The 57671-nt window shown below is 49.1% G+C and carries 43 protein-coding genes; 14 read left to right on the top strand and 29 right to left on the bottom strand.

Features of this window, described 5'->3' with window-relative positions; all coding sequences use genetic code 11:
* Positions 1 to 55: 55 nt before the first annotated feature.
* Positions 56 to 1972, bottom strand: a complete 1917-nt coding sequence (gene dxs / locus ACW9SV_RS14565; RefSeq protein ID WP_479557504.1) for a 1-deoxy-D-xylulose-5-phosphate synthase — start codon at positions 1970 to 1972, stop codon at positions 56 to 58.
* Positions 1973 to 2368: 396 nt separating this feature from the next.
* Between dxs and ACW9SV_RS14560 the strand changes: the two genes are divergently transcribed.
* Positions 2369 to 3145 carry a segregation and condensation protein A gene (locus tag ACW9SV_RS14560; protein WP_479557503.1) on the top strand — a complete coding sequence of 259 codons (777 nt, stop codon included), beginning with the start codon at positions 2369 to 2371 and terminating at the stop codon, positions 3143 to 3145.
* The gene (locus ACW9SV_RS14555; RefSeq protein ID WP_479557502.1) at positions 3129 to 4244 is read left to right on the top strand and encodes a lysylphosphatidylglycerol synthase transmembrane domain-containing protein; all 1116 of its coding nucleotides are present in this window, start codon (positions 3129 to 3131) and stop codon (positions 4242 to 4244) included. Before ACW9SV_RS14560 ends, ACW9SV_RS14555 begins: the two co-directional genes overlap by 17 nt.
* 89 nt (positions 4245 to 4333) lie before the next feature.
* On the opposite strand, the gene ACW9SV_RS14550 is transcribed toward ACW9SV_RS14555, so the two are convergent.
* Both ACW9SV_RS14550 and ACW9SV_RS14545 read right to left on the bottom strand, forming a co-directional pair.
* Positions 4334 to 5287 (bottom strand): TonB family protein, encoded by a 954-nt coding sequence (locus tag ACW9SV_RS14550; protein ID WP_479557501.1) that lies wholly within the window; start codon positions 5285 to 5287, stop codon positions 4334 to 4336.
* Positions 5288 to 5321: 34 nt separating this feature from the next.
* Positions 5322 to 6449 carry a toxin-antitoxin system YwqK family antitoxin gene (locus ACW9SV_RS14545; protein ID WP_479557500.1) on the bottom strand — a complete coding sequence of 376 codons (1128 nt, stop codon included), beginning with the start codon at positions 6447 to 6449 and terminating at the stop codon, positions 5322 to 5324.
* 447 nt (positions 6450 to 6896) lie between these two features.
* On the opposite strand from ACW9SV_RS14545, the gene ACW9SV_RS14540 reads away from it, so the two are divergent.
* On the top strand, positions 6897 to 7373 hold the full coding sequence (locus ACW9SV_RS14540) for a hypothetical protein (RefSeq protein WP_479557499.1): 477 nt from the start codon (positions 6897 to 6899) through the stop codon (positions 7371 to 7373).
* Positions 7374 to 7510: 137 nt separating this feature from the next.
* Here the strand turns inward: ACW9SV_RS14540 and ACW9SV_RS14535 are convergent, their stop codons facing one another.
* Entirely contained in the window at positions 7511 to 7930 is a 420-nt protein-coding gene (locus tag ACW9SV_RS14535; RefSeq protein ID WP_479557498.1) for a nucleoside-diphosphate kinase, read from the bottom strand.
* A gap of 191 nt (positions 7931 to 8121) precedes the next feature.
* On the opposite strand from ACW9SV_RS14535, the gene ACW9SV_RS14530 reads away from it, so the two are divergent.
* The 3 genes from ACW9SV_RS14530 to ACW9SV_RS14520 are packed head-to-tail and all read left to right on the top strand — an operon-like array spanning position 8122 to position 10705.
* Positions 8122 to 9132, top strand: coding sequence for a DHH family phosphoesterase (locus ACW9SV_RS14530; RefSeq protein ID WP_479557497.1), 1011 nt, complete (start codon positions 8122 to 8124; stop codon positions 9130 to 9132).
* A gap of 35 nt (positions 9133 to 9167) precedes the next feature.
* Positions 9168 to 10172: an FKBP-type peptidyl-prolyl cis-trans isomerase gene (locus ACW9SV_RS14525; protein WP_479557496.1), complete on the top strand. Its 1005-nt coding sequence runs from the start codon at positions 9168 to 9170 to the stop codon at positions 10170 to 10172.
* An 11-nt stretch (positions 10173 to 10183) separates the two neighbouring features.
* Positions 10184 to 10705: an FKBP-type peptidyl-prolyl cis-trans isomerase gene (locus tag ACW9SV_RS14520; RefSeq protein WP_479557495.1), complete on the top strand. Its 522-nt coding sequence runs from the start codon at positions 10184 to 10186 to the stop codon at positions 10703 to 10705.
* Between the two features lie 109 nt (positions 10706 to 10814).
* Here the strand turns inward: ACW9SV_RS14520 and recO are convergent, their stop codons facing one another.
* The 14 genes from recO to ACW9SV_RS14450 all read right to left on the bottom strand — a co-directional run bounded on the left by recO (position 10815) and on the right by ACW9SV_RS14450 (position 23047).
* Positions 10815 to 11525, bottom strand: a complete 711-nt coding sequence (recO, locus tag ACW9SV_RS14515; protein ID WP_479557494.1) for a DNA repair protein RecO — start codon at positions 11523 to 11525, stop codon at positions 10815 to 10817.
* Positions 11526 to 11614: 89 nt separating this feature from the next.
* A complete protein-coding gene (porZ, locus tag ACW9SV_RS14510) occupies positions 11615 to 13930 on the bottom strand; it encodes a type IX secretion system anionic LPS delivery protein PorZ (RefSeq protein ID WP_479557493.1) in 2316 nt (771 codons plus the stop codon).
* 98 nt (positions 13931 to 14028) lie between these two features.
* Positions 14029 to 14874: a geranylgeranylglycerol-phosphate geranylgeranyltransferase gene (locus ACW9SV_RS14505; protein ID WP_479557492.1), complete on the bottom strand. Its 846-nt coding sequence runs from the start codon at positions 14872 to 14874 to the stop codon at positions 14029 to 14031.
* Between the two features lie 113 nt (positions 14875 to 14987).
* On the bottom strand, positions 14988 to 15182 hold the full coding sequence (locus ACW9SV_RS14500) for a cold-shock protein (RefSeq protein ID WP_062543874.1): 195 nt from the start codon (positions 15180 to 15182) through the stop codon (positions 14988 to 14990).
* A gap of 111 nt (positions 15183 to 15293) precedes the next feature.
* Positions 15294 to 15788, bottom strand: a complete 495-nt coding sequence (locus tag ACW9SV_RS14495) for a KdsC family phosphatase (RefSeq protein WP_062543873.1) — start codon at positions 15786 to 15788, stop codon at positions 15294 to 15296.
* An 80-nt stretch (positions 15789 to 15868) separates the two neighbouring features.
* Positions 15869 to 16108: a Fe-S cluster assembly protein IscX gene (iscX, locus tag ACW9SV_RS14490; protein WP_479557491.1), complete on the bottom strand. Its 240-nt coding sequence runs from the start codon at positions 16106 to 16108 to the stop codon at positions 15869 to 15871.
* Between the two features lie 140 nt (positions 16109 to 16248).
* Positions 16249 to 16578, bottom strand: a complete 330-nt coding sequence (locus tag ACW9SV_RS14485; protein WP_210466666.1) for a 2Fe-2S iron-sulfur cluster-binding protein — start codon at positions 16576 to 16578, stop codon at positions 16249 to 16251.
* Positions 16579 to 16673: 95 nt separating this feature from the next.
* Positions 16674 to 17477: a Rossmann-like and DUF2520 domain-containing protein gene (locus ACW9SV_RS14480; RefSeq protein ID WP_479557490.1), complete on the bottom strand. Its 804-nt coding sequence runs from the start codon at positions 17475 to 17477 to the stop codon at positions 16674 to 16676.
* Positions 17478 to 17660: 183 nt separating this feature from the next.
* A complete protein-coding gene (gene ccsA, locus ACW9SV_RS14475) occupies positions 17661 to 20267 on the bottom strand; it encodes a cytochrome c biogenesis protein CcsA (RefSeq protein ID WP_479557489.1) in 2607 nt (868 codons plus the stop codon).
* 150 nt (positions 20268 to 20417) lie between these two features.
* Positions 20418 to 20843, bottom strand: a complete 426-nt coding sequence (locus ACW9SV_RS14470; RefSeq protein ID WP_123127836.1) for a cytochrome c maturation protein CcmE domain-containing protein — start codon at positions 20841 to 20843, stop codon at positions 20418 to 20420.
* 141 nt (positions 20844 to 20984) lie between these two features.
* Entirely contained in the window at positions 20985 to 21263 is a 279-nt protein-coding gene (locus ACW9SV_RS14465; protein ID WP_479557488.1) for a CcmD family protein, read from the bottom strand.
* Entirely contained in the window at positions 21250 to 21915 is a 666-nt protein-coding gene (gene ccsA / locus ACW9SV_RS14460) for a cytochrome c biogenesis protein CcsA (protein ID WP_479557487.1), read from the bottom strand. The genes ACW9SV_RS14465 and ccsA (ACW9SV_RS14460) overlap by 14 nt, the downstream gene beginning before the upstream one ends.
* Before the next feature lie 32 nt (positions 21916 to 21947).
* Entirely contained in the window at positions 21948 to 22589 is a 642-nt protein-coding gene (locus ACW9SV_RS14455) for a heme exporter protein CcmB (protein WP_479557486.1), read from the bottom strand.
* Positions 22590 to 22804: 215 nt separating this feature from the next.
* Positions 22805 to 23047, bottom strand: coding sequence for a hypothetical protein (locus tag ACW9SV_RS14450; RefSeq protein WP_479557485.1), 243 nt, complete (start codon positions 23045 to 23047; stop codon positions 22805 to 22807).
* A 378-nt stretch (positions 23048 to 23425) separates the two neighbouring features.
* Between ACW9SV_RS14450 and ACW9SV_RS14445 the strand changes: the two genes are divergently transcribed.
* Together ACW9SV_RS14445 and ACW9SV_RS14440 are read left to right on the top strand one after the other, a co-directional pair.
* Positions 23426 to 26242 (top strand): TonB-dependent receptor, encoded by a 2817-nt coding sequence (locus ACW9SV_RS14445; protein ID WP_479557484.1) that lies wholly within the window; start codon positions 23426 to 23428, stop codon positions 26240 to 26242.
* A gap of 52 nt (positions 26243 to 26294) precedes the next feature.
* Complete coding sequence (locus tag ACW9SV_RS14440) at positions 26295 to 27629, top strand: T9SS C-terminal target domain-containing protein (RefSeq protein WP_479557483.1); 1335 nt, start codon at positions 26295 to 26297, stop codon at positions 27627 to 27629.
* Between the two features lie 214 nt (positions 27630 to 27843).
* Here the strand turns inward: ACW9SV_RS14440 and ACW9SV_RS14435 are convergent, their stop codons facing one another.
* Positions 27844 to 28836 (bottom strand): AAA family ATPase, encoded by a 993-nt coding sequence (locus ACW9SV_RS14435; protein WP_479557482.1) that lies wholly within the window; start codon positions 28834 to 28836, stop codon positions 27844 to 27846.
* Between the two features lie 55 nt (positions 28837 to 28891).
* Positions 28892 to 29263 (bottom strand): DMT family protein, encoded by a 372-nt coding sequence (locus ACW9SV_RS14430; protein ID WP_479557481.1) that lies wholly within the window; start codon positions 29261 to 29263, stop codon positions 28892 to 28894.
* A gap of 543 nt (positions 29264 to 29806) precedes the next feature.
* On the opposite strand from ACW9SV_RS14430, the gene ACW9SV_RS14425 reads away from it, so the two are divergent.
* Together ACW9SV_RS14425 and ACW9SV_RS14420 are read left to right on the top strand one after the other, a co-directional pair.
* Positions 29807 to 36139, top strand: coding sequence for a T9SS type A sorting domain-containing protein (locus ACW9SV_RS14425; RefSeq protein ID WP_479557480.1), 6333 nt, complete (start codon positions 29807 to 29809; stop codon positions 36137 to 36139).
* A gap of 805 nt (positions 36140 to 36944) precedes the next feature.
* Positions 36945 to 41441, top strand: coding sequence for a beta strand repeat-containing protein (locus ACW9SV_RS14420; protein ID WP_479557479.1), 4497 nt, complete (start codon positions 36945 to 36947; stop codon positions 41439 to 41441).
* 221 nt (positions 41442 to 41662) lie between these two features.
* Here the strand turns inward: ACW9SV_RS14420 and ACW9SV_RS14415 are convergent, their stop codons facing one another.
* A complete protein-coding gene (locus ACW9SV_RS14415; RefSeq protein ID WP_479557478.1) occupies positions 41663 to 42142 on the bottom strand; it encodes a hypothetical protein in 480 nt (159 codons plus the stop codon).
* 279 nt (positions 42143 to 42421) lie between these two features.
* On the opposite strand from ACW9SV_RS14415, the gene ACW9SV_RS14410 reads away from it, so the two are divergent.
* Positions 42422 to 43807 (top strand): aldehyde dehydrogenase, encoded by a 1386-nt coding sequence (locus ACW9SV_RS14410; protein ID WP_479557477.1) that lies wholly within the window; start codon positions 42422 to 42424, stop codon positions 43805 to 43807.
* 83 nt (positions 43808 to 43890) lie between these two features.
* Here ACW9SV_RS14410 and ACW9SV_RS14405 read toward each other — a convergent pair whose 3' ends face one another.
* Complete coding sequence (locus ACW9SV_RS14405) at positions 43891 to 44346, bottom strand: GNAT family N-acetyltransferase (protein WP_479557476.1); 456 nt, start codon at positions 44344 to 44346, stop codon at positions 43891 to 43893.
* Positions 44347 to 44604: 258 nt separating this feature from the next.
* On the opposite strand from ACW9SV_RS14405, the gene ACW9SV_RS14400 reads away from it, so the two are divergent.
* From ACW9SV_RS14400 to ACW9SV_RS14390, 3 genes are all read left to right on the top strand, one after another.
* A complete protein-coding gene (locus ACW9SV_RS14400) occupies positions 44605 to 45468 on the top strand; it encodes a transketolase (RefSeq protein WP_479557475.1) in 864 nt (287 codons plus the stop codon).
* Between the two features lie 101 nt (positions 45469 to 45569).
* On the top strand, positions 45570 to 46538 hold the full coding sequence (locus tag ACW9SV_RS14395) for a transketolase family protein (RefSeq protein ID WP_479557474.1): 969 nt from the start codon (positions 45570 to 45572) through the stop codon (positions 46536 to 46538).
* Between the two features lie 135 nt (positions 46539 to 46673).
* Complete coding sequence (locus tag ACW9SV_RS14390; RefSeq protein WP_479557473.1) at positions 46674 to 47354, top strand: HAD family hydrolase; 681 nt, start codon at positions 46674 to 46676, stop codon at positions 47352 to 47354.
* A 314-nt stretch (positions 47355 to 47668) separates the two neighbouring features.
* Here the strand turns inward: ACW9SV_RS14390 and ACW9SV_RS14385 are convergent, their stop codons facing one another.
* The 7 genes from ACW9SV_RS14385 to ACW9SV_RS14355 all read right to left on the bottom strand — a co-directional run bounded on the left by ACW9SV_RS14385 (position 47669) and on the right by ACW9SV_RS14355 (position 57411).
* Complete coding sequence (locus ACW9SV_RS14385; RefSeq protein WP_479557472.1) at positions 47669 to 49576, bottom strand: DUF294 nucleotidyltransferase-like domain-containing protein; 1908 nt, start codon at positions 49574 to 49576, stop codon at positions 47669 to 47671.
* Positions 49573 to 50283 carry a 3'-5' exonuclease gene (locus ACW9SV_RS14380; protein WP_479557471.1) on the bottom strand — a complete coding sequence of 237 codons (711 nt, stop codon included), beginning with the start codon at positions 50281 to 50283 and terminating at the stop codon, positions 49573 to 49575. Before ACW9SV_RS14380 ends, ACW9SV_RS14385 begins: the two co-directional genes overlap by 4 nt.
* Positions 50284 to 50488: 205 nt before the next feature.
* The gene (locus tag ACW9SV_RS14375; RefSeq protein WP_479557470.1) at positions 50489 to 52186 is read right to left on the bottom strand and encodes a sodium:solute symporter family transporter; all 1698 of its coding nucleotides are present in this window, start codon (positions 52184 to 52186) and stop codon (positions 50489 to 50491) included.
* Between the two features lie 85 nt (positions 52187 to 52271).
* Positions 52272 to 53771, bottom strand: coding sequence for an L-arabinose isomerase (gene araA / locus ACW9SV_RS14370; RefSeq protein ID WP_479557469.1), 1500 nt, complete (start codon positions 53769 to 53771; stop codon positions 52272 to 52274).
* Between the two features lie 78 nt (positions 53772 to 53849).
* Positions 53850 to 54548 (bottom strand): L-ribulose-5-phosphate 4-epimerase, encoded by a 699-nt coding sequence (locus ACW9SV_RS14365; RefSeq protein WP_479557468.1) that lies wholly within the window; start codon positions 54546 to 54548, stop codon positions 53850 to 53852.
* Positions 54549 to 54554: 6 nt separating this feature from the next.
* The gene (locus ACW9SV_RS14360) at positions 54555 to 56342 is read right to left on the bottom strand and encodes a ribulokinase (RefSeq protein WP_479557467.1); all 1788 of its coding nucleotides are present in this window, start codon (positions 56340 to 56342) and stop codon (positions 54555 to 54557) included.
* A gap of 361 nt (positions 56343 to 56703) precedes the next feature.
* Positions 56704 to 57411 carry an NUDIX hydrolase gene (locus ACW9SV_RS14355; RefSeq protein ID WP_479557466.1) on the bottom strand — a complete coding sequence of 236 codons (708 nt, stop codon included), beginning with the start codon at positions 57409 to 57411 and terminating at the stop codon, positions 56704 to 56706.
* Positions 57412 to 57671 lie beyond the last annotated feature (260 nt).

Raw genomic sequence — 57671 nt, 5'->3', positions numbered from 1 at the left:
AAGACCTCACAGGTTTCGGAAACCTGTGAGGTCTTTTCTTATCATCTAGGGCTTCTTATACCCGAACGGTCACATCCATCAGTTCTCTTACGGTGCGCTCAATGCCGTCTGGGTCAAAGCCGCAGAGGCGGTGCAGTTCCATCTGGGAGCCGTGCTCCACAATCGTATCTGGGATGCCGAGGCGTTTTACTTGGGCTTGGTAGCCGTGGTCGGCCATGAACTCCAGTACGGCACTGCCGAAACCGCCTTGCAAACAGCCGTCTTCCACGGTTACTACTTTGTCGTACTTCCGGAAGATCTGGTGCAGCATTTTCTCATCCAGCGGCTTGGCGAAACGCATATCGTAATGGCCTGGACGCAGACCGTCCATTCTCAGGTTCTTGCAAACGTCTACCACGTAATTACCAATGTGCCCGATGGTAAGGATAGCCACTTCTTCGCCTTCCTGAATGACACGGCCTTTGCCTACTTCAATCAGTTCCAGCGGGGTGCGCCACTCGGGCATCACGCCTTCGCCGCGTGGGTACCTAATGGTGAAAGGTCCCATACCGTCCTGGCTTGCGGTGTACATAAGATTGCGCAATTCCTGCTCATTCATGGGCGAAGAAACTACCATGTTAGGGATGCAGCGCATGTAGGCAATGTCATAGGAACCGTGGTGGGTCTGGCCATCGGCCCCGGCGAAACCGGCGCGGTCCAGGCAGAATACCACATGTAGGTTCTGCAAACAAACGTCATGCACCACTTGGTCATACGCCCGCTGCATGAAGCTGGAGTAGATGTTACAGAACGGCACCAAGCCTTGCGTGGCCAAACCAGCAGAGAACGTCACCGCGTGCTGCTCGGCAATTCCTACGTCCAGCGCGCGGTCTGGCATGGCGGCCATCATGATGTTCATGGAAGAACCACTCGGCATAGCCGGGGTCACCCCCATGATCTTCTCATTCTTTTGGGCCATTTCCAGCAACGTATGCCCGAAGACATCCTGGTACTTGGGCGGTTGCGGCGTGGTGTGGTGTACTTTGTAGATCTCACCGGTGACTTTGTCAAACAACCCGGGCGCGTGCCATTTGGTTTGTTCTTTCTCGGCTAAGGCAAAGCCCTTCCCTTTTACCGTCACGCAGTGCAGGATTTTAGGGCCCGGAATCTTCTTCAGGTCTTTCAAAACCAGCGCCAGATGGTTCACATCATGTCCGTCAATCGGGCCGAAATAACGAAAGTTCAGGCTCTCAAACAGGTTGCTCTGCTTCAGGAGCGTGGCTTTGATACCGCTTTCCACTTTGGCCACGATCTGCTGGGCATTAGGCCCAAACTTGCTGATCTTGCCCAAAATGTTCCAGATCTCGTCACGCACTTTGTTGTAGGTGCGGGAGGTAGTGATATCGGTTAAGTATTCTTTGAGCGCACCCACGTTAGGGTCAATGCTCATGCAGTTGTCGTTGAGTACCACCAATAAATCGGCATCAGAGGCGCCGCCGTGGTTCAGGGCCTCAAACGCCATGCCCGCCGTCATGGAACCATCTCCGATCACAGCGATGTGGTGACGGTCAAATTCTTTTTTGTACTGCGAAGCCACCGCCATGCCCAACGCCGCTGAGATGGACGTGCTGGAATGACCCACGCCAAAGGCATCGTACTCGCTTTCTTTTCTTTTAGGGAAACCCGAGATACCGTTGAGTTTGCGGTTGGTATGGAAGTTGTCTCTCCGGCCGGTCAGGATTTTGTGGCCGTAGGCCTGGTGCCCCACGTCCCAGACCAGTTGGTCATATGGCGTGTTGAACACATAATGCAGGGCTACCGTCATCTCCACCACACCCAGACTCGCCCCGAAGTGCCCTCCGTAGATAGACACATTGTCAATGATGAATTGCCGTAATTCCTGGCATACCTGCAGCAACTGGTCTTCAGACAGTTGACGCAAATCTGCTGGCGAGTCAATTTTGGCCAACAGTTCTCCGGGTTCAATTATCATAGGGGTGTACTTGGGTGGATATAGATGCAACCGCGTAAGGCTCTGAAAGTTTATGCTTATACGTAGTCACACCAAGTCAAAGGGTAAAATTACGGAATTTTTCTTAGAGGACGTTTACTTAGGGAGGCCTCTACCCTTGCATTTTAGGTCTGATTTCAGAAAAAAGCCTGAAAAGCCGGTTTTCTCCACCTCCCTGACCTACAAACGCATTTTTGGGTTATTCATAGGAAAAAAACCAGTTATATGCCTATTGGGCCTGCAAAACCTCTGCCAATCTCATGTTTTGCGTCTAATTTCCAGAAAAGAGCTCAAAAACAGCTTCTTCTGGGCTAAACATTGGCGGATGGCATTACTTATACGTAATTTTGCAAGTAAACCATTTCCGTACCGCCGCACGTGAGTTTCGAAATAAAGCTGTCGCTCTTTGAAGGCCCGTTTGACCTGTTGCTGTTCTTCATTGAGCGCGATGAGTTAGACATCCATGATATTCCCATTTTCAAGATCACCAATGATTTTGTGGGCTATATCCGGCAGCTGGAAACCATGAACATGGAAGTGGCCAGCGAGTTCATTCTCACGGCCGCCACGCTCATGCGCATCAAGGCCAAGATGCTCTTGCCCCGTTTCGAGAAGGACGAGGAAGGCAACGAGATTGACCCCCGGCAGGAATTGGTACAGCACCTGTTGGAGTACAAGCGGTTCAAAGAAGTTCTGGGCGATTTGAGTTTACTCGAAGACGTGCGCCTGCAACAAGAGGAGCGCGGCAACACTGACGAAGAACTGAGCAAAATAGCGGCCAAGCACCAGCTGGAGTACGAGCTCAAGGACTTGAACCTGTACCATCTCATGCAGTCGTTCCACAAGGCCATGCAGCGCTACGAGGACGAGCAAAATCGGCCCAAACACACCGTGTACACGTATCCGTACACCATTGACCAGCAGCGCAACTACATCAAGAACAAAGTAAGTGCCCAAGGAATGGTGCAGTTTACTGACTTGGTGGAAGCATTTCCTGACAAAATTGGATTAATCTTTAACTTTCTGGCTATCTTAGATTTGCTTCAGCTTAATGAGATTGGCCTGGAAATTGGCGATGGGTTCAACAATTTCCGTATAGTCCCTTATTCTGAACACCAGCACCTGACCATCACTGACCATGGATCTGAATCGTAAGAAACTCCTCTCCTACTTCACCCCACAACGTATCTTAATTCCCGTGGTGATTGGGTTAGGGGTAATTGGGTACATGTTCTACCGCGACAGTGCCGAGATGGACTTCTCGCCCCTCTACAACGCCAAGCCTTTCTGGCTGGTGATGACGGTAGTAGTGCTGGTGGTGCGTGACCTGGGCTACATTTACCGCATCCGGTACGTCACGGAGAAATTCCTGAGTTGGAAGAAAAGCGTGGAAGTGATCATGCTTTGGGAGTTTGCGTCCTGCGTGATGCCCTCGGTGGTGGGTGGGTCCACGGTGGCTGCCTTCATCCTGAACAAGGAAGGCCTGAGTTTAGGTAAATCGTTGGCCTATGTGATGGTGACGGCCATGATGGACAACCTGTACTTCATTATTGCCGTGCCGCTGGTTTTTCTGATTACCGCCGGCAATATCTTCCCGGAAGTATCGGCTATGGAATTCTCGGTGACGCAAAGCCTGGAGATTGCCTTCGGGATCAGCTACCTGCTTATTGCTTTTTATGCCTTTTTGATGGCGTATGGCCTCCTGATCAACCCAATTGCGGTTAAGCGCATTTTTCTGAGAGCCACTTCTTACAAACTTACCCGCCGCTGGAGAGCCGGTGCCTATAAAAACGGGAATGAACTGGTTTGGGCCTCCCAGCAACTGAAAGGTAGCACCTTTGGCTATTGGGCCAATGCCGCATTGAGCACCGCCTTTGTCTGGACAGCCCGCTACTTTGTGATCAACTGCCTTATTGCCGCCTTCACTGATATCAGTTTCCATGACCACGTGCTCATTTTCTCGCGCAACATGGTCTACAAGATTGTGCTTCTGGTGGCCGTAACCCCAGGCGGTGCCGGTATCGCCGAGGTAGCATTCCCTACGTTCTTCGGGCAGTTCCTGGGCCGGTTCACGACGGTGATTATCCTGCTTTACCGCGTGGTAACGTATTACCTGTACCTGATTTTGGGTTCTTTCTTCCTGCCTCGTTGGGTACTGCGCGTATTTGGGGAACACCCCGAAGAAGAGGAGGAAGAACTGCGTTTGAAGCCTGTTTCTGAGAAAACAGATGTAAAACGGGGATACCAAAACTAGACCTCTGGTTAAATAAGATGAAAAACAAAGGGCGGTACTCTTGCAGAAGAGTACCGCCCTTTGTTTTTCACAACCTTCATGATCAGGATTTACTTCACTCTGTAGGGCATTGTGAATCTCGTGTTTACTGCCTTCCCATTTTGCATAGCCGGTTTCCAGAGAGGCATTTGTTTTGCCGCATGAAGCACCATCACATCAACGTCTGGGCGCAGAGACTTCACAATTTGAAAGTTGTCTAAGGAGCCGTCAGCTTTTACTGTAAATGCGAACTCAACGGTGCCGGTAACGCCTGCCTTTTTAGCTAATGAGGGCATTTCAAACTTGCTGTTCATGAACTTCATCAAAGCTGGCAGACCTCCGGGAAACTCGGGCATTGTTTCTCCAATCTGGCTTTTAGCCACTTCTTCCTTCCCGGCAGCCTTTTCGTAATTCTTAACGCCCGCCTCTACCCGCACCGGCAATTTGTTTTCCTTGGGCGGAATGGGGCAGGAATACCCTTCTCCGTAGGCGCAGTAGGGGTTATAAGCCTTGTTGAAATCCAGCCACACACTATCGGTTCCCATCGGGATGGAGAAATCCAGGTAGCGTCCTGTTTCATAGGTCTCCTGACCGGTGGTGGCATCAGTGAAAGGGATAAACAGGTAAGTCATGTACTTGGGCTGCTTCTTGAGTTCCTGGTTCTGGTACACACTCAATCTTAGTGGTTGGCCCTGCAGGTTGAAATGAAGCTCACCATATTTCACGTATTCCGGGGTGCGGGTACCCGTAGTAGGCATGATGAAAACTGTTTCCTGCGTGTTTCGGACAAACTTTGCCTTAATGCGGTAGGCCTCGTTTACGGGAAAATACTCCAGGCCTTTGAAAATGGCCTTTGCCTCGGCTTTCAGAGGCGAGTGCTCATCAAACTTGAACACGCTGTCTTCATGGGCGCGGTGCCTGGCTATTTCTTCTCTGTAATCAGGGATTGGAACTTGTTGCGCTACGCCAAGCAGGGGAAGGAAGAATAAAGCCAACAAAGAGGTGGCAAATGATTTGGGTAACATATGAATAACTTTCATTTTTACTGCAGCTAATCGGCTACCTGTTTCCAAAACTAATTACGTAAGGCACTGTGCAGGTATAAGGCACTGGTTCCCCGTTACTGGTGGCAGGTTTCCACTTGGGCATTAATTTAAGGACCCTTAGCGCTTCCGCATCAAGCCCCTTAGACAGTGGTTTCACCACTTTGAAATCAGATAATACCCCATCTACTCCCACTACAAATGTAACCACCACGGTTCCAGACACTCTGCTTCTTGCATCAACAGGGGATATTCTAAATTTAGTACCCATAAACCGCATCAAAGCCTCTTGGCCACCCGGAAACTCGGGTTCTTTTTCAACCTTCGCGATTGCCGCTAAGTTGAGAGAATCTAAGGGTAACAGATGCTCTTTCTTTAAGATGTACTGCAGGGCCCGTTCTTTACTCCCGAACACCGCCGGATCAAAACGCAGTTGCTCCATATCGTCCAGGGATATCAGGAAAGGCCAGAGTTCATCTTCCTGTTGCAGTTTGGTTTCCACCGCTCCACCGCTTTGCAGGTCATACAACTTCCTTTTCTTGACAACCCCGTTCTCATACTCTTTCACCAGCACTTTTTTCCCATCGGGCTTCAGAAACTGCCACTGCCCGGTTTTTACCCCATCTTTCCACTGCCCGTTCAGCAGCAAATCATAGAAGGTTAACCCCACCCTGATTCTGCTGGTGGTTTCCCAGGTACCCGTACCGTCTTTGATCATTTGCTGGCCCAGAAAGTTGAAGAACTCTAGCACTTTGTAGTCTTGGTTAGGCAGAAATTCCACTGTCTGCAGCGGCTTGCCGTCTGGGTAATAGAACTTCCATTTTCCAACTGGTTGGTTCTCTTTAAAAAAACCATCCCTGTCAAGCTTCTTGTTGAGATGCAACAACTGGTAAATCCCTTCTTTGCCAGCATCACCATAGGTGAATTGCTGAAAAGCTTGCCCGTTGGCATAATAATCGGTGACTTTCCCTTTGAACCTGAAGGAGAGGGTGTCTAAAGAGGCTACGCGTATGAAAGCGGCCTTATGCTTGGTTGTAACAATTTTGTTAAGGTCATAAAAGATGGTCACCGGCACCACCTGCGCACCGGCATTCTGGAGCCGAAAAACCAACAGACATAAAAAAAGGAGAATACGAAATCGCATAGCGGGAAAGCAGGATAGTTAACGGATAAGTGATTTGATCTAATTTTTAATATACTTTTTATAAAGGAGGCCCTAAACTACTGCCAAAAATTTGGCAAACATCTCTCCCCTTGTTCAGGTGGAAAAATGAAATGCAGTCAATCCGGTTTCAGGCCGATTATATGAAAATAGCTTGAAAAAGGGTTCTCTAATTTTTAGGATAAGATAGAGTGGTTTCTTCAGAAATGAAAAGGTGCTGAGGCAAAAAATGCGTTTCCCTAAACATTGCAGCATTTGTAGTGGTTACTAGATAGATTTCCGTGGAGGACCACTGCTTTCCTCAAGTCTAGTAGACAAAACGCAAATCTTTTCGTAAAAATGAAAGCCCATCGTCCTTTTTCGCTCCTAAGAAAAAGCGCCCGTTCAGAACCTCTGGTACTTGCAAACTCCAACATAAGAATGGAATCAATGGCAACAAATTCACCCCAACGCATTGGCATTTGGTATGGTATCCTCTCGGCCGTTGCGATGATCGTCTATTACCTTATAATTAATTTCCTTGGCTTACAAAACAGCGAAATTATTCGCTTTGCCAGCAATGCCTTCATCCTAATAGCTGTGATCATGGCTATCAACACCCTCAAACGAAACTATGATGCCCTGCATAGGCACCCTCCTTACCTTCCTGGGTTGGCCATTGGGTTCCTGGTGGGCCTGGTAGGCGCCGGCCTCTACGCGGGCTTTATTCTTTTCCACGCCATCTTTCTCAATCCGGGATATGCCGGGGTACTGCAGAATCAAGACTACTTTGGTTTCCGGTTGCCGCTTTTAATGGTGATGGGTTCGGTGGTGATTTTGGGTACCGCGGTTGGCGCCATGACCAGTTACATCCTCATGATGGCGTTTGACCATTCTGGGGGCCAGCCCGGTCAGGCAGAATATTAGCCTTAGAGGCTAGGATAGAAGTTAACCATACAAGTGGGTTTATCGCCTCTTTCACGGAAACAGAACCTAAAATAGGGTAACAAAAAAACGCCTGGCTTTGCAGCCAGGCGTTTTTAATATCCTTTTTCTAAAAGAGCTTAGAAACGCTCGTCAGCTGTGAAGAAGAAGTTACCTTCAATCTGGGCATTCTCATCAGAGTCAGAACCGTGCACGGCGTTGGCTTCTACAGACTTCGCATAGATCTTTCTAATGGTTCCTTCTTCAGCCTGGGCTGGGTTGGTGGCGCCAATCAAGGTACGGAAATCAAGAACAGCGTTGTCTTTCTCCAGAATCATGGCCACGATTGGTCCAGAGCTCATGTATTTCACCAGGTCGCCGTAGAAAGGACGCTCCTTGTGCACTTCGTAGAACTGACCGGCACGCTCCTCAGTAAGACGAGTCTTTTTCATGGCTACTACTCTAAAGCCAGCCTCTTCCATCATTTTAGTGATGCCGCCAATGTGGTTATCCTGTACGGCATCTGGTTTAATCATGGTGAACGTTACGTTTCCAGCCATTTTCTTCTTTCGTTATCGGTTTAAATAGAATTTGCCCGGCAAAATTAACAGACTTTGGGCCAAAACCCATTTTGTACGGCAAAAATACTGGGCCGTTGGCTAGTTGATTGATTTTATTTGGTTTGTACTTTAATTCTTTAGAATTTTGCAGCTTGTATCCGCTATTTTTTAAAGCGGACTGTGAGTATACAATGCAGCAAATCAACGCGCTAAAGGAGCTATTAGAGTCTCCTAAGAAGATCATGATCACCACGCACCATAAACCGGATGCGGATGCTTTGGGGTCTTCACTAGGATTGGCCGGCTACCTTAAGAAAAAAGGGCACCAGGTACAGGTAATCACCCCGTCAGACTACCCTTCATTCCTTAACTGGATGAGTGGCAACGAAGACGTTTTAGTGTACAGCCCTAAAACCGATGCCCAGGCCCAGACCATCATCAAAGAGGCTGAGGCCATCTTTTGCTTAGACTTCAGTGCCTTAAGTCGCATCAATGAACTGGGCACCTACATACAGCAGGCCACTGGTACCAAGGTCTTGATAGACCACCACCTCCAGCCCGAAAACTTCGCCGACATCATGTTCTCAGACACCAACGCCGCGGCTACTGCCGAGATCGTGTATGAGGTGATCAAGGAATTAGGCGATGAGGCTCTGGTAGACGTGGCCATTGGCGAGTGCCTCTACGCCGGCATCATGACCGACACGGGTTCTTTCCGGCACTCCAGCACCACCCGCAACGTGCACATGATCATTGCAGACCTGCTCCACAACGGCATTGACATCTGCAAGGTGCACCGCAACATTTACGACAGCTACTCTGAGTCTCGTTTGCGGTTCCTGGGGTATGTCTTGAAAGACAAGCTGATGGTAAAGCGGGAGTTCAACACGGCGTATATTGCGGTGACCGCCGAGGAACTGAAAGACTACAACTCGCAGACCGGTGACACCGAGGGGTTGGTGAACTTCGCCCTTTCCATTGAAGGCGTACGCTTTGCGGCCCTGTTCATTGAGCGCCAGGAGGCGGTGAAAATCTCTTTCCGCTCTGTAGGAGACATCTCGGTGAATGAGTTTGCCCGGGCCCACTTTAACGGCGGTGGCCACAAAAACGCTGCCGGCGGAATCTCCCACCTTTCCCTGAACGAAACCGTGGAAAAATTTGTGAATCTATTACCGCAGTATGCGGAACAACTGGTAAACTAAACCCTTAAAGAAGACGCTTAATTAACCTAAAACAAATGTCCAAAAAATCATTGTACCTGCTGCCTGCCATGGCAGTAGCCCTTTTCTCTTACTCTTGCAAAAACCTAGGCAAGGATGAGTTTGTGAAAGCCCCTTCTGGGTTGGAATATAAACTCTACTCTCAAAACAAAGAGGGTGAATATGAGATTAAAGAAGCTAAAACTGACTCTGCCGCCTATAAAGCCAAGCTTGACAAAGTAATGAGCTTTGAGATGGAGTACCGCAACGCCAAAGACTCTTTGCTGTTCAGCACCAAAGACAACGCCATGCCTATCCAGATCAAGATGGTGGCGTCTCCAAACAAAGGAAGCATTGAAGAAGCGTTCCTGATGTTGGACAAAGGCGATAGCGCCGTGTTCAGAATCAACGCCGATACTCTTTTCGCGAAAACCTTCAGAAGCCCACTTCCTCCGTTCATCGAGAAAGGCAGCTTCCTTACCTTCTTCGTGAAAGCCATCAACTTGCAGACCGAGCAGGAAGCCATGGCCGACTATCCTAAGATGATGGAGCGTCAGCAGAAAGAGATGGAAGCCCGCGCCGCCAAGCAAGCTCCTATTGATGACAAACTCATCCAAGATTACGTGAAGAAAAACAACCTGCAAGTGCAGAAAACCGCTTCTGGCGTGTACTACGTGATCACTCAGCCAGGCAGCGGTCCTAACGCTACTGACGGTAAAGTGGTAAGCGTGAAATACAAAGGCACGTTGTTGAACGGAAAAGAGTTTGACTCTTCAGACAAATCTAACGGTGGTAACCCAATTGAATTCCCGCTGGGTCAAAACCAGGTAATCAAAGGTTGGGAAGAAGGCATCAAGCAATTCAACAAAGGCAGCAAAGGCACTCTGTTGATTCCTTCTCCGCAAGGTTATGGCTCTATGGCACGTGGTGCTGAGTTACCAGCTAACTCTGTTCTGCGGTTTGATGTGGAACTGGTAGACATTAAAGATGCTCCAGCCGCTCCTGCTGGTGGCCCTGCAGGCCCAGGCGCTTCTGGATTATAATCCATACACGTATGCAACAGCTAGTGAAAAAAAGTGTTTTGTGGCAATGGTTACTGGCGGTCTGCCTGGTCTTCACGTTTTCCTGTGAAGCAGATTATGACCCGTATGACCCGTATGCCAATTTTGACCATGCAGCGCAGGCTAAATTGGAAGATGAGATCATTACGGCTTACCTTACCCAAAATAACATCACTGATTTCACCAAGACTCCTTCTGGCCTTTACTACATCAAAAAAGAAGCCGGAACCGGAGACAGACCCACCGCTGGAACACAAGTAGAAGTTAACTATGTAGGTAGGTTTGTGCAGGGAGGTCAGAAATTCGATTCTTCTTATGATCGGGCTCAAACGTTTAAGTTTGTCCTTGGCCAAAAGAAAGTGATTGCTGGCTGGGATGAAGGAGTAACCCTTATGCAAAAAGGGGAAAAAGCGATGTTACTGATTCCTTCCCGTTTGGCGTACGGCCTCACCGGATCAGGCAGCATTCCTCCTAATACACCTATCATGTTTGACGTGCACCTGATCAACTTTTAATTGTTGTGACTAGTAAAAAGAAAGGGCCTCCTGTACAGGAGGCCCTTTCTTTTTGCCTTATTTTGCCAAAACCGTCCTTAAACACCTGTGTTTCCTGTGGAACCTGCTTCTATTCACTTAACACTTCAGACAGAACAGACAGTGACTTTATCTCGCCCAATTGGTCTACATGCAACTGGAAATAGCGCACCAGCAGTTGCAGGAGCTCTCTTCTCACTTTTCCGTTAGGGAGTTTGGCTTTCTCAGCGTCTTCGATGACCTCCTTTAGATAAGGCTCCAGTTGCTGCAGTTGCATGAGGTTGTTTCCCAACCCCGATGAGCCACCTATCTCAAAAGCTACCTGGGTGATCACTTCCTCGGCAGTGGGAACCCCGAAGCCCAGGTAATTTGCCAACTGGATAAGGAAAGCCAGGTGGAAATTCTCAAAGCCGGATTCCATTTGGTCAAACAACAGAATGGCGTTGTGCAGGAACATAAATAAAGGCCGGTTCTCTTCTTCTTCCCGCACGGTTCTGGAAACCATCTCCGAAAGGAAGAGCAGGATGCTGCTTTTCCGGATGTCATAAGGCACTGACACAAAAGGATGGCTGCACTTGTACTCTGAGATGCGGGTAAGCCCGCCTTTGCTTGAGGGGTACACCACCATGTCCAGCAAGGTGAATGGCTGAAACAGAGCAATGCGGGACGCACTCCCCTTTTTCCGGACACTGTTCACGATATAACTCTGCAGGCCCAGTTCTTCGGTGTAAATGCGTACGATGATGGAAGATTCTTTGAACTTGATATGATTCAGGACAATGCCACGGGTTTTTACCAGCATAGAAGGAATGTTGTATCAGACTACTCATACGTAAGAGTACTCACCACGTCACTACACCGGCGTACTCTGACCGCAACTGCCGTTACGCTTTATTGGATGGCTATCTTGGTCATGCACGTCTGCGCCCCGTCAGCCGAGGAAGCTAAGACTAGGTACACACCTGGCTTGGCCTTACGTCCGTTGTAATCACGGCCGTGCCAGGCAAAAGTGCCTCCGGCCGCTTTCCCTTCAAAAATCAGAAAACCTGCCGTATCCGTAATCTTGACCCAACCGTTATCCGGAACCCCAGAGATACCAATGTTTCCAGTAAACCCGGGGCGCACAGGATTAGGAAACACTTGCAGGCAGTTCTTGCTAAGGGTTTCGGTGCGGGTAGCGCTCCCCCTGAAAACGGCCACGCCACCTTCGGTCCCGATGAGCACTTCGCCGGTGGAAGGGTCAACGGAGATGTCAATAATTTTATCTGAGGGTAAAGGGCTGTTCTTGGTGGTGAAGTTGTGGATCATCTCCTCACCGGTTTCATTGAAAAGCCAGAGCCCGGTATCCGTGCCAATCCATTTGCGATTTCCTCCGTCTACCGCTATGCTTCTGATCACCTGCCCTTGCAACAGAGGCCGTCGTTCATAGATGGGCAGATAAGCCCCGGCATAGGTGGAGGTAAAGATATCTGGAGTACTGCTGAGCACGGCCACCCCGTTGTTGGTGCCGGCCCAAACCTCTCCCTGCAAGTCTACTGCCAACGTGAAAACCTGTTTCCCGGGCAAGCCCCCCTGGCCATCTCCTCCAATATAGGCGTAGTCTCCCGTGAGGTCATCGTACACAATCAGGCCGGCGTCATTGCCATTGGTACTGATGGTAATCCATTTATAGCCACTTTCGTCTACTACCACCTTGTGCAGGCCACTGCCCAAGCCAAAACCTGGGAAAGGATGCGCTTTCCAGGTACCGTCAGGCTTTAACTCAAACAATCCAGGAGAATTGGCCAGCTGGTTTCTGTTGGTTACCCACACGCTGCCGGCGGCATCAATGGCAAGACCAGGCACCCTTATAAAATTGCGGTCGTTGGCGTCAATAGCGCTTAGTAGAGGACTATTGGTGTTGTTGTACAGCTTTACGTTATCTGGGCCATCCCACTCCAGCAACCCAGCCCCATAGCTGGCAATGTACAACTTCCCGTTTACCGGGTTTCGGCGCGCCATCACCAGATCACGGACGTGCGCCGGAAACTGACCACCGCTGGTATGATTGTAATTAAACCATTGCCCGTTCTGGAACTGGTAGAACCCCGCGCCCGATCCCCGTTGCAGGTATCCTTGGCTAAATCCTCCGCCTAACACGGTAAACAGGCCTTTTTCTGCATACACGCCAAATACATCCACAAACGCCGGACCGTTAGGTACTAAGGCAATGGCCCCGGCATTGGTAACCTGCACCAGTCCTTTCTCATAGCTGGCTACCCACAGCCCGCCACTTCTGGCCGGAATTGCCATGCGAAGATCCTGGAACAAAGGCTGGATAAGCCGAGAAGCCTGATTGGTTTGGGTCAGTTCCAGTACTTCCTGCGCACCTGTGATCTCCAGTCTCCTCCCGTTTGTCTCCATTGCCCTGAACTGGTTGTCTTGCGTGGAGAAAGGAGCTTTCGTCCAGGAAACACCATTAAACCGGTATACGCCCTCTCCATTAACCCCCACATACACGCCACCTTGGTAAGCGGAGATGGTTTTGACGGCGTCCGGGGTGATTCCTGCGGGAAGTCCTTCTGGAGCATTGAACCGGCGCCAGCTTTTAAAATCAAGGAGATTGGGGTTGTTCAGGTTTGCGGCCATGACTCCGCCAGAAGAGGTAATATACAGGCTGTCGTTCAGCACCGTAGAGGCATACACCTGCACAGCTTCTCCTTGCGCTCCCAGGTTGCTATATGTGTCTTTGATCTCTAGTTTCACCAAGTCTACCACCACCAATCCGAAGGAGGTTGACACATAGGCTTTCTTGTTGTGGGTGTACAGATGGTAGATGCTCTTTGCCCCGGTCATGGGCTTCCGTAATAGCTCGGTCAGGTTGTGCACCTTCCCGTTCATCAGCAGGTCCAGGTTGGTGTTTTCGTAAGCCACCACCAAGGTAGCGGTAACGGAATCGTAGGCGAGCGAGGCTAAGTTTACATCACTGAACCCATCGGTGCGGGAGAGTTTCTGAAGGGTATTGTCTTCTTTGATGTACCGGAAGAAGCCGTCTTCGGTGGCGCAATAAACGGAGGACGGAGTTTCGGCAACGGCTTTGGCCCGATGGTTAGGCACATGCACCTGCCATCCGCCCAAGGGCAATTGGCTTGTTTGAGCTGTGGCAGTTAAACCCCACAACAGCCCCCCAACCACCATCACCCACCTAAATACATTGAAAGGCCTCATATCTAAAGGTACACAGATTCACTTTGTTTCAGGGCTGTTTTCCCTAATCAGGATAATAACGCAAGCCGCAGGATTTCATTTCAATTGTCCATGCCACCTTATCGCAGCACCATCATGGAGCAGATACCGACTAGCATGATCGCTTTGCATAACCAGCTTAACTGGGTGTATTCTTTCTTACGGTCGGCGAAGATGATCTGCCTTACCAGTACCAACGTGGGCAATATTACCCCAATAAAAAGGTACGCCAGAAAAACCGGCTCATGCAGGCGCTGCAACATTATGAAGCCCGTATAAACCAGGAACAAACCCACCAGCAAGTACAGGATCCATTTGGTTTGGGGAAGCCCCAACACAATGGGCAAGGTACGACACCTGAAGGAGGCATCTCCCTGCACGTCTTCCATATCTTTGATGATTTCGCGCACTAAAGAGATAAGAAAGGCAAACACCCCATAGGCCCAGGCCGCCAAAGACGGCTGCCCGGCTTGCAGCGGCACCACCAACACCATCACCGCCGATAATAGCGCAATGGTCAGATTACCCACGAACGGACGCTTCTTAAACTGAGCCGAATACCCCCACAACAGCAGCGCCACCCCTAGCAAAACCAACCCAATCCGCCAGCCCAGCAACATACCCAACAACACCCCAGACGCCGATAAGTACAGGTGAATCATCATGGCTTTGCGCCGAGTCAGGAACCTGCCTACCACTACCCGTTCGGGCTTGTTGATGCGGTCAATTTTGACGTCATAGTAATCATTGATGATGTACCCGGCGGCCGCTATACAAAGGGTGGAGATTACCAGAATGGCAAAAGGCCAGGACAGCGCCTCCAGAAAGGAGCGCTCCGGAAAAACCAGAAACTTCCTGACCATCAACTGCGCCAGCAGCATAATAATCAGATTAGGAAACCGGATAAGGGCCAGGAACTGTTTCACAGGTGTTGAAAGGAAAAACGGAAGTTACGGTATAAAATCCACCTATGAAAAAAGCCCCTGTTACAGGGGCTTTTTTTGATGAGAATGCAAAATGAGTATGATGCGTAGAAGTGTTAGATCTTCTTCACGTTAACCGCGTTGATGCCTTTTTTACCTTCTTTGGTGTCGAACTCTACTTTGTCGTGCTGTTGGATCTGGATACCATTGAGGCCTGTAATGTGTACAAAGAAATCCTCATTGGTGGCTTCTTCTGTGATAAAGCCGTAGCCTTTGGATTCGTTGAAGAATTTAACAGTTCCTGTTTTCATAAAAATTTAAAAATTGAAATAATGAATGATTCTGTAAATATATGATTATTATACAAAAACCAAACTTTATTTATAAAAAATTGAAAAGCAGGAAAAACAGGCTTCTTTGGCTTACCAACGCTTCTGCAATTTCATGACCATTTCAATGAGCTCGCGCACGGCTCCTTTCCCTCCCTCGGCGGTGGCCACGTACTGTGAGATATCACAGATGTCAATTGCGGCATCGGCGGGGCAGGCCGAAATACCGCAGTGCTGCATCACTTCCAAATCAGGCATGTCATCACCCATGAACACCACGGTTTCCGGGTCAATGCCATAATAGTAGACATAGTTCTGGAAGGTGTCCAACTTGTTTTCTGAACCCAGGTAAATGTCTTTCACATCCAGCGACTCCAGGCGTTTGCGTACCCCGGGCTCGTTGCGCCCCGAGATAATGGCCACGCGGTATCCTTTCTTCAGGGCATGGCGGATGGCATATCCATCTTTGATGTTGAAGGCCCGCGCCTGCTCTCCGGTAGAGAAGCACAGCAGGGTGCCGTCTGTCAAAACGCCATCCACGTCAAAGATGAACGTAGTGATATTCTTGAAATCAGGAAGAGCTTGCATGCTTAGGACATCAGGAGGAAGAACACAGAAGAACGCTTTTGACCTGTTTTATTTAAAACAGGTCAAAAGCGTTTGAAAGATTATTGGTTATCGCGCCACTCGTACACCCATTTGGCTTGGATCTGCTCCAGGTGGCCTTCGGTGGCCTGCTCACGGGTGCCTTCAAAATTTGGCAGGCTTAACACCCACTCTAACAGATCCGTGAACCGGATGCGGTAGATCTTGTTTTCGGAAAAGTCATCGCCAAATTTCTCATACAGCGCCATGGCTATGTCTTCATGGTCGCTCCACTTCATAGGTGGCTCGTATAGATTGCTCATATCGTTAAATGCTAGTTTTTAGTACTTGCTGTTAGTTGTTGTGTTTGTGATCTGGCAGCGGAGCAGCAGTTGGGACATGGCCCAATCACCAGTTACGGCTCTCTCTACTTCTGAAAACGAATAACTAACAACATTAAAAATTAATGCCCCAGGAAATCTTGCTTAGGAATGGTAATAACCAAATCCTGACCACCTTGGACCACGCACTGGCACGCCAAGCGGGAGTTAATGCGCGGGTTTACGGCCCGGTCAATGTAATCTTCTTCTTTGTCTGTGATCTCAGGCAGGTCATCCATGCCGGTTTCTACATACACATGGCAAGTACTGCAACCGCAAACGCCGCCGCAATTGTGCTGTAGCTGAATTCCATTATTCAAGGCAACGTCCAGAACAGACTCTCCTTCGGCACCCAGGTGGGTTTCGTCAGGCTTTCCATCCTCGAACTTATATGTGATATTAACGACTTTCATTCCTATGGATTATTAAAGGTGCAAAGGTAGGCATACAACGGCCCTTATCAAAACCCAGTCCGGTTAACCCGGTTCCTTCTAAGACACCAATCGTTTTACGCCTGTTTCTCAGAAAAGGGCTGCTTTTGGGCAATGGTTTGAATGCTTTCTGTAAGCACCTGGTAAAGCTTCTGGTACTGCGGCTGGTTTTGCAGCAATTGTAGATGCGCTTGCAGGGTTGAAGAATCTCTGCGGACGGCGGGGCCCGTCTGCACGGTAAATGGCGGGAATTGAAACGCTTTCTGAACGGTTTCCTGCACTAGAGGCTTCAGTAAATGAATAGGCAGGTCCGCTTTCTGGAGCAGTTCCTGGGCTATCCCCCATAAATGGTTGGTAAAATTACAGGCAAACACCGCTGCCAGATGTAGTTTGCGCCTTGTCTCCCCGTCCATTAAAATCACCTGCTCACTTAATGTTTGCCCCAGCTTTTGCAGCACCTGTTCAGCGCCCAGAGACGAGGCTTCTACGCAGATGGGTATTGTGCGCCAGGTTACCTCTTTTTCTTTACTGAAAGTTTGCAAAGGGTAAAATACCCCGGTCTCCACACCAGACAAGGAGGCCAGAGACGCTAAAGGTTGAGTCCCCGAAGTATGGGCAACAACAGACCCATCCGGAAAAACAATATTTGGCACCAAGGAGGAAAGCGCTTGGTCAGGAACCGCGATCAGGTATACCTCACAAACAGGCAACTGCCTGAAATCTGTAGCATCGGTTACGGTGACACCCGGTGCGTATGGGGCAAGGATCTGCGCCGAGGCAATGGTTCTGCTGTAAATAACCGATACATTTACGCCTGCTTTTGTAAAACCCTTCACTAAATGGGTGGCCACGTTGCCGGCGCCAATGATTCCTACCTTCATTTTCTATTGTGCTTAGGTGCGGTCTAAGTTACCGGCTTTCTATCAAAATGCTTCGGCTTTTAAACAAGGAGTAGCTTGGCACTCTCTTTTTAGCTTCTTTTCTTGAAAACAGCCCTAAAGCAAAGGCACAAAAAAACCGCTTGCCTTTTTGTTAGACAAGCGGTTTTCTAAGTTTATAAACGACTATGCCAGCTGTTTCTCGCGTTTTACGCTCACCTTGCCAGCAGGGCCTTTAGGAGCCGAGGCGTTACCGCCTTTCCCGTCTTTGTAGTGACGTACAATAGCCATCACAAATCCGAGGCTCATCACCAAGGTACCAATCCAAAGAATGCTGATAAAAGGTTTCTCCATGGCTTTCAGGATGATGTAATCCTTCTGCGTGGTATTGATCCCGATAGTGAACTCGCCTTTATCTGGATCAATGTTCATAAGCATAATCCGGAGGCCCAAGTCTTCAATCTCTTCCGGCACGCGGCCTACCATCCGGTCTCTAATGGCGTAGATTGGGTGCGCGTGGTACGTTTGACGCTCGCCCAGCACTTGCATATCGGCTTGTACGGCTACGTCGCCTGGTTTCAGGTTCAGGAGCAAGGTGTCTTTGGCGGGTTCAATCCCGTGTAGCACTGCCACGTAGTCGTTGAGGTACAGGGTATCGCCAATCTTCACTTGGTATTCTTTCAACTCGCCCCACTCCTTCTCCTCGTTCGGGTCAGGGATGGTGGAAACGTGCGTGTAAAGGTCTTTGGTACCAAACATCTTGATATCCGGAGAGGCCAGCAAGCCCATCTGCGGATTCACTTGTGCTCGTGGGTACAAGGTAAATTCTTCGCCAGACTCGCGGTTCTTGAAGCTCACCTCATAATAGGTGTTCTCCGGAGAGATCTCTACTGTATCACCGGCGTTGTAGATCACCTTGTCACCGTCTTTTAATGGTCCGCGGGCAATGGCTTTATACTCATCCTCAATACGGAACAGACGCTGTTTGTTCACATAATCTGGCAAACCTCTCACCTCTAAGTACTGGCCTCTGTACGTCACCTTATAAGGCCCCATATCGGTACCAGCATTGCGCCACAACAGCACGTTATCACGGTTAATGTCATCTCCAAACTCGCGGGCGTACACCATACCAGACATGTTCTTGGAGATGATGTTAGAATACCCAGAGGAGAACAGCACCCCAATCAGCATCAAGGCCACACCAATGTGAGCCACGGCACCACCGGCAATGGAAACGTTCTTCCGAAGCACACCTAACAGAATAGCCATGTTACTGAACACCGCATACAAAGACGTCAGCAGCAACAGGATGTACACTGGGTTGTCTATGCGGTCAATGTAGCCCATTTTGCTTACCAACAGAATAAGGGCGGTAAACAGAGCGGTAAAGATGAGTGGCAACATGAACACTTCTGACAGCTTGGTGCCGTCTTTTTGTTTCCGCCACCACAACAACTGACCAGTCCCGGAAAGCATGGCAATGGAAATGCCCATCCACATTTGGAACTTGGTATAGTGGGCAATCTGATCGGCTGGAAGGGCCACATTGGTTTTCACGCCAATGAAGCCCATAAACGCATTGTACACCGGAATAGACGTGGTCACTAGCACCTGGAAAGCACCTAAGCACAACACAGCTGCACCAATGAACACCCAGAACTCACCAGAGTATGTGGCAATCTCTTTGGCCGTAGCCGGAATGTTTTTCCAGCGGTACACCAGCAAACCAATGGCCAACACCACAAAGGCCGCCAGATAGGTAAACAACTGCCCTGATAAACCTAAGTCAGTAAAGGAGTGTACAGATGCATTCCCTAAGATACCGCTACGCGTTAAGAAAGTCGCATAGAGCACTAAAAGGAACGAAGTAATAAACAGGATGAACGTGGCACGCAGGGCAGTTCTGCTTTTGCGATACGCCAACAAGGTATGAATGGCTCCTACCAAGACTAACCACGGAATGTACACGGCATTTTCAACAGGGTCCCAGTTCCAATAACCGCCAAAGTTCAGGGTTTCATAGGCCCAGTAAGCCCCCATCATAATACCTACGCCTAACACTACGGCAGCGAACAAGCCCCAAGGCAAGGCTGGCTTCGTCCAGGAAGAGAATTCGCTTTTCCAGAGACCGGCAATCGCGAAGGCAAACGGCACCAGAGTAGCAGCAAAGCCCAAGAATAAGACCGGCGGGTGAATTACCATCCAGTAGTTCTGCAACAGCGGGTTCAGACCGGTACCATCTTTCGGCACGAAGTTCGGGTCCATCTGGAACACCGGTGCATCGGTCATGAAGTCACGCATCAGGATGAAAGGCGAAGAACCAATTTTCAAGTCACCGATCACCACGCCTAAGATCATAGACGTCAGGAACAGCTGCACAAAGGAGAAAACCGCCATCACCGGGCTTTCCCACTTTTTACCGGCAAATTTGATCAGCACAAGACCTAATAGCGCATGCCAGAAAATCCAAAGCAGGAAAGAACCTTCTTGGCCTTCCCAGAAGCAGGAAATCATGTAATGCACCGGCAGGTGATTGGACGAGTGACTCCACGCATAGTGGTACTCATAGCGATGCGCGTAAATAATATTGAAAAGACAGAAGATGATCCCGAAAACGGCAGCTACGTGCACGAAGAAAGCACCTCTTGCCAGTTTCTTCCAGTCCTTCTGCTCAGGGGTAAGCTCTTTAGCGTTGGAGGCAAACGCAAATGCAATGGCCGAAACCAGCGCCGTTACAAAAGCGAGGATGACACTGTAATGACCTAAATCACCAATTAAAGTATTAACCATTTCAAATAGTTATGAGTCTTAAGTGCTGAGTCTTGAGTCAAATACCCAAAGCCCACTACTAAAACTCTTATACATAATAATAACTAAGCGAGAATTGGTTTAGCCTTGAATCATTCAACTCAAGACTCAGAACACAAGACTCAGAACTAATTATAAGCTTGCCGTTTCTACCTTTACCTCGTTCTCGGTGTATTTAGAAGGGCATTTGAGCAAAATCTTATCGGCCACAAAGACATTCTCTTTCATGTTACCGGTAATCACCACCTGCTCAGAGCGGTCAAAATCCTGTGGTTTGGGGCTGTAGTATACCACTTGCTGCTCTACGCGGTTAGTATCAACCAGCACGAAGGAGAAGTAGTTAGGGTCCAGCGTGGGGTCATACTTCATGCCTACAATGTGGCCTTTGGCATCTTTCTTCAGGCGGCCCACCACGTGTACTTTGGTATCATCTCCTTCTTTGGCGCGAGCTTGCGCTTCAGAAAACGGCACGTAAACACTGGCGTCTGAGGCCGTTGACATGATGATCATGATGGCCACCGCAATCACTAAAATCCCGATGATGTGTATTCTTTTCATAGGTTATTCAGACTTAGGCGAGCTTGCCCGCCTTTGTAACACCACTTATTTCAAATTAAATCCGCTTGCGGCGCTTTTCTGCAAGGCTAATTCACTTCTCTTTTCTAGCCTATTTCTTCTAAAACAGGCCAGAAACAGGTTTTATTGCCGAAGCTCGCGCTCTAACTTACCAATCTTTCTATCCAGGCTGATGAGGTAAAACAAGACGCCCAGCAACAAGCTCACCAACACCGCCACCACAATATAGATCTTGCCGTCACGGCGCATGACATCGGCCATCTCCGGACTTGAAGCAGCTTTGTCAGCTGAGGTGTATTCAATGGTAGAGCCTTCCTCCGTAGCGTTTTGAGCCGAAGCCGGAACCGAGAAGCCAGCCGCCCACGTCAGGAGCAGCACCAGGAGCCATTTATGCATTTTCATAGAATCGTTGCTTTAAAACTTCTAAACGAGTGCGAAGGTGCACCACCCAAATTCCTAAGAGCGTCCAACCAATGACGGCCGGGTAAAAAACGGCGCGCAGACGGCTGTCTAAATCATAGGAGTTGAAACCAGGATTTCCGCCGTTGCCTGGGTGCAGAGAATCTGTGAGGCGCGGCAGGATAAACAAAAGCGGGATAAGCGCCGCAAACGCGAAGATGTTGTACACGGCACTAATGCGCGCGCGCTGCTGATGGTCCTGGAACGAACCCCGCAGAATAAGATAAGCGAAATAGATCAGGAGCCCGATGGCCGAAGCGTTCTGTTTCGGGTCATTACTCCAGAATTCGCCCCACGTGAAACGTGCCCACTCCATGCCGGTCACAATGCCCAGCACGCCAAACAGAATTCCCACCTTCGCTGATTCATAGGCGATGATATCATTTCTGGTAAGCGGGTTTCTGAGGTATTTTATGGAATACACCACGGAAACGAGCAAGATCAGGATCATCCCGAACCACATGGGCACGTGGAAGTACAGGTTCCGGATGGTTTCATTCAGAATAGCCAGACGGGGCACCTCGCTCAGCATGCCTCCTACCACTGTGTACAGCAGCAGGGCAATCGTCAGCCATTTCCACCAAGTAAGCTTCATTCGTTTTTAACTTAGTTTTCTATTTCAACGCCTTAACTGCGCCACAAGTACGGGAACAGAATATAAGACACTGTCACCACAATCATATTAATCGCCAGCAGGGTCAGCGCCTCGTCCAAACTCACCGAAGGGTCCAGTCCGTCAATGGCGTTCTTGGACATCTTCATGAGCATGAGCAGCATGGGCACCATCACCGGAAAGCTCAGCACCGCCATCAACGTTCCCGTGTTCGCCGCTTTGGCCGCAATGCCCGAGATCATGGTCAGCGACGAGGCAAACCCAATCGCTCCTAAGACAATCGTCACCAGGAACATCCCCACGTCCTGCACCGGATTCCCAATCACAATAGAATAGAACCCGAAACACAGCAGCGACAGCACCAACATGAGTGCCGCGTTGTAAATCATCTTGGCCAGAATCACGCCCTGCGGACTCACCACACTATAATAATAGAGTAACCGGCCACGGCTTTCCTGGGCAAATCCCTTCGCGATAGCATTCACCGCCGTGAAGAGCAGAATGATCCAATACAGCGCGTTCCAGACCGGCACTTCCAGTCCACCGAAGCGCAAGCTGAAACTGAGATAGCAGATGAACACCGTGCTGCCCACGTACAGGAGCATGCCGTTAAACGCATACTTCTGCCGCCATTCCAGCACAAAATCCTTTTGCATCAGGCAGATAACCTCTTTCAGCAGCACTTCTTCCTTGTTTTCCGCAAAGGTACAACACAAATGAATGCTGATGGATGATTTCCGTCATTATTCCCGAAGGGGGTGGTTTGTTTTGGGGTTACTTTGGGGAAAGTCGGGAGAAAGGAAGGATTATTTGGGGAAAGTGTAGGAGGAGGTGGTAAATGGGAATGTTCTTTGGGTTTTAGGGGATGGAGTTAATTGGTGCTGGGGTAGTTTCTAGAAGTCTGTTTACATGAGCTTTCTTGTTTCATTTTGGCTTTGGTGCGCTCAAGGCCGCGAGGCCTCGTCTTCCGGCCTCGCGCTTCTGTTTTAGCCTTGGCCGGTAGGCCTGCCTGCGGCACCAGGTCTAAAACAAAGGCGCTCACCCGAAAGACTGGAAATGGGTCTTCAAACTTGAAGTTGCATGGCCAAGTAGTTTGCAGTTTCTTCTTATTCATGGTTCAAGTTTTCAACTTGGACCTCCCATGACCTGAAGTTTGCAACTTCAGTGAGGCGAAAGCCTCAGCGAAACGTTTACAAATCATGTAATTGCTTTTGGTGATAACACCCAAAAAGATCCTCCTTTCCAACACCCTCTTCTATCATAAACACAAGTCATACCTCAACTGCTAGCCAGATGTTCTGCTTGAAGACCGCTTACAGAAAACAGCCTAGAAACACCGTTACAGGCAGCTAGTCACGTTTTCTAACCCAGCAGGAATTCTTCATAACATCTGCTTAATATTTGGCTTCTCAACTTAACAATAGGGTAATAACCGGTTAATCATGGGGTAAAGTGGTCGCTCTACTTTTGCAGCGAGACTAATACTACTTACATGAAATCGTTTTTACTCACCCTCTCTCTTCTTTGCACTGCCTTGGCGGGTTTCGCGCAGACAGGCACGCTCTCCGGAAAAGTTAAAGACAAGAAAACTGGGGAGGCTATCATTGGCGCCACTGTTTCTGCCACCACCGCCAATGTGGCAGCAACAGACATAGACGGAAACTACTCCCTCAAATTAGCACCAGGCACTTATAAAATCACCATTACCTACGTTTCTTACAAGCCCCTCACATTTGACGGAATCAAAATTGAAGAGGGTAAGACTACAACCTTAAGTCCTTCCCTGGAAGACGATTCACACAGCTTGGGAGAGGTTACGGTAGTAGCCGAGCGTCAGGTGAACAACGACATCTCTCTCATCAAAGACATCAAGCAAAGCAATATTGTGGTGAGCGGGATGTCGAATGAGCAGATTGTGAAAGCCCAGGACCGCGATGCCGCCGAAGCAGTACGTAGAATTCCGGGTGTTACCATTCAGGACAACCGCTTCATTATTGTGCGAGGCTTGAGCGAGCGCTACAACTCCGTAATGCTGAACAATGTGCTTACGCCCTCTTCGGAAGTGGATGTTCGCGCCTTCTCCTTTGATGTACTTCCCACCAGCGTCATAGATCGGATTTTGATCTATAAGTCACCGGCCCCCGAATTACCTGGTGATTTTGCTGGCGGGGCAATCAAAGTAACCACCAGAAACGCCGTGACCGAGAACAGTGCCACCTTCAGCATCGGCACTGGCTACCGCACGGGTACTACCTTCAACAACAACTACTATTCCTACAAAGGCAGCAAAACTGACTTCCTGGGATTTGACAACGGAACCAGACAACTACCGAGCAACTTTCCGTCTACGGCGCAGTTCCAGAACATGAGCTATGCCGAAAGAGCCCAATACGGCCAGAACCTGGATTTGCCTAACACCTGGAAACCAGTGAAAGCCACTGCTTCACCAGACCTGAGAATGAACTTTGGCTTGAACCGCGTCTTTGACGTAGCCGGAAACCGGGTATCCAGCATTACCGCCTTAACCTACAGCAACGCCCGTCTGCGCCAAAACACCATCCGGAACGATTACCAGCAGCAGCAGGCCAATGGCGAGGTAGACACTAACTGGAGCTACACAGACCAACTTTCGGGTAATACGGTACGGGTTGGTTTGCTGCAGAACTTCTCCCTCCGCCTGAACGAAAACAACAAGATTGAATTCCGGAACCTGTTCAACCAGATCGGAATTACGCAGACCACGGTGCGCCAAGGCTTCAACTACGAGACCGGAGGCGTGAAAGAAGAGCAGAACTACGCTTTGCGCTACGAAAGCCGCAGCATTTATACCGGTCAGTTACAAGGTACGCACTCTACCCCAGACCAAAAGAACACCTTCACTTGGTCAGCGGGCTACAACTTCATCAACCGTCAGGAGCCAGACTTGCGCAGAGTGCGCACCCAGCGCGATGCCGGATCAGAAGGACCTTTCCGGGTACAGGTTTCCACCTTGTCTACCCCGTATGATGCCGCCCGCTTCTTCTCTGACCTGAACGAGAGCGCCTACATCGCCGAAGGTCAGTGGCAACACCTGTTCAACGCCGCAGACTCAGCCGACGTGGAGAATGCCCCTAAACTGAACATCGGGTTTTACGCCGAGCGGAAAGACCGTGATTTCAACGCCCGCACCCTTAACTACAAGCGGAACGCCGGGATTGGCGGTGGCAGAACCGATGAGAACATCCTGAACCAGCCTTTAGACCAGATCTTCGCCCCAGCCAACATTTCGTTCCCTAACGGATTGATCTTTGACGAAGGAACCACCATTGCCGACCGCTATGATGCTTCCAACACCTTAGGCGCTGCGTACGCCGGTATCGCTAAGAAATTCTTTGATAAAATTAACTTCTACGGAGGTGTTCGGGCCGAATACAACTGGCGCCAGGTAACCACTGCTGACCAATCGGGCACTTACGAGGTAGACGAGAAGAAACTCTACATCCTGCCTTCAGTGAACGTGGCCTACAACTTCAGCTTACGCTCCTTGCTGCGTGTGGCCTACGGAATGACCGTGAACCGTCCAGAGTTTAGAGAGCAGGCTCGTTTCAGCTTCTATGACTTCAACGAGAACGCCTCGGTACGTGGTAACAATGAACTGAAGACCGCCACCATCCACAACGTGGACATGCGGTACGAGTTCTACCCATCAGCCACCGAGCTTCTTTCTTTAGGAGTTTTCTACAAACGCTTCATAAACCCGATTGAAACTAAACTGGAGGCGGGTACTGGTACTAACTATACCTTTGTGAACGGAGATTACGCCAACAGCATCGGCATTGAGGCGGAAGCCCGCAAGTCTTTCAAGGAGTTCTCTGGCAGCAAGTTCATCCAGAATCATTCTTTAGTTCTGAATGCCTCCCTCATCCACAGCCGCGTAAACCTTGGAGACGAAGCCGCTGCCGGAGTTAAGGACAGACCTATGATGGGCCAATCGCCTTACATCGTGAACACCGGTTTGTACTTCCAGGATGAAGAGACCGGCTGGCAATACTCCATCATGTACAATGTACTGGGTACCAGAATCTACCGTGTGGGCGACGACCTGAACCCTACCATCTATGAACTGCCCCGCCACGTGGTAGACGTGACCTTCACCAAAAACTTCAAGAACAGAATGCAGGTGAAAGCCGGTATCTCTGACCTGTTCAACCAGAAATTCCGCTTCAAAGAAGATTCTAACCAGAATGGGGAAATCGGGTCAGGAGACCTCCCTATCTATCTCTTCAACAGAGGCATGTACAGCACCCTTACCCTTGGGTACAGTTTCTAACACTTGACATACCTATCCATCATTTTAACTAAACCATTTCTTAAAAACGAGTATGAAAGACTTAGGTAAATTATCATTAATGCTTTTGGCAGGTTTGGCATTAGGCTTCACCTCCTGTTCTGACAGCGAGGACGACGACACTCCTACTCCAACTGTAAAAGGCAACGCAAACCTGCAAGGTACCATCACTGCCAACAGAACGTTGGATGCTGATACCGTGTACACCTTGAAAGGCTTTGTATATGTAGACAACAACGCTACTTTAACCATAGAGCCAGGCACCATCATCAAAGGCGAGAAAGCCACCCAAGGCACGCTTTTAATCCAAAGAGGCGCCAAAATCATGGCGCAGGGTACTGCCGAAAAACCAATCGTATTTACCTCTAACCAACCGAAGGGCAGCCGTGCTCCTGGTGACTGGGGTGGCGTGGTGATCTTAGGAAGAGCCAAACACAACCAAACTTCTGACCCTGTGGTAGAAGGTGGCCCGGTGGCTTACTACGGCGGCAACAATGATGCCGACAACTCTGGAGTTTTCAGCTACGTGCGCATTGAGTTTGCCGGGTATCCATTACAGCCAAACAAAGAGTTGAACGGCCTTACCATGGGCTCAGTAGGTTCAGGCACTAAGATTGACCACGTGCAGGTTTCCTTCGGCGGTGACGATGCATTTGAGTGGTTTGGCGGTACTGTAAACGCGACCCACTTGGTAGCCTACAGAACCACTGACGATATGTTTGACACCGACTTCGGTTACAGCGGAAGAGTGCAGTACGCCTTGGGCATCAGCGACCCTAACATGTGGGACGTAGCTACTGGCGGGGCTTCTAATGGTTTTGAGTCTGACAACGACGGTAACGGCTCTACTCAAACTCCTCTTACCACCGCTACTTTCTCTAACGTGACCATCATTGGACCTGGCAGCAACTTGCCAAACGGCGCTCAGTTCGGGCAGGGTGCGCACTTGAAAAAAGGAACCAGCCTTTCTATCCGCAACTCTGTAATCAGTGGCTTCAACAAAGGCATCACCTTAGACGGATCAGTGGTAGAAGGTTACGCCCAGAATGGAGGCATTAAAATCATGAACACCGTAGTAGCTGGCGCTGGCGCTTCCACCGCCATCAACAAAGCCTCTTCCTCTACTTCAGAGTTTAACGCAGCCAACTGGTTCACTGCCTCTGCCAACAGTAATAGCATCAAATCAATGTCAGAGCTTGGATTGGCTACTGCTGCGCCTTATCTGCCACAGGCTGGCTCAATGGTGTTAAGCGGTGCTTCTTTCGCGGGTATCACCGGTTTTGAAAGCACCACCTTCGTGGGCGCCATGGGAACCACTGATTGGACCACCGGCTGGACCAACTGGGATCCGCAGAACACTGACTACTAACCAAAACCTCAAAGATAAGATTGGCCGTCATTATGGGTGAGAAGTAAAGATGGTACAATCACTTTGCGCACGGCTTAGTCTCCCGTGCGCAAAGGGCCCGCCAGTGATGGCGGGCTTCTTTATTTTTGCCCTCTCCTAGCCAAAACAGCCTTAAAACAGAAGAGCAGCCGTAGAGGCCGCTCTTCTGTTTTTTCTTTAAGGTCTTAGTGAGTTGTTAGCTGATGGGCACTTTGCGAAGGATGGCCTCTACAAAGTCTTTGGTCTGTACGTTGTCTGCCTCGGCCTCATAGTTGAGGATGACGCGGTGACTTAATACATCTGAGGCAATCTCCTTGATGTCTTCGGGTAACACATAGTCTCTTTCATCAAAGAAGGCCACGGCTTTGGCACCGAGATTCAGCGCGATGCTGGCCCTAGGTGAAACCCCGTACTGCAGGTACTGCGCGAAGTCTGGCAGATCATAGTCGCCGGGACGGCGTGTGGCGAAAACCAGTTCTATGATATAGCGCTCCAAGGTCTCGGAAATCTGCACCTGGTTGATCTCGTTCCGGATATCAAAGATGTCTTGCTTGGTAAGAATGGTATTGACCGTGCTGCTGTACGAGAGGTTAGACATACGGCGCATCACCTCCAACTCGTCGGCTTTGGAAAGATAGTCCACGTACACTTTCATCATGAAGCGGTCTACCTGCGCCTCAGGCAAGGGGTAGGTTCCCTCCTGCTCTACCGGGTTCTGGGTGGCCAGTACCAGGAAAGGCAAATCTAGCCGGTAGGTTTTCTCACCAATGGTCACCTGCTTCTCCTGCATGGCCTCCAGCAGTGCCGACTGCACCTTGGCGGGGGAGCGGTTCACTTCATCCGCTAAGATCAGGTTAGAGAAAATAGGGCCTTTCTTTACCTCAAATGCCGAGGAACTCTGGTTATAGATCATGGTGCCGATTAAATCTGACGGCAATAAGTCTGGGGTGAACTGTATCCGCTGAAAATTCAGGTGCAGCACCTTGGCCAGCGTGTTAATGGTTAAGGTTTTGGCAAGACCCGGCACACCTTCCAACAAGATGTGACCATTGGTAAAAAGACCAATCAACAGCCTGTTAACCATATACTGCTGCCCTACCACCACTTTGCTCATCTCTCTGAACACCTGCTTTATCTTTAGCTGGTGCTCACGTATTTTTTCCTGATATGAGAGTTCTTCGGTCTGCATGTACTCTTTTAATTACTAAGGGGCTAAGGTAACCATTCTAGGGGACTCTCGCTGCCTACCATTTTTTGAAGGCAAAGAAAACCGCCAGTACCAACAGGGCAAATCCTACTAAATGGTTCCAGGCCAGCTTCTCGGACTTGAACACATAAACCGTCACCAACGTGAAAATGGACAAGGAAATCGCCTCCTGGAGGGTTTTTAGTTCAAATAAGGAAAATGGCCCTCCATTCTCACGGTACCCTATTTTATTAGCCGGAACCTGAAAGATATACTCAAAGAACGCTAATCCCCAGCTTATGAGTATAACGCTTATGAGACCCAGCTTTTGCAAAGCGGAAAACCTCTTGAAATACAGGTGCCCGTACCAGGCAAACGTCATGAAAAGGTTAGAGAGGCAAAGCAGGAAAATGGTTTGGAATGCTTTCATCACTAAAAAGCTGTTTTTGAGGGCGTTTTTGCCAAAGTACTTAAAAACCTAGTCTCAGGCAGCTTCTTCCATCTATAAGGAGCTTTGTTGACCAAGTTCCAGCCTTTCCCGTTTCAAGTCCCTTCTTCAGAAAACGGTTTCAAAACCCCTTAATAAAAGCTTTCATACGCCAACTATTGGCTTACAACAGCTTAAATCACAGAGGCTTCTAAAAGATTCACAGACACATAGACCCAATTATTCAAACAATTCACAGCCAGCTAATAATTAATATAATTTTATCAATTTTCGTGTATGATTTTATCATCAATCTCTTAAACAAAATCTTTGAATTAAATAAGTATTTATACGCAGGTACTCACCTGTACTTATTCACAAAAACCCGCTAAACGTCTCTTTTGCAGTTTCATCGAGAATTCTTATTCATTTAACGAAAAAGCAACCCTTCCCTAATATACATTGGACATTTTTGCGTCATCAATTCATTCTAAAGAAAATAATTCAAGCAGAATGGGTTGGTAAAAACACCAAATCATAATGTTTATGGCTCAAAAATTACGGTTTCTGTTGTTTGTTCTGCTTCTTCTCCCCTTCACCATGCATGCAGAGGGATCTAAGCAGCTTACCCCCAACAAATCAACGGCATCTTTAACCAGCAATCTGAATGACAAGGTAGGGTATCTGGCACATGACGCCAACCTGCCAAGTAATACGGGGGTAGCTATTACATCTTTGAGCTTTCTAAAGCCTGCGGGCTTCAGCCGCAATGGTGCCACTTACTCAAAGGATCACCGGCTTTATATTAGAGTAAAGGCGGGAGAGAGATTATTCTACGGGGTCCGGAGAGCCATTCACGACCAAACTACTGCCAACCAGGCAAACTTGGTGATTACTCTTCGCCGCACCAATGTTGCCACTGGCGTAGATGATGAGGCATATGCACAATCTAACACGTTGTTAGCCAATACCTCATCTACTAGGGCCATGTTGTTACAGACAACCCAAAATGGTGTAATAGACGATGCCACACAAGCTCAAAATGGTCCTAATAGAACAGTGAATGGTAAAACAGTGAGCAATGGTTATGCTCCCCTTACTATTTACAACAATACAACAGTAGATTATGACTACTATGTAGAGTTCACGCAGGTGGGCGAAAGCACCTGGACAGACGATGCAAGAAGGTTCTCGGTCTATGACCTGTGGGATTTCACGGTGATTGACGCAAACGGCGATGAAAGACAAGGCCGTATGCGAAGCAAACTGTGGTCCTTCTCAGCGGGTGGTGCGGCAAACGTATTCTCCAAAGACTTCAACATGTTCCCCCTGATCCCAAGCCAGGACCAGGCAGGAAGATTCTTCGTGAAAAAGATTGAATTGGCTGGTATTGCCCCGCAGAACTTTTTCCGGTTTGTTTCCAACAGCGCTGGTTCTACTACGGCTGCCGGAGCTACCCTTACCGAGAGAAGAAAAAGCCAGACCAGCCAAACGGATTATCCTGAGTACTTCAACTTCGTCAACGACCCAGACCCTACTATCTGGCCTAGCGCCGCTGCACCTACGTTCAGTGTTGCCTTGAGTTCAAGCTGTAATACTACTACCGGTGGAGGCAGAACCCTGTTCAACCTGAATACGTCAGAGAGCAGCACCTTCCTGGTACTTATCAACCTAAACGGAACTGAGGGATACCAGGCTGGTACCACGGACGTGCTTTTGGAGTCTACGGGAAGCAAAGGCACCAGAGCTGTAGAATGGAATGGTTTGAATGGCTTAGGGCAACCTGTGGCTAAAAACACTACGCTTAATTACTTTTTCCGGAACGGGAGCATGCCCGTGCATTTCCCGGTATGGGATGCGGAGTGGAACGACGGTTTCCGGGTGATGGATGTTCGGCCGCTTGCTCCAGGCGCCACTGCGGGCTTTTCACTCCTTTTCTGGGATGATAACAACCTACCTGCTTCTTCTTTCCCTACCCGCTCTGAGCTTTTCGGGGCAAACTCCACTAACGGGGTGCACACCTGGGGTTCTGCCACCACCACTGCTGGTGACTTGAAAACCGTGAACACCTGGACCTATGGCTACACCTCCTCCAGCCAGCAGACTTCTACTTTTGATTATGACTGCAGCGCCGATGTAGCGGTGACGAATACTGCTTCTAGTGGCCCATACGCTATTGGCAAAGAATTCAACTACACCGTCACCGTGACCAACAACGGACCTTTGCCTGCCACCAATTTAGTAGTAACAGACAAGCTGGATCCGACGCAATTACAGTTTGTGAGTTCTTCAGATGCGACTTACAACAGCAGCACCGGAGCCTGGAACGTAGGTAACCTAGCGGTAGGCGCCTCCAAGACGTTAACCTTAACCGTAAAACCGTTGGTTACGGGCACGGTCATCACCACTGCTTCTCAAACGCACACCGAGCCAGACAATGTCCCCGCCAACAATAGCGCAAGCGCCACCATCACAGTTCAGCCCTCCGCCGACATTGCTGTTACCAACACGGTTCCTAAAACCAGCTTTTACAACGGCGAGCTTGTCACGTATACCATCACTGCCCAAAACCTGGGTCCCAACGCCGCCACTGGGGTAATCGTGGTAGACAAATTGCCAACTGGCCTTACGCTAGAAGGCGCTGCCCCTGCCGGGTATGACGCCGCTTCCGGCACCTGGACCGTAGGCAACCTGGCAGTGAATGAAATCAAAACATTGACCTTGACCGCGAGAACTTCGCAGCTAGGCAACATCACCACCACGGCAACTTTAGGTAGCAGAACCAATAATGAACTGGATTTAAACCCCAACAACAACGCTGCTTCCAACACTATCTCCATCACCCCTGCTGCCGATGTTGCGGTGACCAGTTCCGTGTCCAATACAAACCCGGGTCAGGGAGATGCTATCACGTACACCATCAAAGTGGACAACTTGGGACCCAACACTGCTACCAATGTGTCTGTAGCCAACCAGCTACCGGCAGGGCTAACCATCTTAAGCCATACTGCCAGTTCGGGCACATTCAACGCCACAACCGGCGCCTGGACCGTAGGATCTGTTGTCTCTGGAGGTTCGCAAACGTTAACCATTACGGCTAGGCCTACCGCTACCGGCACTCTGGCGCTATCTTCTACACAGTCCCACACAGAAACGGATACGCAAAGCAGCAACAACTCGGCCACCAGCACCATCACGGTGAAACCAACGGCTGATGTGGCAGTAACCAACGTCATCACCTCTCCGGCTAAAACAACTTACGCTAATGGAGATCAAATTACTTATACCATCACCGCTACAAACAATGGTCCTAGCGCGGCAACCAATGTTGTGGTTACAGATAAACTGCCAGCTTCTTTGACCTTTATCAGTTCAAGCAATTCTGCCGGAACCGGAGTTTATGACGCCGCTACTGGCGAATGGTCTGTGGGTACTCTAGCTAGCGGGGCTTCCGCTTCCCTTACCCTTGTAGCGCAAGTGAATCAAAGCGCCGTCATTACAACCACAGCTACGCAGAAGCATACTGAATATGACAACGTAAACGGAAACAACAGCGCCTCTAATTCCATCACTTCCGGTACTGGCACCATCACCGCCGACATTCAGGTAGGCGTGACAAAGTCTGAAGGCCCTTACTATACTGGCAAGGAAGTAACGTTGACGGTTAAAGCAGACAACTTAGGCCCTGACGCCGCAACTGGAGTGTCTTTGAACGCCTTGGTACCCGCAGGCTTTAGGTTAGTAAGCGCTACTCCAAAAGTAGGCACGTACAATAGCAGCACCGGAGAATGGACCATTGGCAACTTGGCATCCGGAAGCTATACCGAATTGATCTTGAAAGTGGTTCCTCAGGTAGATAACACCGTTACTGGAAACAAGGAGTATACTTTTACAGCCTCCACAAAATCTGTAAATGAGCAAGAGTCAAAGACCACCAACAACGCCGCCTCTACTTCATTAACCGTTCAAAAAGCTGCGGACCCATCTGTAACGGTTGCGGTAACCGGTGATGTAAACGGGGTTTACTACAAAGGAGTAACAGAAGCTACCTTCACCCTAACGGTTACAAACAACGGCCCAGACAAGATCACCAATTTAGTAGGTTTTGACACCCGCACCAGCACTCTTAACATCACTTATTCAGATGCAGGAAAAGGATATGACCCTACAACAGGTAAATGGATTATCCCTTCACTGGAAGCCGGCCAATCTGTAACCCTTACGGTAAAAGGTATCCCTAATACAACCGGGCGCCTGAACCTGGGCGGAAGCATCAGTTCCTTGGATCAGGTTGACTTGAACAGCGAAAACAACAAGGCTGTAGCCCTAATCAACGTGGTACCCGTAGCTGACTTACAGGTAACCAATACCGCTGCTGCAGGCCCTTACTACAATGGGCAGAACACCACTTTTACGGTAACCGTGAAAAACAACAGCACCGATCCGGCTACGGGCGTTCAGATAGAAGACATATTACCTGCTGGATTGACGTTTGTTAGTGCTAACCCTACCGTTGGAACCTACAATGCCACTACCAGTATCTGGACCTTAGACTCTGAATTGTTGCCAGGCGCTACTCAAACCCTGGCACTGGAAGTGAAACCAACTGCCGGAGCTACCTATTCCACCACGGCTTCAATTAAATCGGCCAATGAGTTTGACAGCAACGCTGCCAATAATAGTGCCGCCGCCGCCATCACCGTAGGTAAAACTGCCGATATCGCCTTAAACAGCTCTATTGCCGCAGGACCTTACTACGTAGGAGGTCAATACCTGGTAACGATTACAGCTACCAACCTAGGTCCAGATCCTGCCACAGGCGTGGTGGTATCAGCTAGTGTTGCGTCAGGCTTAAGACCAGTTGCGGGCAGTGGAACGGCAGACGCTGGTACCATCAATGCTGCCGAGGGCCTTTGGACGGTTGGCACCATTGGCGTAAACGAGACCAGAACCCTTACCTTCCTGGTAGAACCGCTTACCACCGGTACACTCAATAGCTTAGGTTTCAAATCGGGTGAGAACGAGTTTGACCCTAATGGCGGTGCCACTAAAAACGGCAACAACAGCACCGTGGTAAGCTTTACCGTACAAGACCGGCCAGCCACTGCTAAAGTATTGCTCACCGACAAACACATGTTCTTCTTCAAAACCGGAGACCACATTGCAGAGTTTACCGACCCAGACGGACAAATTGAAAACGCCAGAATTGTAAACAGCACCCTGCCCGCTGGTATGCGCCTTGAAACTGATGGAACTCTGGAAGTAGCCTATAAGTACGCTCTGGTACCTGGCACCTACACCCTGACCATTGAGACCACCGATGCCCAGGGAGGTGTTACCCAGAACACCATTACTTACAAAATCTCGGGTGACTGGGACCGGGATGGCGTGGATGATGTAAATGACCTGGATGACAACAATGACGGCATAATCACCGAACCGGGTGCTGTCAACCCAACTGGTGACCACGACTATGACGGAATCTACAACTACCTGGACAGAGACTTTGTACACCCTACCTATGGTGCTTTCCAGGACAAGAACGGAGATGACATCCATGATGCCTTTGACCTGGATCTGGATGGTTTGATCAGAGGCTACGACATTGATATTGACGGAGACGGTATCCCCAATGCCATTGAAGCGAACGGCGGGGTTGCACCGGCTGGCTATAATGCGCTTACCGGCACTTTTACGGGCGGCGTAAACAAAGATGGTATTCCATTGGCGGTCCTGAACAGCAACGGAAACCTTATTCTTCCTTACCCAGATTCTGACGGGGATGGCTTCAAAGATTTCCAGGATGTTGACTCAGACAACGACGGTATCTTAGATGTGTATGAAGCTCAGGCAACCGACAAGTTTGTGAACGGCTTAGGCGCTGACAGCGATTCTGACGGCCTCAGCGACGGCCATGACCCTAGCACTGGCGGAATTGCCATTGTTCCGGTGAACACTGATAAGGACAGCAAACCAGATTATCTGGACAGAGACAGCGATGGCGACTTCTCAGATGATTATATAGAAGGGTTTGATGACAATGCCGATGGCACTTCAAGAGATGACCTAATGGAGCGCGCCAGAATCTTTGAGGAGACAAACCAAAAAGGTTGGTACGTAAACACTGACAAAGACGCCTCTGGAACACCTAACTGGTTGAAGGTGGTAAACGGATATCCTGCGTACCTCACCAAAACCAGCAGCTATTACCATGATTCTGATAATGATGGCCTGGTAGACTTGTTTGACACAGAGAATGGCGGACGTCCGGCTTCTATGCAAACGACCGCGAATGGAGAATACGCGTATCGCTCTACGGCAGTAGTTACGCCGCTTCCGGTAACGTTAACCAGTTTCACCGCGAAAGCTCAGAAAACCGGAGTGGCCCTTGCTTGGTCTACTGCCGCTGAGAAAGACAATGATTACTTCCAGGTGGAAAGAAGCCTTGATGGAAAGAACTTCGTAGCCATAGGCAAGGTAAACGGAAACGGAAACAGCAACGCACTGCAGAACTACAGCTTCACTGATGTGACCAGCCCTGCAGGCACGCTGTACTACAGACTGAAGCAGGTAGACTTTAACGGCAAGTTTGAGTACAGCAAAGTGGTAGCCGTGAAGACTTCTGCCAGCCTTACTTCCGTAACGGTGAAAGCGTACCCGAACCCTACTACAGACGTAGTGAACCTGGACCTGACCACCCTAGAAAGCTCTAAAATAACCATCAGTGTATATGCCTTAGACGGCCGTCTGGTGACAACTCAAGAAGTGGAAGGTGGATCTATAAAGGCACTTGACCTGACCAACTTGGCAGAAGGAACTTACCTGGTGAAGATCAAAGGCACAACTGTTGACACCGTTACCAGAGTAGTGAAGCAGTAAGCAACTCTTCAGACCTTATATCCAAAGAAGCGGCCCCGAAAAGGCCGCTTCTTTTCTTTAATAGCTTATTAATTACCTCTCCCGTTTTAGGGTCTCTTTCCCGAAAACAAGGCAAAAAGGGAAGCCTCTTGAGAGGCTTCCCTTTTTTGAATTTTAGACCAACTGGTTCTTGCCCCTACTTCCTAAGTCAGTACCTGACTAGGCATTATCTTGCTCTACAATCGAGTACTATGCTTAGTAAGGTTTGTCACAGTATTGATATCTGCCCAATTCATTTGAATAGCCTGTAACTCCTTTTGCTGATTCTTTTGCTTTCGGTTGCTTAGTCATAAATAAGGTGCATTCCACATGGTATGTTTAGCTTCCTAAAGAAAGTCTGTGCTCAAAGCTTAACCTATCTTCTCTCCATCTTCACCTCTGTTTATTAAACCTCCAGCAAAGGCATTTCTGAAAATTCTCATTATCAACAACATACACTTAAAAATCACTTTTCTAAGCCTCATTGATATCAATATTTACAAGTATATAACTTTACTAATTTTAAATTAAATCTTACTACTAAATAATATAATTATTTATTTGGAAACTTTAATTAAAAAATCTAGGTTTGCTATTCATTGAGAAACAATTATAAAATTTATAATTAAGATACTATTTAAAGCTTCCCCTAAGCCATTTTCTAAATAGTTATCTCAGTAAGCCTTGATATTTGAGTTTAAACCTTGGTTTTCCCCCTATAACCGAGGCTATACTATATGACATTTACAACAAAATTTATTAATAACACAATTTTACAAGCACAGGTATGGGACATCCTCTACACTTAGGCAAGAGCTTTCTACTTGCTTTCTTATTGATTTTAACAGCTTACTATGCTGAAGCGCAAATAACAGTAACTGCAACAGGTGGGACAAACATCTCAGCCGATAAAGCAGCGAATGCTCCAGGAGGAGGCTCCTATACGATCCTCAACAACATTGTAATTACAGAAACAGCAGCAAATGCTTTTACAACTCCACAATCAAACACTACTTTAATACTAAGCGCGCCGGCAGGTTGGCAATTCAAGGCAAACACGGGAACTGTTAGTCGAGACAATGGGAGAGACATTGGGGCAGTCTCTTTATCAGTGACTTCTTCTACCATCCAAGTAACCTTGAGTGTAAGTGGAAACACAAAAATAGATGTCTTAACAATCTCCGGTATTCAGGTACAAGCCACAACAGGAAACAATTTACCTTCTGGGCAGATATATAGGGCATCTGGAGCAACTGGAGGTACAGCTACAATTACCGGAATAACATCTACTACTATTTCGAACGGCAGCGGGGGCACAAGCTTCGGCACCCTTTCTCAAATTCCTGGGAATGCCACAAAATTAGTTTTTACTACGCAACCTCCCTCTTCTGTAACTTACGGATCTGTAATTGGTTCTCCTGTCGTGCGCACCCAAGATCAATTTAGCAACTTTACCACAGCTAATCTTGGAACTTCTAAAACTGTAACAGCAGCTCTCAATCCAGAACCAGGAACTGGAACCTTAACCCAAAACATTGGGACAGCAGGAGGTAATGGAACGGTTACATTTGCGAACCTTCAGGCTTCAAGTGCCGGCCCCAACAAAACAATTATAGTCAGCGCTTCTGGACTTACATCAGCAACAAGTACACCCTTTGAGGTTCTAAAGAAACCAGTTACTCCATTATTTACAGCAGATGATAAAATTTATAATGGAGACATCACAGCAACTATCAAGTCAAGGTCTCTGACTGGAGTGCTAGCTACAGATGCTGCTAATGTAATCCTAATAGGAGGCACGGCTACATTTAAGGATAAAAATGTTGGTAATGGGAAAGTGGTAACTGCAACCAGTTTCAGCTTAGATGGAACTGCAGCTGGTAATTATAGCATATCGGCAACTGAAACCACAACAACTACCGCCAATATCACAGCCAAACCACTTACCCTAACGGATGCTTCGGCAACAGGTAGAGTGTACGATGGCACCAATGTGGTTGACATTACAGGTTCTTTAAACGGGGTAATTTCTCCAGACAATGTCTCTCTAACTGATAAAGGTACTTTGGCCTCTAAGAACGTGGGCACTCATTCAGTGACATTTATCGGCTTGACAGGAAATGACGCGGGCAATTACACTGTCACAGTACCAACAAATCTTACAGCCACTATATCACCTAAAGAACTTACTCTTACAGGAACGGTTGTCAAAGAAAAAATATACGATGGCACAAAAGAAACAGACATCACAGGCACTCTAGAGGGCATAATTTCACCTGATGACGTTAAATTAGGGAAAGCTAGCCTCGCTTCAAAGAACGTGGGCACCCAGGCAGTTACCTCCATCAGCCTCACCGGTTTAGATGCTGTCAACTACTTCCTTTCCACGCCTGACAATCTTTCTGGAATCATCACTCCTAAAGAACTTACTGTCTCTGCGGTAGGTCAGGACAAAACATACGATGGTACTGCAACTGCTACCGTTACATTAACCACCAACAAGATTTCCGGTGATGATGTAGTGGCAACGTATACCTCTGCTGCATTTGCAGACGAGAAAGCAGGCAGTAATAAAACTATTACTGTGACTGGTATCACCTTGAGTGGAAGTGACATGGCGAACTATAAGTTACCTGAAGAAACCACTCTCACCACCTCTGCTACCATTAGACAGAAGGCCCTTACCATCGCAAATGCTTCGGCAAGTAATAAGGAGTACGATAAAACAAATACTGCTACCATCAATGGTACACTAGATGGCATTGAGGGAGATGATGTAGTTACGTTAACTACTTCCGGAACTTTTGCCAGCGTAAATGCAGGAGAGAACATTGCTGTTATCTCCACAAGCGCAATTTCTGGAGCAGATGCACTCAACTATACCCTTACCCAACCAACCGGATTAAGAGCTAATATCACGAAACGGGCACTTACTTTATCCGGCGCGAAGGCAGAGGACAAAACTTATGACGGGAACAGAGACGCTACCATCACAGGTACACTTATAGACATCCTGCCTGGAGACATAGTTACAATGGATGGCAAAGGCACTTTTGCTACTGCTAATGCTGGCCCCAACGTTGCCGTTACCTCCAATATAACCTTAGGTGGAGCGTCAGGAGCCAACTACTCTCTCACTCAACCCACAGGTTTGACTGCCAACATCACCCCTAGAGCACTTACTATCGCTAATGCAGCAGCAAGCAACAAACCTTATGATGGGACCAATACGGCTACTATTTCAGGAACCTTGTTTGGTGTTATCCCGGCAGATATAAACAATGTTACTCTAACTAGAACAGGCACATTTGCCTCAGTAAATGTAGGGACCAACATTGAAGTGACCTCCACCAGTACCTTAAGTGGGACAGCATCTGCTAACTACAGCCTAACCCAACCAACTGGGCTTAGGGCAAACATCACTTCCAGAGTTTTAACCCTTAGCAATATTGCCGCAAACGACAAAGTGTATGATGGAAACAAAAACGCTACTATTAGTGGCACCTTAACTGGTATTATTGGTAGCGAAGAAGTAATATGGAGCGGCTTGGGCACTTTTGCCTCTGAGGATGTAAACCGACAAAATGGTACTCGCACTGTATTACCAATGAGCGTTACTTATAACAGTAGTTCTCTAACTGGAGCAAATGCCGGCAACTATACTTTTGCTCTTCCTAGCCCTATGCCTGCACTTTCTGCTAAGATCACTCCTAAAACTTTGACCCCTGTCGTTTCTACGACGTTAGAAAAAGTATATGACGGGACTACCTTGTTCAGAACAACAGCAGCCAATTTAGAAGGTGTTGTTCCTCTTGATCACGTTGAACTTTACATCAATTCCCAATCAAGCGTGGTAACGGATGGAACTCAAACCCTCACTTTATCTATCGGATCTACTGACAAGGACAACTACGACCTATTCCCCACCACAATTACAGTCAATGTAAAAATCACCGCCAAACCTTTAACCATAACCGCACGAGGGGTGAACAAGGAGTATGATGGCAACGATAATGCATCAGTGACCTTCTCAGATGACAGAGTGGCGGGAGATGTCCTTACAATAACTCACTCTTCGGCTAAATTCAATGACAAGCATGTAGGAAATGGCAAACCAGTTAGTGTACTTGGTTTAACTATAGGTGGTGCCGCTGCTGGTAACTACTCTCTGGTTAACGCTAATTCCGCGGCCTCAACTACTGCCAACATCACTCATAGAGCCTTGACTGTAAAAGGAATCACTCCTGACTCAAAAGTGTATGACGGTAATGCAAATGTTACTGAATTTACTGGAGTAGCTGAACTAGATGGTCTAATACCTAACGACAATGTTGTATTAGGCGGTACGCCAACTGGTACTTTTGACAGCAAGAATGTTGGAACAAGAACAGTAACGGTAACAGGTTTTACCCGCACAGGAACTGACATGGGCAACTATACCTTTACCCAACCAACAGGTCTAACAGCTAGCATCACCAAAAGAGACATTACGGGTACTTTCAAAGCCTTCAATAAACCTTACGATGGCAATAAGATTGCCACAGTAGAGTCTCGTTCTTTAGTGAACCCTATCGCAAATGATGCTGTAACTTTAGATGGTGGTACCGCTACTTTTGAGTCAGCAGAACAAGGCACTCATGAGGTAACCTTAACCGGAGCTTCATTAGGAGGAAATGATAGAGGCAATTACAATTTAACATCTGTAGCCACTACTATGGCCACCATAGAAAGACCCCTACCTGTTTTGTTGATAAGCTTCACTGCAAAAGCCCAGAAGAACGGAGTTGCGCTTAACTGGACCACTGCTGCTGAAAAAGACAATGATTACTTCCAGGTAGAGCATAGCGTAGATGGGAAGAATTTCGCGGCCGTTGGCAAGGTGAAAGGAAATGGAAACAGCAATGTGCGCCAAGATTACAGCTTCCTGGACGGCAAAATTGTAACCGGAACTACTTACTATCGCCTCAAGCAGGTAGACACAGATAGCAAATACGAGTACAGCAAAACCATTGCCGTGCAAACGCAAGCAATAGCTGCCTCTCAGGTACAGATTAAGGCGTATCCAAACCCAACACCTGATGCGGTTAACTTGGATCTGACCCAGTTAGCTTCTTCTGATGTGAACGTTAGAGTATTTAACTTGGCGGGACGTTTGGTGAAAACATTCAACATCACCGGAGGCAAGGTGCAAAGCCTTGACCTGGCCAACCTAGCAGTAGGCACCTACCTGGTAAAAATCTCCGGTGAAGGCTTTGAAACCGTAACCCGTGTAGTGAAACAGTAATACCTCACTTGCTTAGCTAAAAAGGAAAGGGTGCTCACAAGGCACCCTTTCCTTTTTTCAGGCGATTTCCCAAAGCAGGCTCCAAACGCTACTCTTATCTTTACAGCACTACCTCCTTCATTTCATAAGACTAGAGCTAGGTACTTCAAACAGAAAGGAGAAGCCTCTGACTATAGAGACTTCTCCTTTCTGTTTGAAGCATCAAGTAGGCTTAGGGTTTTCTACTCCTCGTCATCTAGGTAGTAGTCCCCCTCATGCCCCTCCGCCGATTCGTCACTGAAACGGGTAATATCTTTCATGAAGTTGTCATGGATTTCCTTGATCTTAGGTGAGGCGCCCACGTGTTTCTTCAGGATTTTGGCAATGTTGCTGGCCTCTTCCAGGTAGAACATATCCTCCGTGGCCGTGCCCAGCTTATCGGTGTCCACTTGCAGAAGCTCCGCTTGCAGGTCCATCAGTTTAGGGTCATCCTCCCCGTACATGATCAGCGTGCCGTGAAGCTTGCTAAGCATCTCATTGAACAGTTCCCCTTCATACGGCAGGTTCACTTCCTCGTCATCGTCTGCACCAAAGCCGCCTCTGCCTCCTATCACGTCATCATCGTCATCATCGTCAAAGGAGAACTCATCATCAAAATGGTTGCTGTTGAGATCATCCTCATCGTAGCCATATTCATCATCGAAACTGCCGCGTGGTGCCATACTGTTTATCTTTAAGCTGTCAATAATGTTGTTTGCCCTTTTCTTAGTTTGTCTCCTTTTTACGTGTCTGTTTTAAAAAGTGCCCGACAAATAGGCAAAACTTTCCTGTTTGTTTAGCGTTGAGACAAGTCGCACAAAAATAGGGTAAAAACCAAGTTTTACTACTGTCAGCAGCACAACAGAACCGTTCCCGATATTTTCTTTGGTTTTTATCTTTAGGGGTTGGTTATCCCAAAGAGCCCAGCGTATATCCAACTTCACTACTAGTTAAACCGGCCTATGACTTCCCCGCAGCAATTAGAGTCCCTGGTTCACCAGCAAAAAGCATATTTCAACTCAGGAAAGACCCGTTCTCTGGATTTCAGGTTAGAAATGCTGCGCCGTCTGCAGAAAGCGATTGAAGCAGAGGAGGAAGCCATTATTGCGGCCTTGGCGGCGGACTTTGGAAAACCTCCCTTTGAAACCTACGCCACTGAGATAGCCATCCTTAATTCTGAAATAAAATTCATGCTCCGGAATCTGGCCAAATGGATGAAGCTGCGGAAAGTCAAGTCCAGTATCGTGAATTTTCCTTCCAATGATGCTATCCTTCCCGAGCCCTACGGAGTTTCCTTAGTCATTGGGGCTTGGAACTATCCGTTCCAACTCACCTTGTCTCCCTTGCTTGGCGCCATTGCCGCAGGCTGTTGCGCCATCCTAAAGCCCTCTGAATTAACGCCAGCCACAAGCCAGCTAACCACCCGGCTGATTCAGGAACACTTTCCGCCTGAGTACCTTACAGTGGTACAAGGCGGCCCTGAGGTGAGCCAATCCTTATTGGAACTTCCTTTTGACAAGATCTTTTTCACCGGCAGCGTTCCGGTTGGCAAGATTGTGGCGCAGGCGGCGGCCAAACAATTGATTCCGGTAACATTGGAGTTAGGCGGCAAAAGTCCCTGCCTGGTAGACGAAACTGCTGATCTGGAGACTGCCGCCAAGCGCATTGTTTGGGGGAAATTCCTGAATGCCGGACAAACCTGTGTAGCTCCTGACTATCTGCTGGTACAAGAAAACGTGGCCGGGCACCTACTGGAACAACTGGCCCGGACCATCACCCAGTTTTACGGAACCACTCCCATTAATAGCCCAGATTTCGCCCGCATCATCAATGACCGGCATTTTGCCCGACTGACAGGTCTGTTGGAGGAAGGTCATGTTTACGCCGGTGGCGACACAGATGCCGCTACCCGCTTCATTGGGCCAACCCTACTTTCTAACGTCACTTGGAAGCACCCCATCATGCAAGAGGAAATCTTTGGCCCTTTGTTGCCGGTGCTCACCTTTAAAACCCTGCCCGAGGCCATAGAACAGGTAAATGCCCAGCCCAAGCCGTTGGCGTTGTACTTCTTCTCTCAGGACGGGAAGGCCAAAGAGAAGGTGTTGACCCAAACCTCTTCGGGCGGTGTGTGTATCAATGATACTATTTCGCACCTGGCCAATCCGTACCTGCCATTTGGGGGAGTAGGCACCAGCGGCCACGGCAATTATCACGGCAAGGCCAGCTTTGAGGCGTTCTCCCACCATAAAAGCATTTTGATGAAACCCTCCCGCCCCGACCTACCCCTTCGGTATCCGCCCTACAGAGAAAAATTGGGCTGGCTTAAGAAAGCGTTTAAATGGTTGTAGGCTATTTATAACAAGACGAGCGTTTAGGGCCTGTTTTCTTTGAAACAGTTCCTAAACGCTCGCAAGGAAAAGTGAGCCCCGGCTTATTTCTCCTCGGGCTTGATCATTTTAATGTGGTCAATGCCGTCTTCATCATACACATCGCTGGACTGCACAAACCCAAACCGCTCATAAAACTTTTTGGCGTACAGTTGGGCCCCTATCTTGATGGCTCCCGGCCCAAAAAGACGGTACGTTTCCTCAATGGCTTTCTGCACCAATTGTTGCCCTACCCCGGATCCGCGCACAGCGGCACTGGTAATGATGCGCCCAATAGATAACTCAGGGTAAGAAATGCCGGTCGGTAGAAGCCGGGCATAAGCCTCTAAGGTGGTACCTCGGTAGAAAAGCAGGTGGTGGCATTGATCATCTAAACCATCGGGGTCCAGGTAGACACAGTTTTGCTCCACCACAAAAACGGCACTTCTCAACTGCAGCAAATCATATAACTCCTTTGGAGACAGGTCTGCAAAAGCTTTGGTAAGAATAGTAAACTCCATAGTCTTGCGAAACTACCCTTTCGTTCTAAAAGGTCCAATTAATCTTTCTAGTGAGGCTTCGTTAACCTTCTTATTTAAGAAAACTATCTTTCCTATGCCAACGTTTGCATAAAAGTTGATATATTTATTTGCGAAGTAAAAAGAGTATGTGTAACTTAAGTGTTATAATTACACTTATAATCTTCCTACCATGATCATCTCTGGAGAAAAGTCACGCGTGCCAGGAAGCAAGGAAGAGAAACAGACCATAAAATTGATATGCAAACAGAAGTAAAAGAGACGATGCAGCTAGAGGAGCTGGAGCAGGTGGCCAAGCAGGTACGCCGGGATATTGTGAGAATGGTACACGGTTGCCAGTCGGGTCACCCGGGTGGCTCCTTGGGCTGTACCGATTACCTGGTAGCCTTATACTTCCGGATCATGACGCACTCCCCGGAGTTCAACATGAACGGCGAGGGCGAGGACTTGTTCTTCCTGTCAAACGGCCACATTTCTCCGGTTTGGTACAGTGTGCTGGCTAGAGCAGGTTATTTTGACGTAGCCGAGCTGAAGACCTTCCGGAAGCTGGATTCCCGCCTGCAGGGCCACCCTACCACGCACGAAGAATTACCCGGCGTACGCATCGCCTCAGGCTCACTGGGCCAAGGCTTATCTGTAGCCATTGGGGCGGCCTTGACCAAGAAGCTGAACAACGACCCAGGCCTGGTGTTCACGCTGCACGGCGATGGCGAGTTGCAGGAAGGCCAAATCTGGGAAGCCGCCCTTTTCGCCCCGCACAACAAAGTAGACAACCTCATCTCTACCATAGACGTGAACGGCCAGCAGATTGACGGCCCTACTAACAAAGTCTTGGATTTAGGAAATCTGCGCGCCAAATGGGAAGCCTTTGGTTGGGATGTCATGGAAATGAACGGCAATGACCTGGCCAACGTGATTCAGACATTGGAACTGGCCAAGACCAAGGCGTACAAAGGCAAACCTATCATGATTTTGATGCAAACCAACATGGGCCACGGCGTGGATTTCATGATGGGCTCGCACAAATGGCACGGCGTGGCTCCAAACGACGAGCAATTGTCGTTGGCGCTTGGCCAGTTGACCAGCAACCTGCAGGATTACTAGTCTCTTTTTAACCGAAGTTTAACTTGAAACCTTTTAGGGCCATTTTGCGGCAAACTGCTCCAAAAGGCTCTTCTGAAAAGGCTTCCTCAGACCTCATTCAAATGAAAAAATATACTTATACAGAATCAAAAGATACCCGTTCTGGCTTTGGCGCGGGGCTGGTTGAAGCCGGCAGAAAAAACAAAGATGTGGTAGCGCTGTGCGCTGACTTAGTTGGCTCGTTGAAGATGGGCGATTTCATCAAGGAATTTCCTGAGCGTTTTGTGCAGGTGGGTATCGCCGAGGCCAACATGATGGGTATTGCGGCGGGTATGACCATCGGAGGCAAGATTCCGTTCACCGGCACGTTCGCCAATTTCTCCACCGGCCGGGTGTATGACCAGATCCGTCAGTCCATTGCCTATTCAGACAAGAACGTGAAAATCTGTGCTTCGCACGCTGGGCTTACCCTGGGTGAAGACGGAGCCACGCACCAGATTCTAGAAGACATTGGCATGATGAAAATGCTGCCCGGCATGACTGTCATTAACCCCTGCGACTACAACCAGACCAAGGCCGCTACCATGGCCATTGCCGAGCACGAAGGCCCGGTGTACCTGCGTTTCGGGCGCCCGGTGATTCCGGTGTTCACGCCTGCTGACCAGGAATTTGTTATTGGCAAGGCTTGGATGGTGAGCGAAGGCACCGACGTGAGCATTTTTGCCACGGGTCATTTGGTATGGGAAGCCATTAAAGCCGGTGAGAAACTAGCCGAGATGGGCATTTCTGCCGAGATCATCAACATTCACACCATTAAACCACTGGACGAGGAAGCCGTTCTAAAATCGGTGGCGAAAACGGGTTGCGTGGTAAGTGCCGAGGAGCATAACCGTCTGGGTGGTCTAGGAGACAGCATCGCGCAGCTATTAGCCAAGAACACTCCCCTTCCTATGGAATACGTGGCCGTGAATGACTCTTTCGGGGAGAGCGGTACGCCTGAGCAACTGATGAAAAAATACGGCTTAGACGATGACCATATTGTACAAGCGGTGCAAAAAGTCTTAGAGCGCAAAAAGGCATTAGCCAAATAGCGCATTAGGTGGTTGAGACATCCTCTTCTCGCCGCCAGAATAAAAAATTAACAAGGATCTAGGGAAAGGCGGGCTCTTCTGGAGCCCGTTTTTTTGTGGCGTCCGTATTGCTTACTTCACTTATATTTTGCTTGCATGAATACCCCCAAATACAAAGCTTTTCTTTTTGACATGAACGGTACCATGATCAATGACATGGATTTCCATACCAAAGCATGGCACCAGATTCTGAACAATGATTTACAGGGCTCCTTCACCTGGGATGAGGTGAAAACCCAGATGTACGGCAAGAACAGCGAGGTGCTGGACCGGTTCTTCGGGGAGGGCCATTTCTCTCAGGAAGAAGCAGACCGGCTTTCCATTGAAAAGGAGAAAATCTACCAGAAAGAATACATCTCTCACATCAAACTGATCAAGGGATTAGATACTTTTCTAGAGAAAGCAAAGGCGCACAACATCCAGATGGCCATTGCCACCGCCGCCATCACATTTAACATAGACTTCACGGTGGATAACCTGAACATCAGGCACTATTTTGATGCGCTCATCAGCGCCGATGACGTCACCAAAAGCAAGCCGCACCCCGAGACATTTCTGAAAGCCGCCGAAGAACTTGGCGTAGCTCCTGCCGAATGCCTGGTGTTTGAGGACGCCCCCAAAGGAGTGGAGGCCGCCCTAAACGCGAACATGGACTGCCTGGTCATCACCACCATGCACGACCAAGCAGAATTCCCGGCCTATGACAACATCGTCGGGTTTGTGCAGGATTATACAGATCCATTGCTGGAGGAGTTGTTTACCGGTAAGGCAAAGTAGCAAGTAGCTGCTCTCGCGCTGGTTTTCAGAAAACAGCCTGAAAGCAGGTTGCCCCCTCGCCATTCTTTCTACTATTCCCTCGCTGGTGCGAGCTTGTAGCTGCGCTTTCATGTTACCAAACAGAAAACAACAATGCGTGCGGACACGAGCTGCAAGCTCGCGCCAGTGAATCCCCAGACGAGGATTTACTTACAATTGTATTACTTTCCTTTCTTCAGTCATTTTTAGAAAGAGATTGTGGCCAAACCAGAAAAGCCGCTATCGCTTAAAGCCAGATTTTAGCAAAATAGGCTTTAAGCGATAGCGACTTTTTTCTATCCAAACAAGCTGTTGGTGAACTGCACTTTGATGCCCAACTGAAAGTCACTAATGGTTTTGAAGATCTCCTTGAGGGTCACTTGTTCAATTTTGGTGAGGCTCTGGATATCCAGGTAATTGTCTGGCTCACTCTTGTCGTGCATGATCTGGCTGGCCTGTTTGCGTAACCTGAGTCCCATCAGGTAATAGTAGGATTGCAGCAGTTCCTGGCACTGTTTCTCGGTGAAGACGCCCGCCGCGGCCAACGCTTCAATGCGCTCACCGGTGTTGGTTTTGAAGATGCGGTTCTGCAAAGCGTACACCCGAACCAAGTCCACAATGGGCGTCATGGCTTTCTTAATGTCAAACACCTGCTGAGAGCCCACGGTAAAAGTTCTGATGTTCTTAAAGAACGTCAGTGGCGGTTCGTACTGCAGGGCGTTGTTGGCCATGTGGAAGAAAAGCCGCGGCATGGGTTTCTGCAGTTCCTCATCCAGGAAGGAAACCAGTTCTTTCATGATGGCCCCGTCGCCGTAGATGAAACGACAGTCAAAGAAGGTAGAGAACTGGATAGCCGTTTCGGGCACTATCTCCTGCATCCACTCATGGTAGTTGCGTTTCCAGTGCGAGAGCGAGTGGGTCCATTTAGGGTTTTTGGCCATGTAGCCGCCCGTGCAGAAACTGAAGCCAATGTAGTCCAGTTTCTCAGAGACCATTTCGGCGAACTTCAGGAAGTATTCGCGCACTAGCTCGCGTTGCTCGTTGGCTTTGTCTTCGTACACAATGGCGTTGTCCTGGTCGGTTTTGAGGGTTTGCTCTTTGCGGCCCTCGCTGCCTAGTACCATGAACACAAACTTAGCCGGGGCCGGACCGCAGATGGCAATCACTTCTTCAATCACTTTCTGGGCAATGGTATCGGCCACGGTGGTAATCACCTGGTTGATGATCTCGGGCTTGGCGCCGCGTAGCAGCAGCTGCATCACAATCTCGGGTACCCGTTTCCATTTATCGCGCAGTTCATGGCCAGAGCGCGCCAGCTTCACCGATTGGATGAACACAAAGGGCGACTGGGCCTGGTCACTCAACAGCTTGCTCCGGCTGATCATGCCAATGTACTGCCCCTGGTCTTCAATGAGCAGGTAACGGGTTTTGGTCCGGAACATGAGCAGGATGGCTTCATACACGTAGGCGTCCTTCCGGATAGACACAATAGGGTTGTCCATGATTTCCTTCACCTGCCCGCGCACGTCTTCCTGGGCTGCCACCACATTGTCGCGCAGGGTAATATCGGTGATGTAGCCGGCAATGTGCCCCACCTCATTCTTCACGAAAAGGCAGCTGGTTTTGTGCTCGGCCATGATTCGGGCTGCCGTGTAGATGGGCGTACTACTGCTGCAGGTCACAATGTCCCGGTACTCCACGCTTTCAATACGGCGTGAATAGAGTTGATCGGTGGCGATGTAGTTTTCCTCAAAAGAAGTGGGCCGCTTCACAAAATGGGCGAACTCCTCGTTGAGCATCCGCATTCCAAACTCCTGCGAGAAGTAGTGCAGAAATCCTTCGTTGGCTTTGGCCAAGGCCCGGAAGTCTCTGCGGTGCAGAAAATACACTACCGTTCCTTTTTTGGCGATGACGGTGCGCAGCGATTTCTTGCGGTTGAGCAACATGGAGATGCCGCCGTAGCAATAGCCCGCCCCGTGGCGCTCTAGCACGCGTTTGTTTTGGGCCGTGTCATAGAAAAACGACTCATATTCGCCTTTCACAATCAGGTCCACGCCTCTCAATTTGGTGGCTTCCTGATGGTAAATGAGGGTGTCTTTAGAGTAGGAGACCTCCTCCAGTAGCTCGCTCACCTCCAACAACACATCGTCACCTAAAAGATGGAACGGCTTTACGCTCTTTAGAAATTGCAGACGGTCGTTCATAGCCAATAAAAAAGGAAAAGGATGAAAAATAATGCGCCAATCGCCATTAAAAGCCACATGGGAACTGAGATTTTGGCTTTAGGGCGCTTCTGAGTAGAATATCGGTTTTCCTGCTGCCGGTTGATGGCGTTCTCTGTGATCACCTGCCGCTGCTTCAGCTCAAAAAAGCTTTGCGCTGTGGCCCGGGCATCTACCACCGCATTGTGCTGGTTTTCTAACGTTTGATGAAAGAGGTGCGCGTAGAGCTCACCTAGCCGCAGATACTTTTTCCGGGGCAGATGGGTCAGGCCTTTTGAAGCGATCATGGTGCAGAAAACGGGCAGGTTCTCAAACGGACTGGGAAGGTTCTCGCGGTAAAAATCGGCGCTCAACACATGGAAGTCAAACTGCATAAAATGCCCGATCACCATAGGGTTAAACCGTTGCAGATCTTCCTGAAGCAAGAGCAGCACTTCCCTCCTGCTTTTCCCGTGGGCATGCAGAAACTCCGGCGTTAAGGAATGCACCTCAATAGACGAAGGGCTTACCTCAAAGCCTTCCGGCCTGATGTAATGGTTCTCGGCTTTTACCTCCTGCCCTTCTTTGGTGTAGACAAACCACGCCACTTGAATGGTATGTGGCCAGTTTTCCTCCTCAGAGTAGGGCACGTCCCAGTTCTGGGGCAGCCCGGAGGCTTCTATGTCTATAAAGAGCAGGTGGTCTTTCACTTGGTTGGGTATACTATGCTTGGGGAGGTTCTGTTACAGGTTGTTCTTTCAACCTGTTTTTAGAAAAGTAGGCTTTTAATGGGCGGCCGCCTTAAAGCCCTGTCATTAACATCCTTGCTTGAAAAGTACTGCAAATCGGCTTAAAAACGTGAAGAGCGGACAGGTTAGCGTCCGCTCTTCACGTTTTTCATAGGTTTACTTTGTACTACCAGAACCGCACGTACAGCGCCGTTACCAGCAACAGCGTAATCACGATCAGGAACAAGGTGGAGTTAGACACTTTGAACATAGAGGTATCCAGTTCAAAAGCTTTGGGGTTCACCTTAGGCCCGGCCAAACTGAGCAGGATCATCACAATCATGGTAAACAGGAAAGCCAAGCCCATACAGATCAGGAACGGGATCTCAAAACCGCCTTTGCCGTTAGGGTACGCCGTGTACAGGAACGTCTCATTCCCGAACCAGGTTGGGGCATAGTTATTGAAAACCACTGATAAAATGAAGCCGGTGAAAAGACCCGCGATGGCAGCCGTACCGGTGGTGCGTTTCCAGAACATCCCCAGGAAGAACATGGCAAACACACCCGGGCTGATGAACCCGGTGTACTTTTGAATGAAGGTAAATCCACCCTCGCCGCCAATGCCAAGCAAGTCATCCCAGGTCAGGAAAATGGAGAACAGCATGGAGGCCACAATGGTGAGTTTCCCTACCCAGATCAGTTTCTTCTCGCTGGCGTCTTTGTTGATGTATTTGTTGTAGATGTCCAGGGTAAAGATGGTGGAGATACTGTTGGCTTTACCGGCCAAGGAAGCCACAATTGCAGCCGTTAAGGCAGCCAGAGACAACCCTTTCATACCCGTAGGCAAGAAACCCAGAATAGCGGAATAGGCGTTATCGGCGTTGAAGTGCCCGCCCGGAGCCATCTCTTCCTGCAAGGCGCCATTCTTGTACAGCACATAGGCGGCTATGCCCGGCAGCATCACAATCACAGGCATCAGCAGCTTCAGAAGACCGGCAAACAGAATACCGGTACGGGCAGTGTGCAGGTCGGCACCCAGGGCGCGCTGGGTAATGTACTGGTTACAGCCCCAGTAGTTCAGGTTCACGATCCAGATACCGGCGAAGTACATGGCAATGCCCGGCACCATGAGGTACCTGTTGATTTCCTCCTGCGGGGCACCCGGTGCAGGCTTGTCAAAGATCATGTGGAAGTGGTCTGGCGAGTCTTGCAGCAATTTGTTAAAGCCGGCAATCACGTCATTGCCCAAGCCAAAGTGACTGCTCACCAGGGTTAAAGCGGTATAGGTGGTAGCCAGACCGCCCAGGATCAGAACCGTTACCTGGATTACATCGGTAAACCCGATTACCTTCATCCCGCCCAGCGTGATAATTACCGCAAATACTGCTAGCAAAACCATGATGAGGTGGAAATTCTCGCCCCCTGCCAGATTACTGATGGCCAAGGCCCCCAAGAACAAGATAGAGGTCAGGTTCACGAACACGTACAAAAACAGCCAGAAGATAGCCATGATCAAACTGGTGGTCTGGTTGTACCGGTTCTGCAGGAACTGCGGCATGGTGAAGATCTTGTTCTTCAGGTACACCGGAATAAACCAGACGGCCACAATAATCAAGGCGATGGCGGCAATCCACTCATAGGCCGCTACGGCCACGCCCACAACAAAGCCGTTCCCGCTCATCCCAATAAACTGCTCGGCGGAGATGTTGGAGGCGATCAAGGAAGCCCCAATAGCCCACCAGGTCAGAGAGCCCTCGGCCAGAAAGTAATCCTTGCTGTCTGACTCGGTGTTCTGTTTTCGGCGGTAAATCCAGTACCCGTACCCAGAAACAATGATGAAGTAGACTACAAAAATGGTGTAATCAATAGTGGAGAATTTGCTCATAGAATGAGGTTAACCCGAAATAGGAATTTAGAAACCGGATAGAAAAAGGCCTCTCCACGGGTATCAGCAGAGAGGCTTTGTTTTTTTAGAAGTTCTTCTGGTAGTACATTTCGCTCCAGCGAAGCTCGTTTTTGAGTTGGCTCAAGGTAGTGTCTCTGCCAATGACTACGCACTCAATGCCGGCCATCTCGGCGAAGTCGCGCAACTGCTCCGCGCTGATGTTCTGGCTATAGCACGTATGGTGGGCACCACCGGCTAAAATCCAGGCGGCGCAACCAGTTTTCATGTCTGGAAGCGGTTTCCAAAGCACGCGGGCTACCGGCAGGTTTGGCAAATCGTTCTGCGGCTCCACGGCTTCTACCTCGTTCACGATCAACCGGAAACGGTTGCCCATGTCTACCACCGATGCGTTCAAAGCCGGGCCCGACCCTGCGTTAAACACCAAACGTACCGGATCGGCTTTGCCGCCAATGCCCAGCGGATGGATCTCACAGGAAGGTTTGTCTACGGCTAATGCCTCGTCTACTTCCAGCATGTGCGAGCCCAGTACCAATGAGTTATTCGGGTCAAAGTGGTAGGTGTAATCTTCCATGAAGGCGTTGGCACCCGGCAAGCCGCTGCCCATTACTTTCATGGCGCGTACCAAGGCGGCGGTTTTCCAGTCACCTTCGCCGGCAAAACCGTAACCATCGGCCATGAGGCGCTGCACCGCAATACCCGGCAACTGCACCATGCCGTGCAGGTCTTCAAACGTATCAGAGAAGCCTTTATAGCCCCCTTTCTCTAAAAAGGTGCGTAACCCGATCTCAATCTTGGCTGCCTCTCTGAGGGAAGCACGCTGCTCCCCGCCTTCGCGCAGGCCTTCAGCTACGTTGTATTTGGTTTCGTATTCCTGCACCAATTGGTCAATGGCCTGGTCGGTCACCTCGTTGATTACCGCCACCAGATCGCCAATGCCGTGGGTGTTCACCGCGAAACCAAACTTCAGCTCGGCCTCCACTTTGTCACCTTCGGTTACGGCTACGTAGCGCATGTTGTCGCCAAAACGCACAAACTTGGCACCTTGCCAGTCAAACCAGCCGGCGGCAACGCGGCACCAATTGTTGATCTCCTGAATCACTTCAGGGTCTTGCCAGTGGCCTACTACTACTTTGCGCTCAATGCGCATCCGCGATACCATAAACCCGAACTCACGGTCACCATGGGCGCTCTGGTTCAGGTTCATGAAATCCATGTCAATAGAGTTCCACGGAATGTCGCGGTTAAACTGGGTGTGCAGGTGCAGCAACGGTTTCTTCAGGATAGACAGACCTCTGATCCACATTTTGGCGGGCGAGAACGTGTGCATCCAGGTGATAACCCCAATACAGTTTTCGGCAACGTTGGCATCCTGGCAAACCTTGAAGATTTCCTCGGTGGTTTTAACGGTGGGTTTGAAGACAATTCGTACCGGAATCTGCTCAGCGCTGTCTAATCCTTTGACAATCTCCTGAGAGTGGGCGGCTACCTGGTTAAGGGTTTCCTCGCCGTATAGGTGCTGGCTTCCGGTAATGAACCAGACTTCAAATTGTTTTAAGTCAATCATAGTATGGGGTTTTAAGGCAAGTTTTTCCCTGGAGGCAGGAAAACTCACTCATGGTTTGTTTCTGGTATTTTGGTTCTGCTACTGCCCGTAGTAAGAATCTGGGCCGTGCTTTCTTTCAAAGTGTTTCTTGATGAGCGAGTCTTTCAGACGCGGTACCTGCGGTCTGATCTGCTCGGTCAGGAACGCCATGCGGGCAATCTCTTCCACCACGGCGCTGTTGTACACGGCTTTCTTGGCGTCTTTGCCCCAGGTGAACGGCGCATGGTTTCCTACCAGCACCATTTCCACCTCCTGGTAACTCATGCCTTTTTCCTGCAGGTAATTCATGATCTGGAAACCGGTCTCGTACTCGTAATTGCCTTGGATCATGGCATCGTCCATAGGCGGAGCGCAGGGCACGTCGGTGGTAAGGTGATCGGCGTGGGTGGTCCCATAGATAGGAATGTCCCGTTGGGCCTGGGCCCAAGCAGTGGCGTAGGTAGAATGCGTGTGCACAATGCCGCCAATGTTCTCCCAGTGCTTATACAGCACCGCATGGGTTTTGGTATCAGACGAAGGCCGCAAAGAACCCTCAACGGTGTTGCCGTCAAAATCCACGATCACCATTTTCTCCGGCGAAAGGTCCTCGTACGGTACACCGCTGGGTTTGATGGCGAAAACACCTTGTCCTCTGTCCACGGCACTCACGTTCCCGAAGGTGAATAAAACCAGCCCTAGTTTGGGCAATTGCATATTGGCCTGGTAAGCCTCTTCTTTGATGTGTTGGTAAGAACTCATGTCTGTTTATCGGGCAACGCCTTGCAGTTCTTCCTGCGTTTGGTTTTCGGTTCTGGTTTGTCCGTCCTGAGCGGGGCTGCTTACCTCTGGAAGGTCAGAAAGCACGGCTAAATTGGCGGAGGCACTGTGGCTCTCCAGGAAGTCGCCCAGTTGGGTGTATTTCTGATAGCGCTTGGCGTACAGGTCTACCTTCTCTGGGTTAGGGAAATACTCTAAGTCAAACCCCTGCCCCATGGCGGCCATAGCATCTTCTACTCTTTCGTAGAGACCGGCAGCGGTAGCCGCGAACATGGCCGCCCCAATAGCGCAAGTCTGCTCTGACTTATGAATCCGGATGGGCATGTTCATGACATCGGCCATCATCTGCATGATGAACGGTGACTTTCTGGCCACACCGCCTAACCCGATCAAGCCCTTCACCGGCACACCTTGCTCGTTGAAGCGGTCTACAATCTTCTTGGCGCCAAAGCAGGTGGCCTCTACCAACGCTCTGAACACGCGCGGTGCGTCACTGCCCAATCCTAAACCAGAGATGGCTCCTTTCAGAACCTGGTTGGCATCTGGCGTGCGGCGGCCGTTAAACCAGTCAATGGCAAACTCGTTATTCTCTGACAATGGAATTTGATCAGCGGCCATGCTCAGTTCGGGGATGATCCTGGCAGAAACTTCCTCTACCAATGCTTCGGCTGTGGCGGCATCAATAACTTGGGAATTCGCCAGCAGGTTCTGCAAAGGCCACAGCAAAATTCTTTTGAACCAGGCATACGTATCGCCAAAAGCTGACTGACCGGCTTCTAAGCCCATCATGCCTGGGATTACGGAACCGGGCACCTGGCCGCAGATACCGTTTACCAGGGTGCTTCCTATTTCATCCAAGGGAGCTACCAGCATGTCGCAGGTAGAGGTTCCCATTACTTTGCTCAGGTGGTAAGGCTCAATCTGACCTCCTACTGCCCCCATGTGCGCATCAAACGCACCTACGCCAACTACCACATCGGTTGACAAGCCCAGGCGTTCTGCCCACTCGGGGCTCAACTGGCCTGCTGGCTGGTCTGAAGTATAGGTATCCTGGAACAAGCGGGAAGTGAAACCATCCAGCACTGGGTCCAGGGAAGCAAAAAAGTCATTTGGAGGAAGTCCGCCAAACTCGGCGGCCCACAGGGATTTATGCCCGGCAGAACACACGCTGCGTTTCATGGCATCAGCATTGGTACCGCCGGTTAACAGGAACGGAATCCAGTCGCAGTGCTCTACCCATGAGTAGGTAGCCTCGCGTACCTGGGCATCTGCGCGCAGTACGTGCAGCAACTTGGCCCAGAACCACTCAGAAGAATAGATGCCTCCCACAAACTGCAGGTAGTTGGTGTCAAACTTAGTGGCATGCGCATTGATCTCGGCGGCTTCCTGTACGCCAGTATGATCTTTCCAAAGCACGAACATGGCGTTAGGGTTCTCTTCAAAACCCGGCAGAAGCGCCAGCGGTGTCCCTTGCTGGTTTACCGCCACCGGGGTAGAGCCGGTAGTGTCTACCGAGATGCCTTTTACCTGACCGGCAATAGCGGCGCCCCCTGCTTTCTGCAGACATTCTTTGATGGTTTTCTCCAACCCCTCAACGTAGTCCAAAGGATGTTGTCTGAATTGATTTTCAGCCGGAATACAGTAAGCTCCTTTGTTCCAGCGGGGATAGTTGAACACAGAAGAAGCTACTTCCTCCCCGTTCCGGGCATTTACCAAGACCGACCGTACTGAGTCTGATCCGTAGTCTACACCAATCACAAAAACATCTTGCGCCATATCTATTTTTATTGATGTCAAATTAACGCTTATATAAACATAGCCAACTATTTAGCCGCTAACTTTTATTGATTTTAAAAATACACTTACCTAAGAAGCCTTTCTTTTACAAGTATAGCAATAAGTTTTTAAAAATGTTATTATGACACTTAATTTAATTTTAGAACCTGCCCACCTGAAAACACAGGCCTTGCATAGGGCTCAACTTTTTTACAAAACATCCCTTGTTCACGCAGCAACTCCCGTTTAAAACCCGATTTTGTGAAACTGGGCCTTAAACGGGAGTTGTTCTGATTGCCTTCAAAAGAAGAAGTTAAAAAAGGGAAGCCATAGGTCTCTCAAGGCCTTGAAATCAATCAGATTAGATCAAAAACTTCTCTGGGTTGGGAATGAACTTGAGGAAGGCCTCAAAGTTATCATAGTACTTCTCTTTGTCCAGTTTGAAGTAAAAAGCGCCCTTTCTGGAGTTCTCCTTGTCTTTCTCCTCCTGCCTGATGAGCAAACCTGTGGAAAGCACTTTCCGGCTGAAGTTGCGTTTGTCAAAGGTTGTCTCGTACAGCTTCTCGTAGAGGGTCTGGAGTTTGGGAAGCGTAAATTTCTCGGGCAACAACTCAAACAGAATGGGATGCAGAGCCGCCTTGTAGCGCAAACGCATTTTCGCCATTTCCACCATGCGCTCATGGTCAAAGATCAGGTTGGGCATCTCGCTTAGCAGAAACCACTCGGCGTGGTAATCAGAGCTTAGCTGGGCCTCGTATTTCTGGATATCAATCAGAGCGAAAAACGGTACCACAATGGTGCGCTCCACGGGGTCCCGTTCTGGGTGACTTTGCGCCGGGATCTGCTCCAGGTATACTCCCTCCAACCCCGTTAACTGTTTTAGAACGCGCTGGGCACCTTCTTCCAGGCTTTCATCGGCCTGCACAAAACCGCCCATCAAACTCCATTTGTGTTTTTCGGGCTCAAAGCCCCGCTGGATCAACAGCAGTTTGAAGTTCTCTCCGTCAAATCCAAATATGATACAATCAACCGCAACAAGAATCCTTGTCTGGCCCGAATACTTCATCATTTCACTAAAACATTTAAGCTCCTATTTACCAACGTTGGCAACAACAGGAACCAAGATTTTTATTCAATTAGCGGGAAAGTGGCAAACCATGGCTCTTCTTTGTAATGCCCTTTGGTTAATCAACCTAAATCCGTCAACCGCCCAGTATTTTCACCTTCTTACGAGACGGCAAATAAAGGAATAGTAACCAATATTCAAGCGATAATACTCTGCCGCCATAGGATCCATTTCAGATTAAAGATGCTACCGTCGATTTGAAA

The sequence above is a fragment of the Rufibacter sp. JT20002 genome, assembly GCF_056491185.1.
This window is presented reverse-complemented; position numbering and strand designations above follow the sequence as displayed.

Bases quoted from the DNA above. Each gene is read 5' to 3' on its own strand.
- dxs (WP_479557504.1), bottom strand. From the start codon at position 1,972: ATGATAATTGAACCCGGAGAACTGTTGGCCAAAATTGACTCGCCAGCA.
- ACW9SV_RS14555 (WP_479557502.1), top strand. From the start codon at position 3,129: ATGGATCTGAATCGTAAGAAACTCCTCTCCTACTTCACCCCACAACGT.
- ACW9SV_RS14550 (WP_479557501.1), bottom strand. From the start codon at position 5,287: ATGTTACCCAAATCATTTGCCACCTCTTTGTTGGCTTTATTCTTCCTT.
- ACW9SV_RS14545 (WP_479557500.1), bottom strand. From the start codon at position 6,449: ATGCGATTTCGTATTCTCCTTTTTTTATGTCTGTTGGTTTTTCGGCTC.
- ACW9SV_RS14540 (WP_479557499.1), top strand. From the start codon at position 6,897: ATGGCAACAAATTCACCCCAACGCATTGGCATTTGGTATGGTATCCTC.
- ACW9SV_RS14535 (WP_479557498.1), bottom strand. From the start codon at position 7,930: ATGGCTGGAAACGTAACGTTCACCATGATTAAACCAGATGCCGTACAG.
- ACW9SV_RS14530 (WP_479557497.1), top strand. From the start codon at position 8,122: ATGCAGCAAATCAACGCGCTAAAGGAGCTATTAGAGTCTCCTAAGAAG.
- ACW9SV_RS14525 (WP_479557496.1), top strand. From the start codon at position 9,168: ATGTCCAAAAAATCATTGTACCTGCTGCCTGCCATGGCAGTAGCCCTT.
- ACW9SV_RS14520 (WP_479557495.1), top strand. From the start codon at position 10,184: ATGCAACAGCTAGTGAAAAAAAGTGTTTTGTGGCAATGGTTACTGGCG.
- recO (WP_479557494.1), bottom strand. From the start codon at position 11,525: ATGCTGGTAAAAACCCGTGGCATTGTCCTGAATCATATCAAGTTCAAA.
- porZ (WP_479557493.1), bottom strand. From the start codon at position 13,930: ATGAGGCCTTTCAATGTATTTAGGTGGGTGATGGTGGTTGGGGGGCTG.
- ACW9SV_RS14500 (WP_062543874.1), bottom strand. From the start codon at position 15,182: ATGAAAACAGGAACTGTTAAATTCTTCAACGAATCCAAAGGCTACGGC.
- ACW9SV_RS14495 (WP_062543873.1), bottom strand. From the start codon at position 15,788: ATGCAAGCTCTTCCTGATTTCAAGAATATCACTACGTTCATCTTTGAC.
- iscX (WP_479557491.1), bottom strand. From the start codon at position 16,108: ATGAGCAATCTATACGAGCCACCTATGAAGTGGAGCGACCATGAAGAC.
- ACW9SV_RS14485 (WP_210466666.1), bottom strand. From the start codon at position 16,578: ATGAAAGTCGTTAATATCACATATAAGTTCGAGGATGGAAAGCCTGAC.
- ACW9SV_RS14480 (WP_479557490.1), bottom strand. From the start codon at position 17,477: ATGAAGGTAGGAATCATTGGCGCCGGCAACGTGGCCACCCATTTAGTG.
- ccsA (WP_479557489.1), bottom strand. From the start codon at position 20,267: ATGGTTAATACTTTAATTGGTGATTTAGGTCATTACAGTGTCATCCTC.
- ACW9SV_RS14470 (WP_123127836.1), bottom strand. From the start codon at position 20,843: ATGAAAAGAATACACATCATCGGGATTTTAGTGATTGCGGTGGCCATC.
- ACW9SV_RS14465 (WP_479557488.1), bottom strand. From the start codon at position 21,263: ATGAAAATGCATAAATGGCTCCTGGTGCTGCTCCTGACGTGGGCGGCT.
- ccsA (WP_479557487.1), bottom strand. From the start codon at position 21,915: ATGAAGCTTACTTGGTGGAAATGGCTGACGATTGCCCTGCTGCTGTAC.
- ACW9SV_RS14455 (WP_479557486.1), bottom strand. From the start codon at position 22,589: ATGCAAAAGGATTTTGTGCTGGAATGGCGGCAGAAGTATGCGTTTAAC.
- ACW9SV_RS14450 (WP_479557485.1), bottom strand. From the start codon at position 23,047: ATGAATAAGAAGAAACTGCAAACTACTTGGCCATGCAACTTCAAGTTT.
- ACW9SV_RS14445 (WP_479557484.1), top strand. From the start codon at position 23,426: ATGAAATCGTTTTTACTCACCCTCTCTCTTCTTTGCACTGCCTTGGCG.
- ACW9SV_RS14440 (WP_479557483.1), top strand. From the start codon at position 26,295: ATGAAAGACTTAGGTAAATTATCATTAATGCTTTTGGCAGGTTTGGCA.
- ACW9SV_RS14435 (WP_479557482.1), bottom strand. From the start codon at position 28,836: ATGCAGACCGAAGAACTCTCATATCAGGAAAAAATACGTGAGCACCAG.
- ACW9SV_RS14430 (WP_479557481.1), bottom strand. From the start codon at position 29,263: ATGAAAGCATTCCAAACCATTTTCCTGCTTTGCCTCTCTAACCTTTTC.
- ACW9SV_RS14425 (WP_479557480.1), top strand. From the start codon at position 29,807: ATGGCTCAAAAATTACGGTTTCTGTTGTTTGTTCTGCTTCTTCTCCCC.
- ACW9SV_RS14420 (WP_479557479.1), top strand. From the start codon at position 36,945: ATGGGACATCCTCTACACTTAGGCAAGAGCTTTCTACTTGCTTTCTTA.
- ACW9SV_RS14415 (WP_479557478.1), bottom strand. From the start codon at position 42,142: ATGGCACCACGCGGCAGTTTCGATGATGAATATGGCTACGATGAGGAT.
- ACW9SV_RS14410 (WP_479557477.1), top strand. From the start codon at position 42,422: ATGACTTCCCCGCAGCAATTAGAGTCCCTGGTTCACCAGCAAAAAGCA.
- ACW9SV_RS14405 (WP_479557476.1), bottom strand. From the start codon at position 44,346: ATGGAGTTTACTATTCTTACCAAAGCTTTTGCAGACCTGTCTCCAAAG.
- ACW9SV_RS14400 (WP_479557475.1), top strand. From the start codon at position 44,605: ATGCAAACAGAAGTAAAAGAGACGATGCAGCTAGAGGAGCTGGAGCAG.
- ACW9SV_RS14395 (WP_479557474.1), top strand. From the start codon at position 45,570: ATGAAAAAATATACTTATACAGAATCAAAAGATACCCGTTCTGGCTTT.
- ACW9SV_RS14390 (WP_479557473.1), top strand. From the start codon at position 46,674: ATGAATACCCCCAAATACAAAGCTTTTCTTTTTGACATGAACGGTACC.
- ACW9SV_RS14385 (WP_479557472.1), bottom strand. From the start codon at position 49,576: ATGAACGACCGTCTGCAATTTCTAAAGAGCGTAAAGCCGTTCCATCTT.
- ACW9SV_RS14375 (WP_479557470.1), bottom strand. From the start codon at position 52,186: ATGAGCAAATTCTCCACTATTGATTACACCATTTTTGTAGTCTACTTC.
- araA (WP_479557469.1), bottom strand. From the start codon at position 53,771: ATGATTGACTTAAAACAATTTGAAGTCTGGTTCATTACCGGAAGCCAG.
- ACW9SV_RS14365 (WP_479557468.1), bottom strand. From the start codon at position 54,548: ATGAGTTCTTACCAACACATCAAAGAAGAGGCTTACCAGGCCAATATG.
- ACW9SV_RS14360 (WP_479557467.1), bottom strand. From the start codon at position 56,342: ATGGCGCAAGATGTTTTTGTGATTGGTGTAGACTACGGATCAGACTCA.
- ACW9SV_RS14355 (WP_479557466.1), bottom strand. From the start codon at position 57,411: ATGATGAAGTATTCGGGCCAGACAAGGATTCTTGTTGCGGTTGATTGT.